Source organism: Pseudomonadota bacterium, assembly GCA_039196715.1.
In the GTDB taxonomy this organism is placed as follows: Bacteria; Pseudomonadota; Gammaproteobacteria; order CALCKW01; family CALCKW01; genus CALCKW01.
This window is the reverse complement of the sequence record JBCCUP010000005.1, coordinates 1-57671: the sequence shown is the minus strand read 5'-3', so window position 1 is coordinate 57671 and position 57671 is coordinate 1. Positions and strand designations below refer to the sequence as shown.

At 64.9% G+C, this 57671-nt stretch carries 51 protein-coding genes, 1 tRNA gene and 1 pseudogene (1 of these 53 running past the window's edge); 29 read left to right on the top strand and 24 right to left on the bottom strand.

Going from position 1 to position 57671, the window contains the following annotated elements; genetic code table 11:
- A protein-coding gene (ampD, locus tag AAGA11_03725) for a 1,6-anhydro-N-acetylmuramyl-L-alanine amidase AmpD (GenBank protein MEM9601945.1) crosses the window boundary here: on the top strand, positions 1-370 show its 3' portion. The gene continues 230 nt to the left of window position 1, outside the view; only the last 370 of its 600 coding nucleotides appear in the window; the start codon falls outside the window, past its left edge; the stop codon is at positions 368-370.
- Positions 354-1151 (top strand): inositol monophosphatase family protein, encoded by a 798-nt coding sequence (locus AAGA11_03720; GenBank protein ID MEM9601944.1) that lies wholly within the window; start codon positions 354-356, stop codon positions 1149-1151. The genes ampD and AAGA11_03720 overlap by 17 nt, the downstream gene beginning before the upstream one ends.
- On the opposite strand, the gene phaR is transcribed toward AAGA11_03720, so the two are convergent.
- The 9 genes from phaR to AAGA11_03675 all read right to left on the bottom strand — a co-directional run bounded on the left by phaR (position 1120) and on the right by AAGA11_03675 (position 11511).
- On the bottom strand, positions 1120-1590 hold the full coding sequence (gene phaR / locus AAGA11_03715; GenBank protein MEM9601943.1) for a polyhydroxyalkanoate synthesis repressor PhaR: 471 nt from the start codon (positions 1588-1590) through the stop codon (positions 1120-1122). The genes AAGA11_03720 and phaR overlap by 32 nt on opposite strands.
- A 258-nt stretch (positions 1591-1848) precedes the next feature.
- On the bottom strand, positions 1849-5301 hold the full coding sequence (locus AAGA11_03710) for a hypothetical protein (GenBank protein MEM9601942.1): 3453 nt from the start codon (positions 5299-5301) through the stop codon (positions 1849-1851).
- A 46-nt stretch (positions 5302-5347) separates the two neighbouring features.
- Complete coding sequence (locus tag AAGA11_03705; protein ID MEM9601941.1) at positions 5348-5737, bottom strand: type IV pilin protein; 390 nt, start codon at positions 5735-5737, stop codon at positions 5348-5350.
- A gap of 43 nt (positions 5738-5780) precedes the next feature.
- On the bottom strand, positions 5781-6308 hold the full coding sequence (locus tag AAGA11_03700; protein MEM9601940.1) for a PilX N-terminal domain-containing pilus assembly protein: 528 nt from the start codon (positions 6306-6308) through the stop codon (positions 5781-5783).
- On the bottom strand, positions 6305-7312 hold the full coding sequence (locus tag AAGA11_03695) for a PilW family protein (protein MEM9601939.1): 1008 nt from the start codon (positions 7310-7312) through the stop codon (positions 6305-6307). The genes AAGA11_03700 and AAGA11_03695 overlap by 4 nt, the downstream gene beginning before the upstream one ends.
- Positions 7312-7794, bottom strand: coding sequence for a type IV pilus modification protein PilV (pilV, locus tag AAGA11_03690; GenBank protein ID MEM9601938.1), 483 nt, complete (start codon positions 7792-7794; stop codon positions 7312-7314). The genes AAGA11_03695 and pilV overlap by 1 nt, the downstream gene beginning before the upstream one ends.
- The gene (locus AAGA11_03685; protein MEM9601937.1) at positions 7788-8378 is read right to left on the bottom strand and encodes a GspH/FimT family pseudopilin; all 591 of its coding nucleotides are present in this window, start codon (positions 8376-8378) and stop codon (positions 7788-7790) included. The genes pilV and AAGA11_03685 overlap by 7 nt, the downstream gene beginning before the upstream one ends.
- Before the next feature lie 234 nt (positions 8379-8612).
- On the bottom strand, positions 8613-10064 hold the full coding sequence (gabD, locus tag AAGA11_03680; protein ID MEM9601936.1) for an NADP-dependent succinate-semialdehyde dehydrogenase: 1452 nt from the start codon (positions 10062-10064) through the stop codon (positions 8613-8615).
- Positions 10065-10143: 79 nt separating this feature from the next.
- The gene (locus tag AAGA11_03675) at positions 10144-11511 is read right to left on the bottom strand and encodes an 8-oxoguanine deaminase (protein ID MEM9601935.1); all 1368 of its coding nucleotides are present in this window, start codon (positions 11509-11511) and stop codon (positions 10144-10146) included.
- A 177-nt stretch (positions 11512-11688) separates the two neighbouring features.
- On the opposite strand from AAGA11_03675, the gene AAGA11_03670 reads away from it, so the two are divergent.
- Positions 11689-12747: an MraY family glycosyltransferase gene (locus tag AAGA11_03670; protein ID MEM9601934.1), complete on the top strand. Its 1059-nt coding sequence runs from the start codon at positions 11689-11691 to the stop codon at positions 12745-12747.
- A 25-nt stretch (positions 12748-12772) separates the two neighbouring features.
- Here AAGA11_03670 and AAGA11_03665 read toward each other — a convergent pair whose 3' ends face one another.
- Positions 12773-13252, bottom strand: coding sequence for a MarR family winged helix-turn-helix transcriptional regulator (locus AAGA11_03665; GenBank protein MEM9601933.1), 480 nt, complete (start codon positions 13250-13252; stop codon positions 12773-12775).
- A 348-nt stretch (positions 13253-13600) separates the two neighbouring features.
- On the opposite strand from AAGA11_03665, the gene nhaD reads away from it, so the two are divergent.
- Positions 13601-15019, top strand: a complete 1419-nt coding sequence (nhaD, locus tag AAGA11_03660) for a sodium:proton antiporter NhaD (GenBank protein ID MEM9601932.1) — start codon at positions 13601-13603, stop codon at positions 15017-15019.
- A gap of 52 nt (positions 15020-15071) precedes the next feature.
- On the opposite strand, the gene AAGA11_03655 is transcribed toward nhaD, so the two are convergent.
- Both AAGA11_03655 and AAGA11_03650 read right to left on the bottom strand, forming a co-directional pair.
- The gene (locus AAGA11_03655; protein ID MEM9601931.1) at positions 15072-16265 is read right to left on the bottom strand and encodes an acyl-CoA dehydrogenase family protein; all 1194 of its coding nucleotides are present in this window, start codon (positions 16263-16265) and stop codon (positions 15072-15074) included.
- A gap of 226 nt (positions 16266-16491) precedes the next feature.
- Positions 16492-17181 carry a histidine phosphatase family protein gene (locus tag AAGA11_03650; GenBank protein MEM9601930.1) on the bottom strand — a complete coding sequence of 230 codons (690 nt, stop codon included), beginning with the start codon at positions 17179-17181 and terminating at the stop codon, positions 16492-16494.
- 275 nt (positions 17182-17456) lie between these two features.
- Between AAGA11_03650 and yajC the strand changes: the two genes are divergently transcribed.
- The 4 genes from yajC (at position 17457) to AAGA11_03630 (ending at position 22009) form a co-directional block, all read left to right on the top strand.
- Positions 17457-17783: a preprotein translocase subunit YajC gene (yajC, locus tag AAGA11_03645; GenBank protein MEM9601929.1), complete on the top strand. Its 327-nt coding sequence runs from the start codon at positions 17457-17459 to the stop codon at positions 17781-17783.
- A gap of 23 nt (positions 17784-17806) precedes the next feature.
- The gene (secD, locus tag AAGA11_03640; protein MEM9601928.1) at positions 17807-19657 is read left to right on the top strand and encodes a protein translocase subunit SecD; all 1851 of its coding nucleotides are present in this window, start codon (positions 17807-17809) and stop codon (positions 19655-19657) included.
- Between the two features lie 8 nt (positions 19658-19665).
- Positions 19666-20598, top strand: coding sequence for a protein translocase subunit SecF (secF, locus tag AAGA11_03635; protein MEM9601927.1), 933 nt, complete (start codon positions 19666-19668; stop codon positions 20596-20598).
- Positions 20599-20740: 142 nt separating this feature from the next.
- Positions 20741-22009, top strand: coding sequence for a glycosyltransferase family 4 protein (locus tag AAGA11_03630; GenBank protein MEM9601926.1), 1269 nt, complete (start codon positions 20741-20743; stop codon positions 22007-22009).
- A 6-nt stretch (positions 22010-22015) separates the two neighbouring features.
- On the opposite strand, the gene fur is transcribed toward AAGA11_03630, so the two are convergent.
- From fur to AAGA11_03615, 3 genes are all read right to left on the bottom strand, one after another.
- On the bottom strand, positions 22016-22438 hold the full coding sequence (gene fur, locus AAGA11_03625; GenBank protein ID MEM9601925.1) for a ferric iron uptake transcriptional regulator: 423 nt from the start codon (positions 22436-22438) through the stop codon (positions 22016-22018).
- A gap of 45 nt (positions 22439-22483) precedes the next feature.
- On the bottom strand, positions 22484-24052 hold the full coding sequence (locus tag AAGA11_03620; protein MEM9601924.1) for an iron ABC transporter permease: 1569 nt from the start codon (positions 24050-24052) through the stop codon (positions 22484-22486).
- 186 nt (positions 24053-24238) lie between these two features.
- The gene (locus AAGA11_03615; GenBank protein MEM9601923.1) at positions 24239-25252 is read right to left on the bottom strand and encodes a Fe(3+) ABC transporter substrate-binding protein; all 1014 of its coding nucleotides are present in this window, start codon (positions 25250-25252) and stop codon (positions 24239-24241) included.
- A 278-nt stretch (positions 25253-25530) separates the two neighbouring features.
- Between AAGA11_03615 and AAGA11_03610 the strand changes: the two genes are divergently transcribed.
- Complete coding sequence (locus AAGA11_03610; protein MEM9601922.1) at positions 25531-26952, top strand: dynamin family protein; 1422 nt, start codon at positions 25531-25533, stop codon at positions 26950-26952.
- A gap of 15 nt (positions 26953-26967) precedes the next feature.
- On the opposite strand, the gene AAGA11_03605 is transcribed toward AAGA11_03610, so the two are convergent.
- The 3 genes from AAGA11_03605 to AAGA11_03595 form a co-directional block, all read right to left on the bottom strand.
- Positions 26968-28032 carry a glycosyltransferase family 4 protein gene (locus AAGA11_03605; GenBank protein MEM9601921.1) on the bottom strand — a complete coding sequence of 355 codons (1065 nt, stop codon included), beginning with the start codon at positions 28030-28032 and terminating at the stop codon, positions 26968-26970.
- A 1-nt stretch (position 28033) separates the two neighbouring features.
- Positions 28034-28741: a phosphoribosyltransferase gene (locus AAGA11_03600; GenBank protein MEM9601920.1), complete on the bottom strand. Its 708-nt coding sequence runs from the start codon at positions 28739-28741 to the stop codon at positions 28034-28036.
- A gap of 174 nt (positions 28742-28915) precedes the next feature.
- Positions 28916-31669, bottom strand: a complete 2754-nt coding sequence (locus AAGA11_03595; protein MEM9601919.1) for an Rne/Rng family ribonuclease — start codon at positions 31667-31669, stop codon at positions 28916-28918.
- 534 nt (positions 31670-32203) lie between these two features.
- Here AAGA11_03595 and AAGA11_03590 point away from each other — a divergent pair.
- The 7 genes from AAGA11_03590 to cysM all read left to right on the top strand — a co-directional run bounded on the left by AAGA11_03590 (position 32204) and on the right by cysM (position 39880).
- Entirely contained in the window at positions 32204-33151 is a 948-nt protein-coding gene (locus AAGA11_03590; protein MEM9601918.1) for an RluA family pseudouridine synthase, read from the top strand.
- 61 nt (positions 33152-33212) lie between these two features.
- Entirely contained in the window at positions 33213-34175 is a 963-nt protein-coding gene (locus AAGA11_03585; GenBank protein MEM9601917.1) for a S49 family peptidase, read from the top strand.
- A gap of 19 nt (positions 34176-34194) precedes the next feature.
- Complete coding sequence (gene tsaE / locus AAGA11_03580) at positions 34195-34644, top strand: tRNA (adenosine(37)-N6)-threonylcarbamoyltransferase complex ATPase subunit type 1 TsaE (GenBank protein MEM9601916.1); 450 nt, start codon at positions 34195-34197, stop codon at positions 34642-34644.
- 270 nt (positions 34645-34914) lie between these two features.
- Positions 34915-36192 carry an N-acetylmuramoyl-L-alanine amidase gene (locus tag AAGA11_03575; protein ID MEM9601915.1) on the top strand — a complete coding sequence of 426 codons (1278 nt, stop codon included), beginning with the start codon at positions 34915-34917 and terminating at the stop codon, positions 36190-36192.
- Positions 36193-36238: 46 nt separating this feature from the next.
- Entirely contained in the window at positions 36239-38038 is a 1800-nt protein-coding gene (gene mutL / locus AAGA11_03570; protein ID MEM9601914.1) for a DNA mismatch repair endonuclease MutL, read from the top strand.
- A complete protein-coding gene (gene miaA / locus AAGA11_03565) occupies positions 38035-38991 on the top strand; it encodes a tRNA (adenosine(37)-N6)-dimethylallyltransferase MiaA (GenBank protein MEM9601913.1) in 957 nt (318 codons plus the stop codon). The genes mutL and miaA overlap by 4 nt, the downstream gene beginning before the upstream one ends.
- On the top strand, positions 38984-39880 hold the full coding sequence (gene cysM, locus AAGA11_03560) for a cysteine synthase CysM (protein MEM9601912.1): 897 nt from the start codon (positions 38984-38986) through the stop codon (positions 39878-39880). Before miaA ends, cysM begins: the two co-directional genes overlap by 8 nt.
- A 36-nt stretch (positions 39881-39916) precedes the next feature.
- Here the strand turns inward: cysM and AAGA11_03555 are convergent, their stop codons facing one another.
- Positions 39917-40597, bottom strand: coding sequence for an FHA domain-containing protein (locus AAGA11_03555; protein ID MEM9601911.1), 681 nt, complete (start codon positions 40595-40597; stop codon positions 39917-39919).
- 200 nt (positions 40598-40797) lie between these two features.
- Here AAGA11_03555 and AAGA11_03550 point away from each other — a divergent pair, with 200 nt between their 5' ends.
- From AAGA11_03550 to dnaQ, 3 genes are all read left to right on the top strand, one after another.
- Entirely contained in the window at positions 40798-41586 is a 789-nt protein-coding gene (locus tag AAGA11_03550) for a methyltransferase domain-containing protein (protein MEM9601910.1), read from the top strand.
- Between the two features lie 105 nt (positions 41587-41691).
- The gene (rnhA, locus tag AAGA11_03545) at positions 41692-42126 is read left to right on the top strand and encodes a ribonuclease HI (GenBank protein MEM9601909.1); all 435 of its coding nucleotides are present in this window, start codon (positions 41692-41694) and stop codon (positions 42124-42126) included.
- A gap of 9 nt (positions 42127-42135) precedes the next feature.
- Positions 42136-42834: a DNA polymerase III subunit epsilon gene (dnaQ, locus tag AAGA11_03540; GenBank protein MEM9601908.1), complete on the top strand. Its 699-nt coding sequence runs from the start codon at positions 42136-42138 to the stop codon at positions 42832-42834.
- A gap of 10 nt (positions 42835-42844) precedes the next feature.
- On the opposite strand, the gene smpB is transcribed toward dnaQ, so the two are convergent.
- Positions 42845-43324 carry an SsrA-binding protein SmpB gene (gene smpB / locus AAGA11_03535; protein ID MEM9601907.1) on the bottom strand — a complete coding sequence of 160 codons (480 nt, stop codon included), beginning with the start codon at positions 43322-43324 and terminating at the stop codon, positions 42845-42847.
- A gap of 119 nt (positions 43325-43443) precedes the next feature.
- Between smpB and AAGA11_03530 the strand changes: the two genes are divergently transcribed.
- The gene (locus AAGA11_03530) at positions 43444-43872 is read left to right on the top strand and encodes a type II toxin-antitoxin system RatA family toxin (protein MEM9601906.1); all 429 of its coding nucleotides are present in this window, start codon (positions 43444-43446) and stop codon (positions 43870-43872) included.
- A 34-nt stretch (positions 43873-43906) separates the two neighbouring features.
- Here the strand turns inward: AAGA11_03530 and AAGA11_03525 are convergent, their stop codons facing one another.
- The 4 genes from AAGA11_03525 to mutS form a co-directional block, all read right to left on the bottom strand.
- Positions 43907-44287, bottom strand: coding sequence for an outer membrane protein assembly factor BamE (locus AAGA11_03525; protein ID MEM9601905.1), 381 nt, complete (start codon positions 44285-44287; stop codon positions 43907-43909).
- Between the two features lie 90 nt (positions 44288-44377).
- Positions 44378-46039: a DNA repair protein RecN gene (gene recN / locus AAGA11_03520; GenBank protein ID MEM9601904.1), complete on the bottom strand. Its 1662-nt coding sequence runs from the start codon at positions 46037-46039 to the stop codon at positions 44378-44380.
- A gap of 18 nt (positions 46040-46057) precedes the next feature.
- The gene (locus AAGA11_03515; GenBank protein MEM9601903.1) at positions 46058-46918 is read right to left on the bottom strand and encodes an NAD(+) kinase; all 861 of its coding nucleotides are present in this window, start codon (positions 46916-46918) and stop codon (positions 46058-46060) included.
- A 22-nt stretch (positions 46919-46940) separates the two neighbouring features.
- Positions 46941-49511 carry a DNA mismatch repair protein MutS gene (mutS, locus tag AAGA11_03510; protein MEM9601902.1) on the bottom strand — a complete coding sequence of 857 codons (2571 nt, stop codon included), beginning with the start codon at positions 49509-49511 and terminating at the stop codon, positions 46941-46943.
- A 71-nt stretch (positions 49512-49582) separates the two neighbouring features.
- Between mutS and AAGA11_03505 the strand changes: the two genes are divergently transcribed.
- The 9 genes and pseudogenes from AAGA11_03505 to AAGA11_03465 form a co-directional block, all read left to right on the top strand.
- Positions 49583-50080: a CinA family protein gene (locus tag AAGA11_03505; GenBank protein ID MEM9601901.1), complete on the top strand. Its 498-nt coding sequence runs from the start codon at positions 49583-49585 to the stop codon at positions 50078-50080.
- A gap of 92 nt (positions 50081-50172) precedes the next feature.
- Complete coding sequence (gene recA, locus AAGA11_03500) at positions 50173-51216, top strand: recombinase RecA (GenBank protein ID MEM9601900.1); 1044 nt, start codon at positions 50173-50175, stop codon at positions 51214-51216.
- Between the two features lie 101 nt (positions 51217-51317).
- A complete protein-coding gene (locus AAGA11_03495) occupies positions 51318-51803 on the top strand; it encodes a regulatory protein RecX (protein MEM9601899.1) in 486 nt (161 codons plus the stop codon).
- A gap of 65 nt (positions 51804-51868) precedes the next feature.
- Positions 51869-54490, top strand: coding sequence for an alanine--tRNA ligase (gene alaS, locus AAGA11_03490; protein ID MEM9601898.1), 2622 nt, complete (start codon positions 51869-51871; stop codon positions 54488-54490).
- A 22-nt stretch (positions 54491-54512) separates the two neighbouring features.
- Complete coding sequence (locus AAGA11_03485; GenBank protein ID MEM9601897.1) at positions 54513-55742, top strand: aspartate kinase; 1230 nt, start codon at positions 54513-54515, stop codon at positions 55740-55742.
- A gap of 220 nt (positions 55743-55962) precedes the next feature.
- The gene (gene csrA / locus AAGA11_03480; GenBank protein MEM9601896.1) at positions 55963-56172 is read left to right on the top strand and encodes a carbon storage regulator CsrA; all 210 of its coding nucleotides are present in this window, start codon (positions 55963-55965) and stop codon (positions 56170-56172) included.
- 452 nt (positions 56173-56624) lie between these two features.
- Positions 56625-56722, top strand: a pseudogene (locus tag AAGA11_03475).
- A gap of 156 nt (positions 56723-56878) precedes the next feature.
- Positions 56879-56971: transfer RNA gene (locus AAGA11_03470), tRNA-Ser, on the top strand.
- Positions 56972-57298: 327 nt separating this feature from the next.
- Positions 57299-57671: DUF393 domain-containing protein (locus AAGA11_03465; GenBank protein ID MEM9601895.1), on the top strand; the 373-nt coding region annotated here is incomplete at its 3' end.

Here is a 57671-nt window from a genome sequence, read left to right as displayed (position 1 = left end):
CCGGGTGTCAGCGCATCTGTTGATTCGGCGGGACGGCGCGTGCACACAGTACGTGCCGTTGCACCGGCGTGCCTGGCACGCCGGTGTCAGCACCTTCGCCCACCGGACGGGGTGCAACGACTTCTCGGTTGGCATCGAGCTGGAGGGCACAGACGCGGCGCCCTACGAGCCTGTGCAATACCGCGTGCTCGCACGCGTGTGCCTGGCGTTGCAACGCCGCTGGCCGGCCATCTCGCGCGACCGCATTGTTGGCCACAGTGACATCGCCCCCGGCCGCAAGTCAGACCCCGGGGAGGCGTTCGAGTGGTCGCGATTGATGCGAGAATTGGACTCCCTCACCTCGGAAACCGGACATGCTCGTCCCCAGTGACACCCTGCGCGCGGCACTCGACGCGGCTGACGCCGCCCGCAACGTCATCCTTCGCCACTACGAGGCCGGTGTCGACGTCAACTTCAAGGGCGATGACTCGCCGGTCACGGCGGCGGATGTCGACGCCGAGCGCGCCATTCTCGCGGTGCTGAAGGCGCGTTTCCCCGACCACGCGTTCTACGGCGAAGAAACCGGTCGACAGGGCCAGTCCACCGATCACCTCTGGCTCATCGACCCGATCGACGGCACCAAGTCTTTTGTACGCGCGTGCCCGTTCTTCTCCACGCAGATTGCCCTGATGCACCGCGGCGAGTTGGTGCTTGGCGTGTCCTCGGCGCCGGTGTCGGGCGAGGTGTTCTGCGCCGAGCGCGGACAGGGTGCCTGGTTCGGTAATGAGCGCCTGCACACGCACCAGCCGGTTGCGCTGGACCGCGCCATTCTGTCCACCGGCAACGTCGGCAGTCTCAGCGGTGTCGCCGACAGTTGGACCGCACTCGGTCAGTTGATGCGGGATGTGCATCGGCACCGCGGTTACGGTGACTACCTGCACTACCACCTGCTGGCGCAGGGCAGCCTCGACGTGGTCATCGAATCGGACGTGAACGTACTCGACGTCGCAGCCCTGTCGGTGATCGTGGCGGAAGCGGGAGGGAAAATGACCGACCTGGCGGGCGAGCCGATCGGGCTCGACACCACGAGCGTGCTGGCCAGCGGCAGCGCGGCGCTGCACGCAGTCGCGCGGGAGCGGATCAGTTGGCCAGCCGGTCCTCGTGCGGGTTGACCGTCTGTGCGGCGTCCTGCCACGGCTTTGGCTGCTGCACATCGGACATGAGATCGACCGGGTCGATGTTCATCACGCTGTTCATCTGCTGGCGCAAGACATCCTGATTTCGGGCGTACGCGCCCAGGCTGCGGTCGAGGAACTCCCCGACCATGACGCTCATGGTGTCGTCCGAACACCGGATGAGTTGCTCGAGGAAGCCGGTGTTGAAGCACGGGCTTGACGAGGCGGTCTCGTGCTCGCAGACGATCTGCAGCAGGATCGTGCGGGTGATGTCATCACCGCTGCGCGAGTCGACCACGCGAAAGGGCTGTTGCTCACAGACCATTTTCCGCACGCCGTCGAGGGTGATGTACGCACTCTCGTGGGTGTCATACAGCCGTCGGTTGGGGTACTTCTTGAGCGTCCGGGGTGCGCTGGAAGGGCCTGATGTGGTCATGCAGCTCGCCAGTTGACTTTCGCGGCGCAGCATAACCGTCGAGACCGCCACCTTCAACATCGGTGGCACTATATTTCTGCTCTGTCGTGCACTGCACGCCGAAATGCGACGTTTTCCGCAAACTGGATCGCTTGGTTGCAACGATCTCGTTACGTTCCGCCCCGTGTGCGGCGTCAGGCTTGGTGCATGGTGCAACGCACAAGCGGTCCGTGTGACAGCCGGGTGCGGTGTGCACACCGGCCGTGGCGTGTCAGCGCGTCAGTTGAGTTGCTGGAACCAGTAGTTCTCCTGCACGTTCGGGATCGTGCCCGCGGTCGCGTTCGGGTCTGACTGGAAACACTGCATGTTCACGCACTCTGACAGGTTGCCGCTGGGGTCGCGGTGCCCGGCCATGTCACTCGGAATGCCCGGCGCTGCCAGCGGGATCTCGCGGTCTTCGGTGCCGAGGGTGGTGTTGCCGCTGTAGTCGAACACGGGCTGTGCGTCGTACAGCTTCATGCGGTACAGCGTGCCGGACCCGATGTCGCGCTCACACGGCGCACTGCTCGATGGGATCGTGTAGACCGGGTAGTTGACGATGCCGTTCGAGATCGACACACCCGAGATCGCCTTGCGGTCATTTGGCAGATTGACGTACCACCCTTGCGATGTGCGCAGCTGCTCGTACTCGTTGGCGAGTGCGGTAGGGTTGGTTGTGGTGCCGAGGGTATTGGCCGTGGCGTCGTACAGGTCGCCGTTGTCGATGACCGGGAATCCGCCACTGGGCATGCTGACATGGGTGTCACGAATCAGGTAGAGGCGGTTGTCGTTGGTCGACGTCAGCGGGTTCATGCGATCGCCGGTGCCAAAAGCAAGCGCAACCCAGGCCTGGCCATCGTCGCGCACCAACGCCGTACGGATCGGTTTGAATACTCGCCTGCGCTCGCCGTCCACATCGCGGCCAAGTTCGGCGATCATGCCGCCGTCGGCGGATGAGCTGCTGTTGCCGACGAAGTTGTCGGCGAGATCAAAGCGCCAGACTTGTGCACCGAGGTCGACGGCGTACACGCGATCGGCAAAGCCGTCGCCGTTGGTGTCAACCGGACTGGGCTCGGCAACAAAGGCGTAGTCCATGTCACTGAACTGCATCTCCGAGGTGGCGGTGCTCGCGTTGGACACGGCCGACCAGGACATCGAGCCGGTCTCAAGCTCGAGCAGGCCGATGCCGCGGCCCATCACGTGCCCGGTGTACGCAAACTCCGCGTTCGGGTCGTAGCCCATGGCGATTGCCATCAGCGATTTGCCGCCGGTGGTCTTGCGTGCCCGAAGCGGGACGGCTTGGCTCAACGCGTGGCCGTACTCACGCCAACGCCCGAGTGACGGGTCTTTCTTGTTCAAGGCCACCACAACCGGGTTGACACGGTCGTTGGCGCGGGTGGCGTCGAAAATATAGAGGGTGCGCCCACCGAGGCCGTAGGGCATGTACAGGTACACGCGGTCTCCGGCGCTCTGCGTGATGATGCCGTCGAGGTTCTTGTCGATCACGTACGCCGAGAGCTTGCCGTCGATGCCCCAGAAGCGCGTGCTGCCGGTTGCGGGGTTGTCAAACTGCGGTGCGTAGTGCGGCACACTTTCGATCGGCGACACGGCGAAGATCTCGTCGCCGGTCTCGCCGTCGAAGCCGTGCAGCATGCCGTCTGACGTGGCTGCAAACACGACAACATCGGGATTGGCTTCCGTGCCGCCGTACTGGATGGCAAGGGGTTCGTTGCGTGCGAAGCCGCCGATCTGCCCCGAGTGCTCACCGGTGTTGAGGTCATCGTCGGTGTCTGGCGTGTCGTAGCCGAGCGCGTAGTCGAGTATGTCCTGGCGTTCGCTGGCCGGGCGCGTTGCCGCGCCCAGTGCCGCGTTCACCGTGGGTTGAGCCAGGGACAACTGGTGCATGCTGTTGGTGAGGTTGCCTTCGATGCTCGGGTCGACGTTGATGCCGTAGATGTTGCGGGACGCGGGATTCTGACCGGCGAGTCGCTCGCGTGCACCACCGTCGAGCACGTTGTTGCCGTCGGCACCGGACGACCAGTAACTGCGGGCCGATGGGATGATGCCGCCGTTGGTGTTCAGGATCTCGGGGTTGTTGGTCTCGTCCGAGTCGGTCAGGTACGGCCGCAGACCGTCGTAAGCGATGCGGTACTTCTTGACGTTGCCGCGCCATTGGTAACTCGAATTCGGCTCATAGACACCGGTGTAGACCTCACTGCGGTGCGCAACGCGGCTGAACTGATCCGAGCTCGTGACGACGCGGCTCGCCACTGTCACCGTACCGGCGATGTTGCTCAGCACATCGACGAGATTGTTCTCGAGCTGGATCGCATCCTGGGCCGAGAAGTAGGACGTATCTGCGGCCGTTGCGGTGTCTTCGAGTAACTGAAAGCCGATCTGCACGCCCACCGGATGCACTTTCACTGTCTGCCCGTCCGGGGTGCCGTTGCCGTCGTCGTCGAACACGTTGGGGATGCCGGGGCGCGAGTCGGTTTGCGCCATGTACAGTGCAAGGTCGTCGAGGCAACTGGTGCCTGTGCTCTGGTTGTTGCCCGAGTGGCAGGAGCCGCCGCCGAGCAGCGTTTCGATGGGTTCTTGGTCGTTGTCCGCCCAGGGCACACCGTCGGTGAACATGATCACGTGGCTGCGCTGGCATTCGTGGTCGATCGGGCTGATGTAGTTGGACCCGGAAATCGCATCGGGGTGTGTGCCAGTGGAGCTGCCGAACAACCGGCTTTCGCCCCGGTAGTAGCGGTAGACCTCGTACAGGCCCTCGGCCAGCGGCGTAACGCCGCTGGCAGGCAGCGCGTTCACGGTGTTCTCGAATTCGGTGCGGTTGGCGACGAGTCGATTGTCGCGAACGGGCCTGACAATGGTGGCACCGCTGCTGCCGTTCATCCGCGCGACACCCGCGTTGATTTGCGGGAACAGGTGCGACACGTTGATCATCACCCGCTTCATCGCTTCGGACTTGTTGGTGCGGGTGCCGCTCTGGTTTTCGATCGGGGGGTTGAGTTTGTAGTTGATGTAGTTGCCGAGGAAGGCGGTAACATAGCCCGCGCCGTTCCAGTCGATTTCCTCTCCAGCATTGGCCGTCCAAGCGGTCGTGGTATTGGCGTTCACGTATGTACCGCCACCGACGCCGTTCTCGCCGTGCACACCGCGGTCTTCAAAGCAGTCAATCAGGTGGCCATCGAACTGCCCCCAGACGCCCTTGTTGACGGGCAACCACTTGTCTTCTGCAGTCGGGTTTCCCGGAATGGTCGTTGGCAGGCGGCCTACCATCCGACCGGTAAAAAATCCCCGTGCGTCGATTCCCAGATTTGCCTGATCGCAATGCATCGACATGCGTTGCCCCGAGGTCACGCTCGAGGGTGAGTTCGGCACCCGGCCCCCGGGCGCGTAGTAGACGCTGTTGGTTGTGAAAGCCCCTGAATAGGTTTGGGCTGGGTTGTAGGGAATCGGCACATTGTTCATCGAACCGTTCATGCTGCCGGAGGTGTCCATGTAGAACACGACGTTGGGTAGCTCTGACACGGTTCGGTCGAAGAAGATATCGGTGTCGAGTGCTTGTGCGCTCGTCACTGTCAACGCAAACAGCGATAGCGTGCACGCGGCCTGTTTCAGTCGCTGCCGTGTTGCACGGAGGTGGCGCGTTCGTGCGCTGATCTCGGGCTGACGTGATCGTTTCATGGCGTTCTCGTTGACATGTCTGCTGCGGGCGGAGTCGACCCGGAGGTCAATCGCAACTGGAATCGGCGTTCCAGGAGCCGTTGCCGAGGCTGTTGCCCGAGGTGATGTTCATCGCCGGACAATCCGCGTCTTCGGCGTTGGTGGCCGTGGCGGTGAATTGTTGGTTGCCGTTCTGGCGCGTGACCCCGTACGCCCACTTGCCCCCGGCGGGCAGGGCGTAGATTGGCGCGAGCTCCGCGGTCGATGCGTAGCGGTTGTTGTTCAGGTAGTACTTTTCCTGAGCGTCCGCGATCTTGACCAGCACCGCCTGCGCCTCGCTGCGCTCCGACTTGATCACGTAGCCGCGGTAGGACACCGTGGATATCGACGCCAATATGCCAAGAATGGCAATCACGATGATCAATTCGATCAGAGAGAATCCGGTTTCCTTTCGCATAGCGCTGTCTGTCTTTGTCTGTGGTGTTAAGAAGGGCATGACATCACTCCGTCGCGTACGTCGTACCCGAATGGCCGCCGCCCACCTGCACGTAGACGCTGCCGATCACGGTTTTCGAGGCGCCGCGTTGGGTGGCGTCGCCGTACTGGCCAACAGAGGTGATCTCGTAGAACACACAGGTGACGCCGCTTGTCGCAGTCGCGGAGCTGCTGATCGGGCAGGGCAGCGAAGCACCGAGTGGTTGGATTTCAACTTCCGAGGTCCAATCACCTGGCGCACTGTTGAAGTTCACGGTCTGCACGTCTGCCACCGGGTCCGTGCCGTTGGCGTAGGGGTTGAGCAGGGTCTGGCGCAGGGTGGGTGAGCGCATCACGCGGCGCAGGCCCGACTCGGCAGCCTCGAACGCGACTTGCGAGGCCTTTTCGTTTTGCGCGATGCGCATCTCCACGCTCGACATGCCGATGACACCCATGCCGGCAATGGTCAGGACTGCCAGCACCATCAGGGCGATGATCAACGTGACGCCGCGCTGGCGGCCCGGCATCGCGGGACTTGCGTTGGGCTGAGTCATAGGTTGTTGCGCACCTGGAATGTGCCTTGCCACACCCGCAGGTCGGTGGTGGCGGTGATGTTTTCACCCGCGAACTGGTAGGTGCGTGTCAGCGCGGACGGCCGGTCCACGTTGTCGCTGCCCGACACCGTCAGCACCTGTACCGCGCGGATGCGGTCGACCAGCGACGGGTCGTTCCAGTTCAGCGTGTCGGCGGTCACGTACTGCGTGACGATGCCCTGGCAGGGGTTCACCGCCGCATCGCAGATCTCGATCCCGAGTTGCAATTGGAAGTTCTCGACACCGGTTGCGATCACCTCCTCCTCGTAGAGCAGGCCCGCCGTGCCCGAGAGGCCGATCCGGCGCAACGACCGGGTGGGTACGTCGGCGGTCGGCTCGGACAGGTAGTAGATGTGCACGCGCAACGGCTGGATCAGTCGGTCGGCTTCAGGGGCAAAGGCGGCGCCGTAGCCGATCGTGGTCGGCGGGATCGTGCCTTCCCAGAACAGCCGCCCGCCGGACGGGTTACTGAACAGGTAGACACTGTCCTCGGGCAACGCCGTTGCCGCTGCAAACGGCAAATCCTCAATGTCGGTGTATTTCACCGCGAGGATGTCGGTGCCAGCCACCCAGGTTGCACCGACACAGGTTGCGTTCCACGGGTTGGCGTTGTTGGTTGCGAAGATGTACTGCTCGAGGTCGTTGTAGAAATTCGCGTCGCAGTCGCCCGCCACCGGCGGCAACTCGTTGGTCCCGCCCGTGCGGCCCTCGATCGAGAGCGCACCGCGCAGTCGGCCGAACATGCCCGCGTGGCGAATGTCGTCGCCGAGCACGCCCGCGATCAGGCGGGTTGAACCCAACAACTCGGTGCTGGCTTCGGTTTTCTCCCGGGTGGCGGTGCTGCTCACGACGATGCCGAAGGCACCGGCGATCAGGACAACACCGATGGTCATCGCGATCATCAGCTCCAGCAAAGTGAAGCCGCGTGCGGCGCGTTGGCTGGTGGTATGCGGTTGGCTGGCCATCAGATCTGACTCACCGTGTTGTAGGTGAACACGTCGGTGCCGTTGCCGGCGTCGTTTCGGGTTTCCCACTGCAGGGTGAGATCCACCTCGAAGGGCGGATCAGCGCCCACCACCGGGGCGATGGTGACGGTCCAGGACGGGTTGAAGTTGTTCAGGCTGGCCTGCAGCGAGTCGCGAATCGCGACGAGGTCGATCTGGGCGCGCTGGACGTCGGTGCAGGTTGTCGTGCAGCCCGGTGCGGTGCCCGGCAACGCGTTCGAGTTGATGTCGAAGCTCTCGGCGATGTCGGGGTTGGCCCGGATCGCTTCCATGATGCGCGAGCTGTGTTCGAGGATCACACTGCGTTCGAAACTCACCTTCGTCGAGCGCAGCGCCTGTACCTGCAGGCCGGCCACGCCCAGCAAACCGATGGCGAGGATGGCCACGGTCACCAGCACTTCGAGCATGGTCACACCGCGTTGGTCTTTTCGGATGATCAGCATGATGTGGCCTGTATGACGGTGTCGGTTTTCTCGATGCGCACGGCACCGGTGGACGACACCTCGATCACGCGGCCCTCGGCGTCGGTGTCAGTCGAGCACAGCTGGAATGACGCGCTGCCGCGACGACCCGCGCTGTCGCGGATCGTGCCGTCGGGTCGGAACCAGATCGCAGTGTCGAAGGTGGTTGCGGTCGGCGGGTTGATCTGGATGCCGAAGCCGAAATCCTCGCCACGCCTCATCGGGTTCGGCGCGCCGGTGTTCGGGTCGTTGTCGATCACCTGGTTGGTGGGAGCAGCGTCGATGCCAACGAGGTACCCGGTCGCCTGCCAGCCCCCGGCCTCGGCGGCTGTGCGACACTGGGTCCCGGCCGCGTCGGCGTGGCATAACACCGTGGTCTGGCCGGTCCGAACCGCCTCGGCCCTGGCCAGATTGAGGTCGCCAGCGAGTCGGTAAGCTGCTGAACTCAATCGACTTTCCTTGACCATGTGGCTCATGGCGGGCAATCCGACAGCCATGAGGACGCCCATGAGCATCACCGTGACCAGGAGCTCGATGAGGGTAAAACCGGAGTGATGTGTGCGCATAACCAGTCGCCAAGCACGTAGTGAGCCTGTTGGTTGCCTATCGGCAGTACGCGACTAAATTTGAGCGTGCGGGTGGTGCCCCGGGCGGCGGCCCGGGTCGGGATGCGCGTTCGGGGCCCGCGAAACGGGCCGTCAGGGCGGGGAGATCGGGCCCATCAGGGTGGGTCGGCAGGCGGTGGGGCCTGTCGAGGTGGCGGGGCCGCAACCGGTGGCAGCGACCCGGTGTGGACGGGTTCAGTCGATGCCAATGCAGCAATATTTCACTTCGACGTAGTCCTCGATGCCATAGTGCGAGCCCTCGCGGCCCAGGCCGGACTCCTTTACCCCGCCGAAGGGGGCGATTTCGGTCGAGATCAGGCCGGTATTGCAGCCGACGATGCCGTACTCGAGGGCCTCGCTGACCCGCCAGCTGCGCCCGAGGTCACGGGTATAGAAGTAGGCGGCGAGCCCGAACTCGGTGTCGTTGGCCAGCGCGATGGCCTCGTCTTCGCTGTCGAAGCGAAACAACGGTGCGAGTGGACCGAAGGTCTCTTCCCGCGACACGGCCATCTGCGGTGTCACGCCGGCGAGCACGGTAGGCTGGAAGTACGTGCCGCCGAGCGCGTGCCGCTCGCCACCGGTCACCACCGATGCGCCCTTAGACAGGGCATCGGCGATGTGTTCTTCCACCTTGGCGACCGCCGCGTCGTCGATCAGCGGGCCCTGGGTCACGCCGTCATCGGCCCCGTTGCCCACCGTGATCGCGTCGACCGCGGCCGCGAGCTTCTCACTGAAGGCGTCGTACACGCCGCTCTGCACGTAGATGCGGTTGGCACACACGCAGGTCTGTCCGCCGTTGCGGAATTTGCAGATCATTGCGCCTTCGACCGCCTTGTCGAGGTCGGCGTCGTCGAACACGATGAACGGCGCGTTGCCGCCGAGCTCCATCGAGGCCTTCTTGACAGTTTTGGCGCACTGTTCAAGCAGCACGCGCCCGACCTCGGTGGAACCGGTGAAACTGATCTTCTTCACGCGCGGGTCGCCCGTGAGCTGCCCGCCGATGGCCCGGGCACTGCCGGTGACACAACTGACAACGCCTGCGGGGATCCCCGCGCGCTCTGCCAGTTCGCAGAGTGCCAACGCGGAGTAGGGGGTTTGCGACGCCGGCTTGATCACCATCGTGCAACCGGCGGCGAGCGCGGGTCCGACCTTGCGGGTGATCATCGCGGCCGGGAAGTTCCAGGGCGTGATGGCCGCGCAGACGCCAATCGGCTGCTTGAGCACGACGATGCGCTTGTCGCTCTGGTGCGGAGGAATCACGTCGCCGTAGATGCGCCGGCCCTCCTCGGCGAACCAGCGAAAGAATGAGGCAGCGTAAGCGATTTCACCGCGCGACTCGCCGAGCGGCTTGCCTTGTTCGGCAGTCATGAGCTGCGCGAGGTCTTCCTGGTGCTCCATCATCAGTGCGTGCCAGGCAAGCAGGCGGTTGCTGCGCTCCAGGGCCGTCAGGCCCCGCCAGGCGGGCAGCGCCGCCTCGGCGGCCGCAATCGCCCGCGCGGTCTCGGCTTCACCCATCTTTGGCACGGTGCCGAGCGACGCCTGCGTGGCCGGGTTCAGCACCTCCAAGGCGTCGCCAGAGTCGGCGTCGCACCACGCGCCGTCGATGTAACACTGCTGGCGAAACAAGGCCTGATCGTTGAGTTGCATGGTCGCGCGTCCGGAGGGCAATGGGCTAAGCTCGCAATTTTAACATGGTCAGGAAGGCCGCCGTTGCGCCACCATCCGGCTAGACCCGCACGGGCGCGGCGTTGACCAGCGCCGCCGCGACGCGTCGGTGTTGCGCCAGTAGGTCCGGCAAATCCACGTCCACGAGCTCGCCGTCCCGCACGCGGGCACGACCTTGCACCAGGGCGTGGTTGACGTGACCCGGGTTGCCCAACGCGATCGCGGCAACCGGGTCTGCGTCGTAGCCGGCGAACGCGAGCGCGTCGGACCGCCAGGCCACGACATCGCAGGCCTTGCCCACCTCGAGTGAGCCGATGTCGTCCCGCCCCAGCACCTCGGCGCCACCCCGCGTGGCCAGTCGGAGCGCCTCGCGCGCCGTGAAGTGCTCGGCGCCGTGTCGGACACGCTGCAACAGCAGGGCCTGCCGTGCTTCGGCGCGCAGGTCGGCGCTGTCGTTCGATGCCGAGCCATCGACGCCGAGGCCGACACGCACCCCCTGATCCAGCCACTGCCGAACCGGGGCGATGCCTGAGCCGAGTCGCATGTTTGAGCACGGACAGTGCGCGACCCCGGTGCCGGTGTTGGCGAAGGTGGCGGACTCGTTTTCATCGAGATGCACACAGTGCGCATGCCAGACGTCTTCACCCAGCCAGCCACAGTCGGCGGCGTAGTCACCTGGTCGCATGCCGAACGCGTTTTCACAGTAGCGGATGTCTTCGGCGTTTTCGGCGAGGTGGGTGTGCAGCCGCACGCCGTACTGGCGTGCGAGCTCTGCCGAGGCCCGCATGAGGTCACGCGATACGGAGAAGGGCGAGCAGGGCGCGAGCCCGATCCGCAACAACGCGTGGGGCGCGGGGTTGTGCCACCGCTCAATCAGTCGTTGGCTGTCAACCAGGATGTGGGACTCGTCTTCAACCACCTGATCGGGCGGCAACCCACCGGCGCTTTCACCGATGCTCATGCTGCCGCGCATCGCGTGGAACCGCACACCCAGCGCCAACGCGGCCTCGATCTGATCGTCCAGTTGGCAGCCCCGCGGGAACAGGTAGTGGTGGTCGCTGCTCGTCGTACAGCCGGACAGCAGCAGTTCCACCAGGCCCACGGTGGTCGACACGCGCATCGCCTCCGGCGTCAGGCCCGCCCACAGGGGGTAGAGGGCCCGCAGCCAGCCGAACAGGCTGGCGTCCTGGGCGGCCGGGATCACGCGGGTCAGGTTCTGGTAGAGGTGATGGTGGCAATTGACAAGCCCCGGCAGCACCACATGGTCTCGCATGTCAATCACCAGGTCTGCGTGTTGCGGCAGCTGATCGCCGGGACCGATCGCGACGATCACGCCGTCCTCGGCGTACAGCGTGGCGTTTTGCAACTCCTCGCCGGCGTCGTTCATGGTCACGAGCGTGTCACAGTGGTTCAGTAGCGTCGAGAACACGTCGGTCACTCCGATTGGGCAGGGGTATTGCCGGACGCGGGTGTTTGACCGGTTTGTAATCCCCCTTTTTCACAGGAGCATATAGGCTTCTGTCACACCGCGTTACTGCGGTACGTCGGGCGCGACGGTGTGGCGCCCGTAACTGAAAAACCCGGATCCGACATCTATAGTCCTCTTGTGACTGATTTCATGATTGCGCTCGTTGCGCTAGCGGCCACCGTGGCCGCCATTATTCCGCTTCGGCACTTCGCTGATCGCCTCGGGCTTGTCGACGTTCCCACCCAGCGGAAGCGGCACCGCGGCGCCGTGCCCGTGATCGGCGGTATCGCGATGGTGCTCGGTATCACTGCCGCCGTGGGCGTGTCCGGCCACTTCCACGACGTCTTCTGGCTCGGCGCGAGCGCCTACCTGCTGCTGTTGTGCGGCATGATCGACGACAAGTTCTCGATCCGCGTCGCGCTGCGCTTGCTGGTGCAGTGCATGGTGGCGCTGATCCTGCTGTTGGGCACGGGTATCGAGTTGAGCTCGGTCGGGGCCCTGCTGCCCGGGGTGGACGTGGAGCTTGGCCGGCTGGCATTGCCCTTCACCGTGTTCTGCATCATAGGCGTGGTCAACGCCGTCAACATGATCGACGGTGTGGACGGCTTGAGCGGAACGCTCATGCTCGTGACCTTCGCCGGCTTGGCGGCCATCAGCTTCGGGCACGGCGGCGGTCTGTTTGTGGTGAGCCTTGCGGTGAGCTTCGCGCTCGTTGGGTTCCTGCTGTTCAACGCACGCGCGTTCCGGTCGCGTGCCGCGATTTTCATGGGTGACGCCGGCTCGACCACACTCGGGCTGATCGTGGCCTTCCTGCTGATCTCGCTGTCGCAGGCGCCGCAGGCCAGTGTCAGCCCCGTGGGCGCGGCGTGGATCCTCGGCGTGCCGTTGCTCGACGCCATGACGGTCATCGTCAAGCGCGCGGTGAGCGGCAGGCCGGTGTTTGGCGCCGATCGCGCGCACGTGCACCACGTGTTTCTCGACCTCGGCTACTCCGTGAACGCCACGGTCATCCGACTGGCGGCGCTGCAGGCGATTCTGGTGGGCGTGGGCTTTCTGATTTCCAGCAACCGGCAATTCGAAACTCTCGGCTTCTGGGGTTTCATCGCCTTGATCGCAGCGTCGGTGGGCGTCTCAACGCTCGTGGTCAGGCGGCGCAAACGCGCTGAGCACAGAGTCAACCGCGCCAGTCAGCACTGAAACCGCGGCCACCGGTCGGCGCTGATCAGTCGCCGAAGCCCTGATCGGGCAGTTCGTCGGTCCGGCGCAGGAGTTTCGTCAACAGGCTGTTGAGCTGCGTGCGTTCTTCGTCGCTGAGGCCGTCGAGCAGCCACTCCCCCGTGCGGTCGGCATCGGGCACCATGGTGTCGACGATGCCCCAGCCCTTCTCGGTGAGATCCAGAATCGTGCGGCGACGGTCGGCGTCGTCGATGGTCACCGTGATCAACTCGAGGTCAGCCATGCGGCGCTGTGCTCGGCTGACGCGCGCGCGGTCCATCGACGATTTGTCCGCGACCTCGTGTGCTGACAGGGCACCGTTCTCGGCCAGCGTCATCAGAATGCGCCACTCGGGGATCTGAAACTGGTACTTCCGTTCGAACAGGCCATTGATCGCCTGGGTCATGCGGCCGGCGGTCACGGACAGCTGGTAAGGCACGAACTCGTGCAGGCGAATGGTTGGGCGCTGCCGCTTCGGAGTCGACATGGTGGTACAGGTGTTCTCGTTCAGATCAACCCGAACGGTAAAAGATTTTGCCGTGGTTCGCCAGCCGACTGTCGGGAGTAGGACCAGCCAAGGTCGGTGTGTGCGGTTGTCGGTAACGGGTGCGCGAGCTGCCCTGATCGCGGCGCCGTGGCATCGGGTCGCGCGTTGCGACTCGGCGCGAGACGGCCCAGACACAACGGCAACCCCATCTGTGATTTCAGCGTTGAGCGGCGGTGAACGGGTATAATGGAGAGCTGGTTTGCGGCTTCAGGAGTCGACGTGTTCACAGCCCAGAATCGCCTGAACTGGACATCCGCTTTTCGCGGGGCAGGAGCAGTATTGTGCGTCCTGGCAGTCGCTTTGCCCGGCGCGGCACTGGCTGCGGGTGATGCCGCTGCCGGCCAGCGGCTCGAACTCACCGACAACTGGGTCGGTACGCTGTGCCTGGTGATCTTCGCAGTCGCCTATGCGCTCGTGATCGGTGAGGAGCGAATCCACCTCAGAAAGTCCAAACCCGTGATCCTCGCGGCCGGCGCGATCTGGGCGGCAATCGGCTGGGTCTACACGCAGCACGAAATCGATCACGTGGTCGAAGCTGCATTTCGACACAACCTGCTCGAGTACGCCGAGCTGATGCTGTTTCTGCTCGTTGCAATGACCTACATCAACGCGATGGAAGAGCGCCGTCTGTTCGATGGTTTGCGGGTATGGCTTGTCAAACTCGGCTTGTCCTACCGGGCGCTGTTCTGGTTGACCGGGGTGTTGTCGTTTTTCATTTCGCCGATCGCCGACAACCTCACCACGGCACTGTTGATGTGTGCGGTCGTGTTGGCGCTCGGGGCCAGCAACACGCGCTTCGTAAACCTGGCCTGTATCAACATCGTCGTCGCGGCGAACGCCGGCGGGGCGTTTTCGCCGTTCGGCGACATCACCACGCTCATGGTCTGGCAGAAGGGGCTGGTCAGCGTGCAGCAGTTCCTGGTGCTGTTTCTGCCCTCGGTCGTGAATTTCCTGATCCCGGCGGCGATCATGACCGCGTTTATTCCGAACGAGCGGCCGGAACCCGTGCACGAGTTCGTCGAACTCAAGCGCGGTGCGCGTCGCATCGTGCTGCTGTTTCTGGTGACCATTGCGCTGGCTGTCAGCATGCACAGCTTCCTCGGCCTGCCTCCGGTGCTCGGCATGATGACCGGGCTTGCGCTGTTGAAGATCTTCGGCTACTTCCTGCGCATGACCTTGCCGAAATCACTGGCGAAGAAGCGCCTGCGCTACGCCGACGACCCCCAGCGTTTGCAGTCTCTCGAGCACATCGGTCCCTTCGACATCTTCAACCGCGTCTCACGCGCCGAATGGGACACCCTGCTGTTTTTCTACGGCGTCATCATGTGCGTGGGCGGCCTGGGCTTCATCGGCTACCTCGCGATGATGTCAGAAGCGCTCTACGTCAATTGGGACCCGACCTACGCCAACGTTGCGGTCGGCGTGATCTCGGCGTTGGTCGACAACATTCCCGTGATGTTCGCCGTGCTGACCATGCAGCCGGACATGTCGCTCGGGCAGTGGCTGCTGGTGACGCTCACGGCCGGTGTCGGCGGCAGCCTGTTGTCGATCGGCTCTGCGGCCGGTGTCGCGCTCATGGGACAGGCGCGTGGTCGCTACACCTTCTTCAGCCACCTGAAGTGGAGCTGGGCCATCGCGCTCGGCTACGTGGCGAGCATCTGGGTGCACCTGAGGCTCAATGCGCACCTGTTCGACGTGCCGATCTGAGCCGGGTCGGGCGTGACGGCACCGTGAGCGCGCCACGTCTCCCGCGGGCGCCTCAGCCCGTGTAGGCGCCCAACACCTGCTTGGCCAGCGCCGCGCGGTGGACTTCGTCAGGGCCGTCGGCGAGTCGGATGGTGCGCGCGTAGGCGAAGGCGTCGGCGAGGAACGTGTCCTGACTGACGCCGAGCGCGCCGTGTGCCTGGATCGCCCGATCGATCACCCGCTGCGCCATGTTCGGTGCGACGATCTTGATGGCGGCGATCAGGTCGCGAGCGCCCTTGGTGCCGGCGTCGTCGATGCGCTCTGCCGCCTGCAGCGTCAGCAGGCGGGCTTGAGCAATGTCGCACCAGCTCTCGGCGATGTCGGCGCGGATCGTCCCCTGCTCGGACAAGGGTTTGCCGAAGGCGACGCGGCTGCTGGTACGCTGGCACATCATTTCGAGCGCGCGTTGCGCACAGCCGATCAAGCGCATGCAGTGGTGAATGCGACCTGGCCCCAGGCGGCCCTGGGCGATTTCGAATCCCCGGCCCTCGCCGAGCAGCAGGTTCTCGGCCGGCACCCGAACGTCATTGAACGCGATTTCGGCGTGGCCGTGTGGGGCATCGTCGCTGCCGAACACCTGCAGCGGGCGGATCAGCTGCACGCCCGGTGTGTCGGCGGGCACCAGGATCATGGACTGCTGCGTGTGGCGGGGTGCGTCCGGGTCGGTCTTGCCCATGACGATCAGGATCTTGCACCGCGGGTCGGGTGCACCCGTGCTCCACCATTTTCGGCCGGTGATCACGTAGTGATCGCCATCCCGCACGATACTGCAGCGGACGTTTGTCGCGTCGGACGACGCGACGTCGGGTTCGGTCATGCAGAACGCCGAGCGAATCTCGCCGTCGAACAGCGGTTCGAGCCACTGCTCGCGCTGAGCGTCGGTGCCGTACTTGAGCAACACTTCCATGTTACCGGTGTCCGGTGCACTGCAGTTGAAGGCTTCCGGTCCGATCAACGAGCGACCCATGATCTCGGCAAGCGGCGCGTACTCGCGGTTGCTCAGCCGGCCACCGAGGTCACGTGGCCGCCAGAGGTTCCACAGGCCGGCATCGCGGGCCTTGCGCTTGAGCTCCTCCATGACGGGCGGAATTGTCCAGCGGTCGGCGGCGCTCTCGGTGTGGGCCCGGTAGAGGCGCTCGGCGGGGTAGACGTGTTCGTTCATGAAGTCTGTGAGGCTGGCCTGCAGCGCAGTCGCGGGTTGGCTCATGTCGGTCGGTGGGGTGTTCGGTGGGCGTCAGAGCATACAACATGGCGCTTCGCAGGCGTCTGCTGGCCCCGGATGCTGTCGTCAGGCGTTGAGGAATCGAGCGAACACGGTGAACTGCGAGAACCGCAGCGCGGTGTACGTGCTGGCACGTGAACAGCGCAAGCGCAGCAAGCCGTTCGACGGCGGCACGGCTTGCAGCCAATGGTCCGGCTCGTGACCTCAGCATCTAGAGCGAGGTGATCAGCGCCGGCTGTGCGTGGACGTCGAGGTGCGCGACGCTGTTGAACAGCGCGAGCCGCACCGGACCGGTCGGGTTCAGCTCCAGCGCCGTGACCGCGGTGTTGCGCAGTTGGGCGTTGAACAGGTGCATCTGCGAATCGTCGAGTTGCAAGGCGGCGCTCAGCAACAGGGATATGGTGCCGGCCGAGCTGATGGCCAGCACGTGCTTGCCGGGCGTGGCCGCGAGCGTGCGTCCCTCCAGCCACCGGGTGACCGGGGTCTTGTAATCCACCCACGTGGGTTCGAGCCCGTCCAGCAGGTCGCCCCGCCAGAGGTCGATGGCGTGCCGCAGCGTGTTGGCGAAAGCCGCGTGTGATTGGTCCGCCCCCGCGTCGTGTCGGGCCGCGTGCTCCGGAAACTGCGCCTGGTACTGCGCCAACAGCGCTTCGAAGGGGATTTCGTCCAACGCCGGGTCGTGCCAGGCCTTGTGGGGCAGTGGGTAGGTCTGGTGAAAGGCGTCGAGCGTCAACCGGTGCCGTTGCAGGGTGCCGCACCAGATTTCATCGAAACGGCGGTCGCAGGCGCGCATGTGCTCGCCCAACAGCTCACTCTGTCGCCAACCGCGGTCGGAGAGGGTGTCGTAGTGACCGGTGAGTTCGCCGGCTTGGCCGTGTCTGACGAGATACAACACTGTCATGGGCTGATGGGGCTGAAAAACCCTGTGAGGGCGCGGCAAAGGGACTTGGCGGACCGCCGCGGACGGGTGTGGCGTCTCGCAGGGTTGGCAGGCGTCTCGCGCACGCCGGCGGCACGCGGCCTGGCGGTGACGAAACCTCTGTTCTGTCACCCGGTCAGTATAGGACCGTCAGCGGCCCGCGTGACGCGAACCTGAGAACGACCGCCTGCTCGGGAACGGCAGCGCGCGGGGCCGTATGCCATAATGCGTGATTGACCTGAACAGGATGCAACCCCATGGATTTCTTCATTTCGAACGCGTGGGCCGAGGGCCCGGCCCCTGCGGGTGGCGGGCTGATCAGCCTGGCTTTCCCGGTGCTGATCCTCGTGGTGTTCTACTTCCTGCTGATCCGACCCCAGCAGAAACGGGTGAAGGAACACAAGGAAATGGTGGAAGGCATCAAGAAGGGCGATGAAATCGTCACCGCGGGCGGGCTGGGTGGCACCGTGACGCAGGTTGGCGATGCGTTTGTCACCGTCAAGGTTGCGGAAAACACCGAAGTGCACGTACAGAAGCAGTCGGTCGCCAGCTTGTTGCCCAAGGGCACATTGAAGAACGCCTGATCCCCTCTCACGTCCGGCACACCATGAACCAATACCCGCTCTGGAAGAACGCCCTCGTGCTGCTGGTCGTGTTGACCGCGGCGGTGCTTGCGTTGCCCAACCTCTTTGGCAAGTCGCCGGCCGTGATGGTCAGCCCCGAATCCGGCAACGCGAGCCCGGCTTTGCTGGCCGAGTCGATTCGCGTCGTGCAATCCGCGGGTGTCGACTCGGTCCGCGGCAAGCTCGTCTCCGGCCGTGCGCAATTGCGTTTCGACAACCTCGACGACCAGCGCCTCGCGCGCAGCGCGCTCGATGACGCGTTGGGCAACGCGGTGGTCATCGCGCCCAACCTGGTGTCGAGTGCGCCTGACTGGCTCAAGCTGGCCGAGCCGATGTACCTCGGCCTCGACCTGCGCGGCGGCGTCCACTTCCTGATGCAGGTCGACATGGACGCGGCGATCGACAAGGCCTACGCCACGCTCGAGCAGGACATGCGGGTGCTGTTGCGGGACGAAGGGGTTCGGTACCGTTCGGTTGGGCGCGGTGCCGCGTCGGTTTCCGTGGTGCTGCGCGACGCCGCCAACCGCGATTCCGTGCTGACAGACCTGCGGCGGCAGTACCCCGAGACCACCGTCACGGTCGATGAGGCCGACCCGGCCGCGTTCGGCATCACGTTCACCGAATTCGCCCTGGAAGAGGCGCGCACCGCCGCGCTCGAGAAAAACATCTCGACGTTGCGCAACCGGGTGAACCAGCTCGGCGTCGCTGAGCCGGTGATTCAACGCCAGGGCGCGGACCGCATCGTCGTGCAGTTGCCCGGGGTGCAGGACACCACGCAAGCCAAGGAAGTCCTCGGCGCGACGGCGACCCTCGAATACCGGTTGGTATACGGTGACGCAGCCGACTGGTTCGCGGCCGAGGAGACTGGCCGGATCCCGGCGTCGGCAAAGCTGTTCCGTCAGCGCGACACTGGCGAACCGATCCTGCTGAACCGCCGCGTGATCGTGTCCGGTGATGAGATCAAGGACGCCTCGTCTGGCATCGATTCGCAAACCGGCTCGCCGGCGGTCTTCGTTAACCTCAACGGCACCGGCGCGAACCGCATGCAGCGGGTCACGGCCGACAACGTCGGCGAGCCGATGGCCGTGGTGTACAAGGAGTCCCGCTACGAGCGTCTGGTGGCCGACGACGGCTCGGTGACGCACGAGCCGCGGGTCGACGAGGAGGTCATCAACGTCGCGACCATCCGCGACGTGCTCTCGCATCGGTTCCAGACCACCGGACTCGGCAGCGAAGAAGCACGGCACTTGTCACTGCTGATCCGCGCCGGTTCACTCAGCGCACCGGTCTACATCGTCGAAGAGCGCACCGTGGGACCGAGCCTCGGCGAGGACAACATCCGTCGCGGCTTCACTGCCTGCGTTGTCGGTCTGCTGTTGGTCATGGGCTTCATGCTCTGGTACTACCGCTTCTTCGGTCTGCTTGCGAACCTTGCGCTGATCGTCAACATCGTGATGGTTGTCGCGGTGCTGTCGGTCATTCAGGCCACGTTGACGCTGCCGGGCATTGCCGGTGTGGTCTTGACCGTGGGCATGGCGGTTGACGCCAACGTGCTCATCTTCGAACGCATCCGCGAAGAGCTGCGCAACGGCAGTCCGGTGCAGCAGGCGATCCACGCCGGCTACGACAGGGCCGTGGGCACCATCGCAGATGCCAACATCACGACCCTGATCGCGGCGCTCGTGCTGTTCGCCTTTGGCACCGGTGCGATCCAGGGCTTTGCCGTGACGCTGTCGATTGGCATTGCCACTTCCATGTTCACTGCCATCGTCGGCACGCGGGCGCTGGTCAACCTCCGCTACGGCGGTCGCCGCGTCAAGGCGTTAGCCATCTAGGACCCACCGTGAAACGCTCTTTTTCCTTCAACTTCGATTTCCTGCGCTGGGTTCGGCAAGCGGCGATCGTGTCGGGCATTGCAATCCTCCTGTCGATCGGCCTGATCGCAACGCGTGGGCTCAACTTCGGGCTCGATTTCACCGGCGGCTTCCTCATCGAGGTGGGCTACGAGCAGCCGGCGGACCTCGACGTGCTGCGCGGCGCGCTTGCGGGTGGCGGATTCGAGGACGCCCAGGTCCAGCACTTCGGCAGTGCCACCGAGGTGCTGGTCAGGCTCGCGCCGCCAGAGGAGGAAGGAGCGGCGGACATCTCCAGTGATGTGTTGACCGCGCTGGAGCGTGCCGGTGGCGACCCGACCATGAAACGGGTCGAGTTCGTCGGCCCTCAGATCGGTGACGAACTGCGTGACCAGGGTGGGCTGGCCGTGATTTACGCGCTTGCGGGCATCCTGGTGTACGTTTGGCTGCGGTTTGAGTGGAAATTCGCGGCCGGATCGATTTTTGCGCTTGTCCACGATGTCTGCATCGTCGTGGGTGCCTGTGCGCTCTTCCAGATCGATTTCGACCTGTCAGTGCTGGCGGCGGTGTTGGCGGTGGTCGGGTATTCGCTGAACGACACGATCGTGGTGTTTGACCGCATACGAGAGAATTTCCGTCGACGCGGTGCCGGCGGCACCACCGAGGTCATGAATCTCTCGATCAACCAGACGCTGACACGGACGATCATCACCTCGGGCACGACCTTGCTCGCGCTCATCTCGCTCTTTCTGTTCGGCGGCGAAGTGCTGCGTGGGTTCAGCTTCGCGTTGATCGTCGGGGTGCTGGTCGGCACCTACTCATCCATTTACGTGGCCTCCGGGTCGGCGCTGTTGCTCGGTCTGCAGCGCGAGGACCTCCTGCCGGTGGAGAAAGAAGGTGTCGATGTCGACACCACGCCCTGATATCTGCTTGTACGCCATCAATCTCGCGCAACAGCCGCCGAGAAGGGGAGTGTCGAGGCGCCGACGCAGTGCACCCATGGAGGTGCATCGGCGACCAGTTTGATGCGATTCGTCGCAAACCCGGGTACGAGAAGGCTCTGTGATGCGAATTCTGTTTGTTTCCGACAACTATCCTCCGGAGGGCAACGCGCCGGCCAGCCGTTTGTCGGAGCACGCGCAACACTGGTTGCGCGCCGGTGCGGAGGTAAACGTGTTGACCTCGGCACCGAACTTTCCTGAAGGCGTGGTGTTCGAGGGGTACCGAAACGCCTGGTGGGACCGATCCGACATGGACGGTGTCGACGTCGTTCGCCTCAAGACCTACATCACAGCCAACGAGGGGTTCCTGAAACGAACCCTGTCATACATGAGCTTCATGGTCACCGCGTTCTTTGGTGGCCTGTTTGTGCGCAAGCCCGACATTGTGGTGGCGACCTCCCCGCATTTCTTTGCTGCGGTCGGCGGCTTCGCGTTGGCCAAGCTGCGGCGCGTCCCGTTCGTTTTCGAGCTCCGGGACCTGTGGCCGGCATCCATCGCCGCGCTGGGCGCGGTCAAGTACCCGCGCGTGTTGGCGGCGCTCGAGAAAGTCGAGCTGTTTCTCTACCGCCATGCGGACGCGATTGTCTCGGTGACCGAGGCGTTCAAGGCCGACCTGATGGAACGCGGTATCGACGGCGACAAGATCCACGTTGTACGTAACGGCGTCGAGCTCAGTCGCTACAAGCCGCTCGATGGGAAAGACGCCGAGCTGGCGCGCGCGCACGGCCTGGAAGGGGCCTTTGTCGTCGGGTATGTCGGCACACACGGCATGGCACACGGCCTCGACAAGGTGGTTGAGGCGGCGGAACGGCTGCGAGACCTGCCACATGTGCGCATCCTGCTTGTCGGCTCTGGGTCGGAGAAGACCAAGCTTGATGCCGACATTCAGGCGCGTGGTCTCGACAACGTGGTGTCGCTGGGCCGGTTCCCGAAATCCGAGATGAACCGGGTCTGGAGCCTGTGCGACGTGGCCCTGATCCACCTGCGTGACCTCGACGTGTTCCGCACGGTGATCCCCTCCAAGCTCTTCGAGAGTATGGGGGTGGGCCAGCCCGTGCTCATGGGTCTGCCCAGCGGCGAGGCGACCGGGATTGTCGAGGACACGGGCTGTGGCGTCGTGTGCGAACCCGAGTCACCCGAGTCCATGGCAGCAGCCATCCGCACGCTGGCGTCGGACAGCGCCCTCTATGAGACGCTCAAGCGGCAGAGTCTGGCAGCGGCGCCGTCGTACTCCCGCGAGACGCAGGCAAAAAAGATGCTGGACGTGCTCCGGCAGTACGCCCTGCCGACACCCTGCACGGACACGCCGGTGTCGTCGCCCGAGCAGCGCTAGTCGCGCCTACTTGGCACTCTTGTGGATGCCGTGCACCACGATGGTGTGCTCAGTCATGGTGTAGCCGAGTTCTTCGCTGATTTCGCGCAACCGCGCTTCAATCACCGGGTCGCTGAATTCCTCGACGTGGCCGGTTTTGAGGCAGACCACGTGGGAGTGGTTATCCTCGTCGTTGAGCTCGAACAGCGCTTGCCCACCGTCAAAATGGCGTCGGTAGACGAGGCCCGCCGTCTCGAATTGGGTGAGGACCCGGTAGACGGTTGCGAGGCCGACTTCGGCGTCGGATTCAATCAGCTTGCGGTACACGTCTTCCGCGCTCATGTGCCGCCGGTCGGATTGTTCCATGACCTCAAGCACCCGCAGGCGCGGCAGCGTGACCTTCAGCCCGACGGCGCGCAAGTGTGCTGACCCTGATTCTCGTTGGCTCATGAGCTCAGATACTGGCATGGCATGTCATACCCAATGTGGTGTGCATTATATCACCCCGCGCTCGGTGCGCTGTATTCCTTTGCTGATAAGCATGACCGGAATCAAACCTGCAGCAACGATGGCGAGCGCTGGCAAGGCAGCTTCGTGAAGTCGCTCGTCCGACGCGAGTTCGTAGGTCTTGACGGCGAGCGTGTTGAAATTGAAGGGTCGCAAGACCAGCGTGGCCGGCAGCTCTTTCAAGGTGTCAACGAACACGATGAGGATAGCGGTGAGCACGCTTCCCCGCATGATCGGGATGTAAACGGCTGTGAGCAGCCGGCGCTTCGAGGCGCCGAGCGTGTACGCGCTTTCCTCGATACTCGGTTTGATTTGCGCCAGCCCGGATTCGAGCGTGTTGAACGCAGCGGTCAGAAACCGGACACTGTAGGCGAAGATCAGGGTGAACAGGGTGCCGCTGAGCAGCAAGCCGGTGTTCACGCCGAACAGTCGAGTTGCCGCTGTGTCGACGGCGTTGTCGAAGGCGCCGAAGGGAATCAACACGGCCAAGGCAACGACAGTACCGGGGATGGCGTAACCACTGGTGCTGAACCTGATTGCGGACTGAACGAGGCGGTTGGGCTGGCTTCGCTGCGCCATCACAAGCAGTGCAGCCGGCACCAGGATCACAAGGGCAGCGGTAGCCGCCAGGCTGACGCTGTTGAGCACCAGACCGATGAACTCCGGCTCGAACAGCGCAGCCCACCGGGATGATGCGTGCCACACCAGTTGCAGCGCCGGAATCAGAAAACCGAGCACGACCGGCAGAGCGCACAACAGGCAAACCAGCCAGCGTGTCCCCTTGGTCAGTGGGATGAGGTTGGCGTTCTGCACACGCTCGGACGTCTCGTGGAACCGTGACTGGCTTCGCGAGTATCGCTCGAGTGCCAGCAGCACCACGACGAACACCAGAAGCACCGCGGACAGCTGCAAGGCGGCGGTGGCGTCGAAGAGTCCGAACCACGTGCGAAAGATACCGGTGGTGAACGTGGCGACACCGAAGTATTCCACCGCGCCGAAGTCGGCCAACGTTTCCATCAGCACCAGTGCCAGGCCCGCGAGTATCGCCGGTCTTGCCAGAGGCAGGGCGACGCGCCAGAACACGGCCACGGTGCTGCAGCCCAGCGTGCGGCCCGCCTCAAGGGCGGAGATCGAACGGTTGTTGAAGGCCGCCCGAGTCAACAGGTAGGTGTAGGGGTAGAGCACGAGGGACAGCACGACGATTGCGCCGCCGAGCGACCGTATCTCCGGGAACCCGAAGTGTCTCGGGTCGAGGTCGAACAGGGTCCGGATTGTGGTCTGCACCGGCCCGGCAAACTCGAGCAGATCCGTGTAGCAGTAGGCGAGGATGTATGACGGCACAGCCAGCGGCAGCAGCTGAGCCCACGCCAAGGTCTTTCGTGCGGGAAACGCCAGGGTGCTCACACACCAGGCGGTGCCCACACCCAACACGGTGCTCAGCGTCCCGACACCGACCATCAGAATGAGCGAGTTCGAAACGTACCCCGGCAACACGGTGTTGGCGAGGTGTGTCCAATTGCCGTTGCCCTCGGCGAAAACGTGTCCAACCACCGTCACCAACGGTATCGACACGCAGGCCCCGATCAACACACTGATGAGAGTCCAGCCAAGGCGCGACGCCCTTCGACTGTTTCGCCCGGTGACGGCTGGGCGCCGGCCCAGGTCAAGCGCGCGCGCGGACATCGTCTGCGGTGCAGTGTGAAACCGTCAGACGAGCGTTGTCCGCACCCGCACGGCGTCGCGCTACTCCCATCCGGCGTTGTCGAAAGCCTGGACTGCTTCGGCATTGCGTGCGCCCAGACGCGACACGTTGAGCGCGTCACGTTTGAAGTCGCCGAAGGACGCGACGAGGTCGCTCGGTGGAACACCCTCCACCACGGGGTATTCGTGGTTGGTTTGTGCATACCAGGCTTGCGCATCGTCGCTGACCAGAAACTCCAGGAGCTGGCGCGCTTCGGCGACGTTCTTTGCGTACTTGGTCACGCCTGCGCCGCTGATGTTGACATGGGCGCCGCGATTGGACTGGTTGGGGAAGTGGACGCGAACCGCGGCCGCGGTGTCTCTGAGTTCCGGGTTGCTCAGCATGCCGCCAAGGTAGTACGTGTTCACGAGAGCCACGTCGCACTCCCCGGCTGCCACCGCCTTGATCTGCGCGCTGTCGTTGCCTTGCGGATCGCGCGCCATGTTCTCGCGGACCGCTTTCGCCCACGCCGTGGCGTCGTCGGTCCCGGCGTACTCGATGATGGATGCCAGCAGCGACTGGTTGTAGATGTTGACGGACGATCGGGCGCAAATACGCCCGGCCCACGCGGCATCAGCGAGGTCCTCGTAGTCGGCAAGCTCGTCCAAACTCACCCGATCGGGGTGATAGACAATGATCCGAGCACGCTGGGACAGGCCGAACCAGAGGTTGTCCGGAGACCGCAGGGACGCGGGAATGCGGGAGGCCAGGGTGTCGCTCTCGAGCGGTTGGAACAGCCCCAGTGAACTCGCAAACGCGAGTCGACCCGCGTCGACTGTGATCATCAGATCGGCAGGGGTGTTGCGGCCTTCGGCCTTCATGCGCTGGATCAGCGCGTTCGACTTGCCGGTCAGCAGGTTGACCGTGATCCCCGTGCGCTCGCTGAAGGTGTCGAGCAGCGGGCGGATCAACGCCTCTTTGCGGGCTGAGTAGACGTTGACCTCGGCGGCGTTGACGGTCGTGAGTACGACGGAGAGCCCGAGCAGCCAAGACAGGCGTTTGATGTTCGATAGCATGGTGCTTCCGTTGGCCAAAAAGGGCGGAGTGTATGCAAATGAGAATCACTGTCAAGTGAGCCTCAGCGATCAGACCGTCGCACTGGCAGTCGGTTCAACACGCTCAGTGCCACCGTATTGCTGTCAGCGTGTGCCCCATCCCTGTGCGCACGCCCGGCGAATACGTGACCCTCACGCCACCGGAATGGGACGTTGCGGCTTCGAAATCGGGGCCCGGTGACGCGGTTTCGACAGGGTATACTTTGCGATCTACCGATTCATGTGGAAGCTGCACCCCCATGCCAGAAGCCGTACAGGACGCGGTGTTGACCGAACGACTGGCGTCGCTCGAAGCCCACCTATCAAGAGAGAATCCAGTGCTGGTGGACGCGGTCAAGTCCTTTCGAGAGCTCGACCGCGTCGGCCACGGCATGTGTCTGCTGTCGCCGTCGGAGTCCTACGCAGCGCAGGTGCCGTGGTGGCCTTTGGTCTCGATCCTCGGCACCTTCTCGTCGGGCAAATCAAGCTTCATCAACTGGTTCACCGGGGCGAGCCTCCAGTCCACCGGCAACCAGGCCGTCGACGACAAGTTCACCGTCATCTGTTACAGCCGGGATGAAACCCCGCGGACCTTGCCAGGGTTGGCGCTTGACGCGGATCTGCGGTTTCCGTTCTTCCAGATCAGCAACGAGATCGAACGCGTGGCGTCGGGCGAGGGACGGCGGATCGACTCCTACCTGCAACTCAAGACGAGCAACTCCGAGGCGGTGCGTGGCAAGATCCTGATCGACTCACCCGGGTTTGACGCTGACCAGCAGCGCACCTCGACGCTCAAGCTCACAGACCAGATCATTGATCTGTCCGATCTGGTGCTGGTGTTCTTCGACGCCCGACACCCGGAGCCGGGTGCGATGCAGGACACGCTCAAGCACCTGGTCACTGACACCATCTCTCGTTCGGACTCGAACAAATTCCTCTATGTCCTGAACCAGCTCGACACCACGGCGCGCGAAGACAACCCCGAAGACGTGGTCGCAGCCTGGCAACGCGCCCTCGCCAGTGCCGGTTTGACCGCGGGCAAGTTCTTCACGATTTACAACCTTGATGCGGCCCTGCCGATCGAGGACCAGGCGCTGCGGTCACGGTTCGAGCGCAAGCGCGCGACCGACATGGCAGCAATTGAAGAGCGGATCAAGCAGGTCGAAGTGGAGCGCAGCTACCGCATCGTCGGTGCGCTCGAGAAGCAGGCGCACTACATTGGCGAGCAGGACGTGCCGGCCATCCGTTCGCTGTTGGCGCAATGGCGGCGCTGGGTGTTGATCGGCGACGCGGTCTTTCTGACCGTGTCGCTGGCGCTGTCGGTTGGGCTTGCGGCGTGGGCCGGCTTCGACTTCGGTGGGTGGAGCCTCGGCCTGCTGGGTGGCTCAGCGGCGGCGTGGGCGCCGGTCGTGGCGTTGCTGATTGCACTCGGTGTCTACCACTTCTGGTTGCGTGGCTTCGTCCACGGCCAGATGCAACGGCGCATGCAGCGCGCCGACGACCTGCGCTACAGCTATGCGCTGACACGCAATACGCGCTGGTGGCGCAGTGTGTTCTGGAAACGGCCTGCCGGTTGGAACGCGGGTGCAAGAAAGCAGATCAAGGCCGTGCTCGAACAGTCGACGCGTTTCGTACAGAACCTCAACGATTCGTTCACCAACCCGAGCGGCACCGACGCCTGACGGCCGTGAGCGGGCTCAGCCGAGTACGTCGGTGTAGACGGCTTCGAGCCGACGTTTGGACGCAAGGTGGTCGAAACTCACCTTGCCGACGTTGTCGTCCTCGAGCACCTGTTGCAGCGCCGCTGACAGGGCGTCACTGTCTCGAGCCGGGCAGAGCACGGCGCCGTCCGGTCGTGTGGTGACGTCGGTGGCGACGATGCGATTGCCGAAGTAGCAGGCCTCTCTGAGCGACACGGCGTCGCCGTCCCACCAGGTGGGGCGAACGAAGACGTCGCCGAGCGCCAACCAGGCGGCCATGTCCGGCGGTTCGAGGTTGTCGAAAGCGACGTAGTCCAGGTCACCGACCGCGTCCTGGCACGCCGCACGGTACGGGTCATCGGCGTCCAGGTAACTGACGTGAGCCAGGCACACGCTCGACCGCACGGACGACGGCAGTCGGTGCAGCGCCTCGAGCAGATCGAGCAACCCGTAGTGCGGCAGAAACTGCGCGGCCACCAGCAGAACGCGTTTGCCGTCACGGCGGCGTTGTTCCAGCGGGGCGAACAGGCTCGGGTTGCTGTGTGGCAGTGGCGGCAGGTAGGCGTTGATCACGCTCATGCGCTTCGCGTCGACGCCGCGCTCGAGCAACAGCGCGCGCTGCGCCTCGCTGACGCAGACGATGTGGTTGAAGCGCGCGAGGGTCCAGTCGAACAGACGCAACTGCCAGGGTGAGAAGGCCTCGAGATTTTGTCCGAGCTTGCCCCCGTGGATTGTCAGGATTCGGGCGCGTTGGGCGCCTCCGGTGAGCAACACCGGTGCGGTCAGCAAGAACTTTGAGAAGGCTGACACGTGAACGTGCAAGATGCCTGCGTCGAGCTGGTCCAACAGCCACCTTGCTCGGAACAGCGAAATAAGCGGATTGCCAGCGAGCCTGTGTACAGCGTCAACGGCCGGAGCCTCTTTGCCATTGAACATGTCCAAAACGGCAACGGACTGAGTTGTCGCAAGCGATCTATGGAGACGCCAAATGTGCACGCTGATCCCACCGTAGTTTGGCGGGTAGGAGCCGAGCAAGACAATGCGTTGCGAACGCTCTCGCACGCTACTGCCACTCGTATAAATCGTGCGCACTCAGCCAAGCCCGGTACGCTTGGATTTCCTTGTTGTTTTCAGACCAGGGATAGTGCTGCACGCGTCGGTTTAAATAGTACTCTGGTTTAATGCCAAAATTTGTCATCGAATCGTGCGCATCTGACCAGGTGATCACCGCGGTTCGGATCTCTTGGGCGCCGCGTGCGCGCAACTGCTCGCAGGCGATGGCGATCGATTGTCCGCTGTCGATCGCGTCGTCGACCAGCAACACACGGCCGTCCCCCGGGAAACCGGACGTGCTGTCATTGTCCTTGGCGCTGTCACTGTCCAAGCGGTTAAAGCTGTCCATAATCGGCGCGAGCCGGTTGGCCACCGCCTTGAAGCTGTACAGCCAGACGACCAGTTCGCGCAGGCCCGGCACCTTGCCGAGCCGACGCTTGATCGTGCTGCCCTGGCGGCGGTAGCGCACGTATTCGCAGGGCATGCCGAGACGGTCGGCGATCACGCGCGTGGGCAGCAGCGCGCCGTTGGCGATGCCAACGACCGCGTCAGCGGCAAAGCCGCTGCTGCGCACCTCGTCCGCAAGTGCTTCACACAGTATCACCGCTTCGTCCAGTGACATGAACAGCTTGTCGTCGGTCTCGCGGTACTTCTGCACCGTCTGCACCGCGTCATCGTCACGGGCCTGGTTGACGTGGGGCTGTGTGTTTGTGCTCATGGCGGTGACTCCGGCTGGCATAAACGTGCAATCGCGTGTCGGTCGCCGGCCCGATCGACCGGCGGTCGACCGTGTGTCGCCGCTCGGGGGCACACGGTGTAACCGCTCATGGCACTCACGTACCGTGCCGGGTTTGGTCGCCGGCCGGGCGTCTGCCGGCCGGTGACCGCGACGTCACGCAGAGCCGCTGTCGGAGCCGGGCTCGGCCTGGCGTTCGGCGACCACGGTCTCGGGGCGCGCCACCGAGGCCGGCGGGGCCGACAGCGGCGGTTTGGTGTCCGGCGTCACGGCCTGCACCGCGGGTGCCGGCATTGGCGCCGGCGGCACAACCGGCGGGGCGGCGACGGTAGCCTGACCCGAGGACGGGGCGGTGGCACGCGGTGTGTCGGAGGCATCCGCGCCAGACGGCGTGGACGCTGCCGGTGCCGCGTCAGCCGCACCCTGGGGTGCGTGAGATGACGAGGTCGACGGCGACGTGTCGGCCGCCTGGTCGGCGGTGGGCTCAGCCGTGCCCTCGGCAGCACGCTCACCCCGATTGCGTCCGCGTCTTCCGCGTCCACCGCGGCGTCGACGGCGACCGTTGCCGCTTTGCGGTGCGGCATCCTGATTCGCTTCAGCGTCGCCGTTGACGGTGTCGGCCACGGCCACGTCACCGACGTTGTCGGGCATCGCGCTGTCCGCGTCAGCCGGGCCCGTGCGGGGGCTCTCGACCGAGGTGGCGGCAGTGGCCGCGGCAGCGGTCACGGCTGCGGTTGCCGCACCGGCTGCCGACGGCCCTGGGGCCGGGGCTGAATTGTCCGGGGCGGCTGTGTCCGTGCTCGTGGCCTGTTGCGGCTCTGTCGACTTCGCTGGTCCGGACCCGCGACCGCCGCGCCGTCCGCGACCGCGCGAGGCACCGTTGCGACTGTCGTTCGACGACTTGGCCGAATCGGCCGTGTCGCGGGCTGCCGAATCACGTTTGCGTTCGCCGTTGTCCTTGGCAGACTGGCGTTTGTCGTCCTGGCGGCCGCTGTTGCGGCGACCGTCCGCGCGGCTGCCGCGGTTGTTCTGGCGCTTGTCGTCGCGCTGGCCGTTGCTGTTGTGCCGGGCGTCGCCACGCCGTCCGTCACCGCGCCGCCCGTCACCCCGCTTGGCGTCGCTGCGGTTGCGTTGGGCCGGGCGCTTGGCCGGCGTGCTGCTGTCGGGTGCGTCCTGCGCGTTGGCCGCGGCCGACCCGCCGCCCATCATGCGACCGACCAACGCCACTGCTCGGCGAATGAGGCCCGGTTGCGCGTCGTCGACGGCCTCGACCGACGCGACAACGTCGTCGCTTGCGGGCGAGGGCGCGGGTTGCTGCGGCACGACAGTGCGTACGGCGGCGGTTTCGCCCTTGCGCTGCTCGCTCGCCGTCTCGGGTGACGGGTCTGCGGGTCGTTCGGCGAACGCGTAACTCGGCTGGTTCTGGGTGTCCTCGGTCATCTCGGAGCGGCGAATCCGCTCGAGCCGGTACTGCGGCGTTTCGAGGTAGGGGTTTGGTACCACGAGCACGCGCGCATCAGAGCGGCTTTCGATCACGTCGAGCTGATCGCGTTTTTCGTTCAGCAGAAGGCTCGCCACTTCCATCGGGACCTGGGCGACGACCTGGCCGGTGTTGTCCTTCATTGCCTCGTCTTCGATCAAACGAAGAATCGACAGGGAGAGGGATCCCACCGTGCGAATTGCCCCCTGGCCAGAGCAGCGCGGGCAGACTTCCTGAAAGCTGTCGCCCAGCGACGGACGCAGCCGTTGGCGAGACATCTCGAGCAGCCCGAAACGCGAAATCCGGCCGACCTGCACACGCGCTCGGTCAACCTTCAGCGCCTCGCGGAGTCGGTTCTCGACCGCTTTCTGGTTGCGGTTGGCCGACATGTCGATGAAATCGATCACCAGCAGCCCGCCCAGATCCCGCAGACGCAACTGCCGTGCGAGTTCGGACGCAGCTTCGAGGTTGGTGTTGGTCGCGGTTTCCTCGATGTCGGCGCCTTTGGTCGCACGGGCCGAGTTGACATCGACGGAGACCAGCGCCTCGGTGTGGTCGATGACGATTGCACCACCGGAGGGCAGGGTCACTTCGCGTTGAAACGCCGACTCGATCTGCTGCTCGATCTGGTAACGCGTGAAGAGCGGTGTGCTGTCTTCGTAGAGCTTCAGTTTGCGTGCGTTGTGCGGCATGCAGACTTCGACAAAGCCCTTGGCTTCCTGATAGAGCTCGGGCTGGTCGATCAGGATCTCGCCGATGTCACTGTGAAAGTAGTCGCGCAGCGCGCGCACGATCACGTTGCTCTCCTGGTAGACCAGGAACGGCGCCGCTCGGGATTCGGCGGCCGCCTGAATCGAGTGCCAGACCTCGGCCTGGTAGTCGAGGTCCCACTGCATTTCCTCGAGCGAGCGGCCGACACCGGCGGTGCGTGCAATCACACCCATGCCATCGGGCACCTCGACTTCGGCCATGACCTGGCGCAGTTCGTTTCGATCTTCGCCCTCGATGCGGCGGGAAACGCCGCCCGCCCGCGCGTTGTTGGGCATGAGCACGAGGAAGCGGCCCGCGAGGCTGATGTAGGTGGTCAGGGCGGCTCCCTTGGTGCCGCGCTCTTCCTTTTCGATCTGGACCAGGATCTCCTGGCCTTCCTTCAGGCCGTCCTTGACCGAGGGTTTGCCGCCGTCGCCCGCGTCGCTGAGGTAGCTGCGGGCGACTTCCTTGAACGGCAGGAAGCCGTGTCGTTCGGCGCCGTAGTCGACAAACACCGCCTCGAGGCTCTGCTCGATGCGGGTGACTTTGCCTTTGTAGATGTTGGACTTCTGTTGCTCTCGGTCTCCGTGTTCAATGTCCAGGTCTTCGAGGCGCTGGCCATCGACCACTGCGACGCGCAACTCTTCGCCGTGCGTCGCGTTGATCAGCATTCGTTTCATTTGAAAGATCCAGGGTTGCCCGCACGGGGCAGCGCTGCACGCCGGGTTCTCGGTTGCGCCCTCGCGCAACGGACGCGCGGCCGTCGTCAACAGCAGGGGCTGTGACGGGCGTCTGACGCGACCATTCGGCGTACGGTGTCATGCAGTATCCGGTGCGGGTAGTGTGATGTCTGTCCACCGACGCCCCGTGGCGCCGGTGTGATCCGCTTTTCGTGTGCGCAGCGACTCGAGCGGAGGCGCTGCGGCAAGTGCTTCCATGGTGGCAGGCGAACCGCCTGCGCATGCTGCCGCGAACCCGTTGGCCGACACCGTGTCGGCCCGCTGGAAGCGGCCAGACCCACCGGGTCTGTATTGAAAGTAGGCTATGGGCGTTCGAGTTGCCGGTTCGGCGTGCGACGCGCCCGAGTGCGTGCCGGGGCACAGCGTCAGCATCTGGCGGCCTGTCCAGCCGGGGTGCTGACGTGATAATCACTGCGGTTAGCCAGTAGAATGGTACACCACTCCTCTTTAATAGCCAATCAGTGGCGCACCCGAATGGGTAACACACGATCCGTACCAGACTCGCAGCGCACCCCGGTGCGGCGGGTCACCGTTGACGCCGGCCGCGCGGGACAGCGGCTGGACAACTTTCTGCTGCACGCCTTTGCCGGCGTCCCGCGCAGCGTCATCTACCGCTTGTGTCGCACCGGTGAAGTGCGTGTCAACGGTGGACGTGCCAAGCCGGCGACGCGGTTGAGCGAGGGTGACGAGGTGCGGTTGCCGCCGGTGCGGATCAGCCCGAGCGGCGAACGGCGGGTGCCGGACGCCCTCGTGCACCGGCTCGAGCAGGCTATCGTGTTCGAGGACGATGACCTGATCGTGCTCAACAAGCCCGCCGGTGTCGCCGTTCACAGCGGCACTGGTGTCGCCTTCGGTGTGATTGACGCACTGCGGCAGGCCCGGGACGACGCGGCGCGGCAACTCGACCTGGTCCACCGGCTCGACCGCGACACGAGCGGGTGCCTGTTGCTCGCCAAACACCCGATGGCCAACCGCGAGCTCAAGCAGTTGCTCGCCTCACGCGCGGTGGAGAAACGGTACACCGCGCTGGTGCTCGGCCGCTGGCCGCGAGACGTGCGCCGCATCGAAAAGGCGTTGTTGAAAAACCGGCAGCGGGGCGGCGAGCGCGTCAGCGCGGTGGACGAGGCCGGTCGCGATGCCGTGACCCACGTGACGCGGGTGGACGCAGGTACGCGATGCACGCGGCTCGAATTGCGCATTGAAACCGGGCGCACCCACCAGATCCGCGTCCACACGGCGGGCGTGGGGCACCCGATCGTCGGCGACACGAAGTACGGCGACCATCGGGCCAACCGCCAATTTGCTGGCGCGGGGTGCCGCGGGATGCATCTGCACAGCACGCTGTTGGCCTTTTGCTGGCGCGGAGAGCGTCGATTCGAGGTGGCCGCGCCAGCCGACTGGGCGGACGCGCTGAAACTCTGAGGCCGTGGCACGGTCCGTGTTGTGATTCCTGTCTCCTCGCCGACGAACACTGCCTGTCACCATGGACCAAAGCACCAGCACTCGCACCTCCAGTTGGGAACGACGCACGATCGAACGGCTGGCCACGGCCGGCCTGGTTGAACAACGGCGCGCGCGACGGTGGAGCATCTTTTTCCGGTTCCTGTTGGTCGCCTACATAGCGTTCGTCACGGCGATGTCCTTCCGCGGCCAGTTCGAGGCCTGGCGCGCGGGTGGTGCCGAGCAGCACACAGCCCTGATTGACCTGTCCGGCACCATTCAGTCGGATGGCCTGTCGCTTGCGTCAGTGCGCGGGGCGCTGGTTGCGGCGTTTGAAGACGAAGCCACGGCAGGCGTCGTGTTGCGCCTGAACAGCCCGGGCGGCAGCCCGGTGCAGTCTTCGCTGATCTACGACGAGATTCGGCGGCTTCGTGCTGAACACCCGGACACCCCTGTGATCGCTGTCGTTCACGACGTGGCGGCGTCGGGCGGGTATTTCATTGCGTCGGCAGCCGATGACATCTTCGTCAATCCGTCCAGCCTGGTCGGCTCGATCGGGGTGGTGAGCAACGGTTTTGGCTTCACAGGCACGATGGAGAAACTCGGCGTCGAGCGTCGGCTGATCACGTCCGGCGAGAGCAAGGCCATGCTCGATCCCTTCTCGCCGGTCAACGAGGACGACGTGGCGCACATGCGGGTGCTGATGGCGCAAATACACGAGCAGTTCAAGACGGCTGTCCGCGACGGCCGGGGCGACCGGCTGGCCGACGAACCCAGTCTGTTCAGTGGCACCTTCTGGACCGGTGAGCAAGCCGTGGCACTCGGCCTGGCCGACGGCTTCGGCGACGAGTACCACGTCGCGCGCGACGTGGTCGGCGTGGATTCGGTCGTGAACTTCACCGCGCAACCCGACCTCATCGAACGGGTTACCGGGGCACTTGGCGCGGCGATCGGAGAAGGTTTCTTCACCGCGCTGTCGACACGCGACGCCGTGTCACTGCGGTGAGTTGCATGGCGAACCCGGTGTGTTGACGGTACACAGCCGCAGTCACCTGGCAGACGAGGCGGCCACCTTGCACTTCGGCGAAAGGCTCGGTCGAGAACTCACCAGCGCCGCAACGGTCTACCTCGAGGGCGACCTCGGCGCGGGCAAGACCACCCTCACGCGTGGCGTACTACAGGCGCTTGGCTACACCGGGTCGGTGCGCAGCCCGACCTACACCCTGATCGAGTCATACACCTTGCCGGGCGGCACGGTGCACCACCTTGATCTCTACCGGCTGGGCAGCGCGGACGAGCTCTATGACCTCGGCATCGATGACCTTGCTGGCGAACCGTGTGTCTGGTTGATCGAGTGGCCTGCGCTCGCTGCCGGGGTGTTGCCCCCGTGGACCCACCGGCTGGTATTGAGTGTCTCAGGCACCGGACGCGACGTGGATTTGGCGCGGCGCACATCCGATTCGACCGCTGACTGACGTCGAACGCGCGATGCGCGCGCGGTGGCTGGTACAAAACGCGATCGAATTCATCGGCTTAGCGAGCTGACCAACGCCAGTGGTCGTTCGCGTGTGCCTGTGCCCGGGTGCCGAAGGCGGTGTTGGCTGCTTGCGAAATCCCGTTTTCGGTCTTTACTTGATCTCACGCAATGGGGCCGGGTTGGCCGGGCACGGCGGTGCGCCTCGGGCGTCCGACGGGTGTGCTCGCCAAGAGCGGTTCCCGCGTTCAGGTCAACGTGAGCGGGCAGTGTGGGTGTGAACGTCAAGGTGACAGCGGGACAGGGACAGGCGGTTGCCTGGGTGCTTGTGGCCGGCGTGGTGCTCGCCTGTGGCGCCCTGTTGTGGCCCCGGGTGTCAGAAGCCGACGCCGCGGCGCGTCTGGTCGGGTTGCGCTTCAAGGCCTACGACACGCACACGCGCGTTGTCCTCGACCTCGACCGCGCAGTGCGCCAGAAAAACTTCAGCCTGAGTTCGCCGCACCGGGTCGTGGTCGACCTGCCCGACACCGATATCGCGCGGGCACTGTCGAGCTCGTTCGGCAACGATCCGCTGTTGAAGTCGCTGCGCAGCGGTGTGCGCGACACCGGCGAACTTCGACTGGTGATCGAAACCCACGCCGCAGCCGAGGCGAAAACCACGTACCTCAAACCGGGCAACGGCAAGCACCACCGCATCGTGCTCGACATCGCACCGGTTGGCGGCGCTGACGCGCTGGCGCTCGCGACCGGCCGCATGGTGACCCGACCGGCCCGGGCAACGACACGCGTGGACGAGCCAGACGAGGTCATCACGCCGCGTCTGGAAGACATCGTCGTGGCGATCGACGCCGGCCACGGCGGCAACGACCCCGGTGCGGTGGGCAGCGGTAACACGTTCGAGAAGGACGTCGTGCTGTCGATTGCGAAACGGCTGCACCGGATGCTCAGCCGCGTCAGCGGCATCAAACCCGTGCTGATCCGTGACCAGGACGAGTACGTGTCGCTCAAGGAGCGCGTCCGGCGAACACGCGACAGCCAGGCGGACTTGTTGATCTCACTGCACGCGGACGCGTTCGAACAGCAGAGTGCATCGGGATCGTCCGTGTACGTGCTTTCAGATCGAGGTGCTGACGTCGCGGCCCGGCGGTTCCTTGCCAGCAAGGGCGATAACCTTGGCGGCTTGCACCTGTCCGAGCAGAGCGCGGCGTTGGCGCGCATTCTCGTCGACCTGTCGCAGAGTGCGAGTCGCGAGACCAGCGTAGGCGTGGGCGAGCAGATGCTCTCGCGCATTGCCAAGGTCAACAAGCTGCACAAGAAAACGGTTGAGCGGGCCGGCTTCGTCGTGCTCAAGGCACCTGACGTCCCCAGCGTACTGGTCGAGCTGGGCTTCATTTCGAACCCGAAGGAAGAGCGGCGCTTGCGCACCACGAGCTACCAGGAGCGCTTGGCCGCGGCGATCGGCAACGGTGTGGTCGACCACTTCAAGGCCAACCCCCCCTTTGGCACGGCCTTCTACCGCCGGTACCGTCTGGACGTCGCCTCCAACTGAGTGAGCTCGCCCCGGTGCGGGGCCGTGGCGTGGCACAATGCTGGCCATGACCATAGAGCAGCTCCCCGACGCGCTGGTCAACCAGATTGCCGCGGGCGAGGTGGTTGAACGGCCGGCGTCGATCGTCAAGGAACTCGTTGAAAACGCGCTCGATGCCGGCGCGAGCCGTGTGCTCGTCGAGATCGAGCAGGGTGGTGTGCGGCGCGTCCGTGTGCGCGACAACGGCATCGGCATCGTGCGGGACGAACTGGCACTCGCGCTCACGCGCCACGCGACGAGCAAGATCCGCAGCAGTGACGACCTGATGCGCGTGGCCTCGATGGGGTTTCGCGGCGAGGCCTTGCCGAGCATCGCTTCGGTGTCGCGGTTGCGGCTGACGTCGAGGGCGCGTGGCGTCGACACCGCTTGGACCGTTGAGTGTGATCTCGATGGGACGCCGAGTGAACCGAAACCCGCTGCGCACGACGAGGGCACGACCGTCGAGGTTGCTGACCTCTTTTTCAACCTGCCGGCCCGGCGGAAGTTCCTGCGCGCAGAGCGCACGGAGTTCGATCACGTGCAGCAGGTGGTACGGCGCCTCGCACTGGTGCGACCCGATGTTGCATTCGATCTGGTGCACAACCGCAAGTCGGTCCAGCGTTGGTCTGACGTACCCGACGGGCTCGCCGCCGTGCGCATGCGGGAGGTGCTGGGGCCGGCGTTCGCCGACAATGCGTTTCACGTGTCGCACGATCTCGATGGCATCCGGTTGTCAGGGTGGATTGCACAGCCCACATTTTCGCGAAGCCAGGCAGACTTGCAGTATTTCTACGTGAACGGTCGACTGGTGCGCGACCGCCTGGTCAGCGCAGCGGTCAAGCGTGCGTACAGCGACGTGCTCTACCACGGCCGTCACCCGGCCTACGCGTTGTTTCTCGAACTGGACGCCGAGCGTGTCGACGTCAACGTGCACCCGGCGAAATCCGAGGTGCGGTTCCGCGATACGCGGCGGGTATTCGACGCCATTCACCGCGCGCTGACCCGGGCACTGTCGGCGCTTCGGCCGGGTGATGGCGACGTCGTGGAGGCCCCGGGCTCGCCAGCGGCCATGCTAAGCGCGGTTGCCCCGGACAGAGCCGACGCCGAGACGACGGCGCCGCTGCAATCGAGCTTCGGGCTCGCGACGGTGGCAGCACGCCGACCCGCTGTGGCGGACCAGCGGGCGGCCTACGCGTCGCTGTTGCGCGCGACTGACACCGGTGCTGACCACCACGCGGACGCGTTGCCACCCCTCGGGTTGGCGCTCGCCCAGATTCACGGCATTTACATCCTCGCCGAAACCGCTGACGGCGTGATTCTCGTCGACATGCACGCTGCGCACGAGCGCGTGACCTACGAACGGCTCAAGCAGCAGTACGCGGCCCAGGGGGTGCGCAGTCAACCGCTGCTGGTGCCGGTGGTGGTGGCGGTGAGCGAGGCCGAAGCGGACGTTGCCGAGTCGGTCGCACCGACCTTGTCGGCCGTCGGACTCGGTGTCGACCGCACCGGACCGCAGCAGCTGACCGTGCGCGAGGTGCCGGTGCTGCTGCGGCGTTCGCCGACGGAGCAGATGGTGCGCGACGTGCTCAGCGACATCGTCGAGACCGGCGACAGTGACCGCGTGGCGCGAGACAGCGATCGCGTCCTCAGCACCATGGCCTGCCACGGGTCCGTGCGCGCCAACCGACACCTCACGCGCGATGAAATGAACGCGCTCTTGCGCGACATGGAAACCACGCCCAACAGTGGCCAGTGCAACCACGGTCGACCCACCTGGGTGCGACTCGGTGTGTCCGACCTCGACCATCTGTTCCTGCGCGGTCAATGACTGCGGCAACCCGCTGGCCCGTGATCTGTCTCTACGGGCCCACGGCGTCCGGCAAGACCGAGTTGGCCTTGCAATGCGCGGAGGCCTTCGGGTGCGCGATCGTGAGCGTGGACTCGGCCCTTGTCTACCGCGGGTTGGACATCGGCACCGCCAAGCCGGACGCCGCGACGCTCGGGCGCTACCCGCACGCGTTGGTCAATGTGGTCGAGCCCTGGGAGCGCTATTCGGCGGCGGACTTCTGTCGCGACGCCGGACAGGCCATCCGCGAGGCGCACGCTGCGGGCCGCGTGCCGCTGCTGGTCGGTGGCACAATGCTGTATTTCAAAGCGCTGCTCGAGGGCCTGAATGTGTTGCCGGCATCGGATCCGGCGGTGCGGACGGCCTTGCAGCGTACGCTCGCCGAGGCGGGCCTGGCGCCACTGCGGGCCGAGCTTGCCCGCGTCGACCCCGAGCTGCACGCGCGACTGAGCGAGAACGACACGCAGCGCACTCTGCGCGGCCTCGAGGTGTGGCGCATGACCGGGCGGCCGCTGAGTGCGTGGCAGGCCGAGCCCAGCGCGCCATCGCTGCCTTTGCGCGCCTTGCAACTGGCGCTCTGGCCCGAGCCGCGGACGACCTTGCACCGGCACATCGAAAGCCGCTTCGATGCCATGCTCGAGCAGGGTTTTCTCGACGAGGTCGAGCAGCTCAGACGCAACCCCCGCATGCACGCCGACTTGCCGTCCATGCGCAGTGTTGGGTACCGTCAGGCGTGGCAGTACCTCGACGGTGCGTACGATTTCGATCGGTTCCGTGCGCACGCTGTCGCGGCCACACGCCAGCTGGCCAAGCGGCAATTCACCTGGCTTCGCAGCCTGCCAACCGCACCCCGACACAACCCGTACCACGCTGCCGATGGCACTCACCCCTTTCTGCAGCGGATCGCAACCTGGCTGGAGGCCCTACGTGACTGACTTTCCGACTCTCGACCAACGCATCGGCGACACGCGATTGGTGGCTTTGCAACGGCTCAATCGGGGTGAGAACGGCAACCGGGTACTGGCCAAGCTCGAAGGCGACAACCCGGCGGGTTCGGTCAAAGACAGGCCGGCACTGAACATGATCCGTCGGGCTGCCGAGCGCGGTGAAATCCGCCCCGGTGATCGGCTGATCGAGGCGACCAGCGGCAACACCGGCATCGCTCTGGCGATGGCGGCCACCATCCTCGGGTACCGCATGGTCTTGATCATGCCCGACAACCTGTCGCTCGAGCGGCGGCAGCTGATGAAAGCCTATGGCGCCGAGCTGATTCTGGTCACGCAGGCGGAGGGCATGGAGGGAGCGCGCGACATGGCCTTGGCTATGGAGTCGCGCGGAGAGGGCAAGGTCCTCAATCAATTTGCCAACCCCGACAACCCGGATGCGCACTACCGCACGACGGGACCGGAGATCTGGGGAGCCACCGGCGGTGAGATCACCCACATGGTCTGCACCATGGGCACCACGGGCACCATCATGGGCCTGTCGCGCTACCTCAAGGAACAGAATCCCGCGGTGCAGCTGATCGGTGTGCAGCCGGCCGACGGCGCGCAGATTCCGGGCATCCGTGCCTGGCCCGAAGCGTACCTGCCGGCCTTTTTCGAACGTGAACGCGTCGACCGGATCATCGACGTGACACAGGACGCAGCCGAGACAATGTCGCGGCGCCTGGCGACAGAAGAGGGTATCTTTGCCGGCATATCATCCGGCGGTGCAATGCACGTGGCGATCAGTCTGTGTGACGAGCTGCGCGACGCCACCGTGGTGTCGATCGTGTGCGACCGGGGCGACCGCTACCTGTCGACGGGTGTGTTCCCCGGCTGAGGACACGCGACGGGTCGACGCGCCGCGCTGTCGAACTCAGCTTGCAGCCTTGAACTCGAATCGGATTTCCGTGCCGGCCACGCGCAGCGCGTCACCGTGGCTCAACTTCACCGGCATGTCGTCCAGCACGCGCTCGTTGACCGTGGCCTTGTCGTTGCACTGCAGCGTCTCGACGTGCAACGCGTAGTACCCATCGGCCTGACGGTTGATGGCGACGACCTGGACACCGGGTCGACCGACCGTCGTGACCGCCTTGACGATATCAATCGTGCTGCCGGCCTTGATGCCCGAGTTGATCGTGATCTGAGCGCGTCCGCTGGTCGCAACCGACCCGACCGAGTTGTCACCCGCACTGTCGTGCATGGGCGGTTGGTCTTCGAGCTCGTCCTCGCCGCCGCTCAGTGCCGGCAGCGCAACGGGCTGCGTGCGCGCCTCGCGCAAGGACAGGCTGAATTTGCCGATCTTGAAGGCGCTGTTGGGCGTCAGTTCGGTCGGTTTGCTGATGCGTTCGCCGTCGATCCAGGTACCGTTGGTGCTGTCGCGGTCCACCAGCGTGAAACGGGCCCCATCGCTTTCGATCAACGCGTGCAATCCGCTGATTTCACGACCCGTCAGCTGAATGTCGTTTCCGCTGCGGCGGCCGATCTCCGTAATCGGCTTGTCGAGCGGAAACTCCTTCGCTTCACCTTCTTCGTTTGTCAGTATCAGTTTCATCATGGCTGTGATCTGTCCAACGGTGTTCAACTCAAGCGCCCGGTGTCGCTAAGCAGGCTTGCGCGGTCGTCGTGGTGGCGTCACAGGAGCCCAGCAGGTCTGTGCGACCAGCTCCCTTGCCGGCGGTTTGCCACGCACCTGATTGAAGGCTAGCATACGGGGCATTTCCTGCAGCTTTTCCAGCAAGTTGGCGAGTTATTTTCATGGAAAACCTGACTGCCAACCGCCTCGACTGGTCGCGCGACCAGCCGCTGCTGGCCCGCTGGTACGCGGCGCCGGTGGGCCGAGCGGTGCTGCGGCACACCCGTCAGCGGCTCGAGGAACAACTCCCCAAGGTCTTTGGCCACCGGGCGCTGCAGGTCGGCGCGCTCGGGCCCGACGGGCAGCTGCTCGACGACACGGCGACGTTGCGGCGCCTGGTGCTGGACCCGCGCGGCGCGGCCGTCGGCGCAGACGTGGTCGGCGACGCACAGCAGTTGCCCTTTGCCGACAATTCGCTCCACGTCGTCTACCTGCCGCACACCCTGGACTACTGCGATGTGCCGCATCAGGTGCTGCGTGAGGCAAACCGCGTGTTGACCGACGACGGTTTCCTGGTGCTCATGGGCTTCAACCTGTGGAGTGCCTGGGGTGCGCGGCGGGCGCTTTTCCAGTGGCGCAAGGGCATGCCGTGGCGCGGCCACTTCTTCAGTGCGAGCCGGGTTGTCGACTGGCTGTCGGTGCTGGATTTCAACGTGCTCGAACGCGTCGGCGTCGGGCCGGCCTCGGTTTACGGGACGCTGCCGGCGGGCAGCCGGGTGCGCCGCGGCGTGCGTGCGCTGCGCGAGCTCGGTGCGCCGGTCTACGTCCTGCTGGCCCGCAAGCAATCCATCCCGCTCAACCCGGCGCACCTGGAGCGTGCTCGCCAGCGTGGGCGCAAGGCCGTCGTCGCCGGCGCCTTTGCACATCACTCGAGCGATCGCAGCGCACGCAGTCAGGACCCGACAGCCTGAGCGACTGCGTGCCCGGGAAGGCGGGCGCGCGAGCCGCCGGTCGCCGTGTCAGCCGTCTGCGGTATCATTGACACACATTGAGTTCATGTGAGTGCCTGACTTGCCATGTCAGATTCGGTAGAAATCTTCACGGACGGCGCCTGCCGCGGCAACCCGGGGCCCGGCGGGTGGGGCGCCGTGCTGCGGTCCGCAGGCCAGGAGCGGGAGTTGTACGGTGGCGAAGCGCAGACCACCAACAACCGAATGGAGCTGACTGCGGCCATCAACGCGCTCACGACGCTGACTCGGCCCTGCGACGTGGTGCTGACCACGGATTCCCAGTATGTGCGCAAAGGCATCACCGAGTGGCTCGGCGGCTGGAAACGCAACGGCTGGCGCACAGCCGCACGAAAACCGGTCAAGAACGCCGAGTTGTGGCAAGCGCTCGACGAGGCGGCGTCACGCCACACGGTCGACTGGCGCTGGGTCAAGGGCCACGCCGGGCACCCGGAGAACGAGCGCGCCGACGCGTTGGCGAACCGCGGCATCGACGAACTCTAGAGGGCGGGCATGCGACAGATCGTACTGGACACCGAGACGACCGGCATCGACCCCGGCCTCGGACACCGGGTCATCGAGATCGGCGGCGTTGAAGTCGTCAACAGGCGGTTGACCGGGCGACACTTTCACGCGTACCTCAAGCCCGATCGCGAGGTGGATGCCGGTGCGCTCGCCGTGCACGGCATCACCGACGCCTTTCTGGCCGACAAGCCGCGCTTCGACGCGGTGGTCGATGCCTTTCTGGCGTTTGTCGACGGCGCCGAGCTCGTGATTCACAACGCACCGTTCGATGTTGGCTTCCTCAATGCCGAGCTCGCGCGACTGGATCGACCGGACATCTCGGCACACTGTACCGTGCTCGACACCCTGGCATTGGCGCGACGCATGTACCCGGGCCAGCGCAACAGCCTCGATGCCTTGTGCAAGCGGCTCGATGTCGACAATTCCGGCCGCGAGTTGCACGGCGCCTTGCTCGACTCGGAAATCCTGGCAGACGTCTACCTGCTGATGACCGGCGGCCAGACCGCACTCGACCTCGCCAGCGAGGTCGCCGGCACCCATGGCGCCGTGCAGGTTCGTGTGGAGACGGCGGGCCTCAATGCCATCCCGCGCGCGAGCGACGTCGAACGCACTGCGCACGCGGCATACCTCGAGATGATTGAAAGGGAGTCCGGCGGACCCGCGCGTTGGCACGCCCTGATGCCCTGAACGGGTGGGTTCAACCGCGGCGCAACGCGCGCTGGCGGTCGCGCTGCCAGTCGCGCTCCTTCTCTGTTGCACGCTTGTCGTGCGTTTTCTTGCCCTTGCCCAATCCGATCTCGAGCTTGACCCGGCCGCGTTTCCAATAGAGCGCCATCGGGACGAGGGTGTAGCCCTTGCGCTCAACCGAACCGATAAGCGCATCCAGTTCACGGCGATGCAACAGCAACTTCCGTGACCGCATCGGTGAGGTGTCGACGTGCGTCGACGCCGAGGCCATCGGTGAGATGTGGCAGCCGATCAGATAGGCTTCGCCTGCGCGGACGAACACATAGCTCTCGTTCAACTGGACCTTGCCCGCGCGCAGGCTTTTCACTTCCCAGCCGAGCAGCGACAAGCCCGCTTCGTAGCGCGTTTCGATGTGGAAGTCGAACTTCGCCTTGCGGTTCAGCGCGATGGTCGCGCCACCGTGTCCGGCTGGCTTCTTTTTCTTGGCCATAGCCAGACAAGTATACCGTAGGCCCGGATGCCGAGCTCGAAGGGCTCCGACAGCAACGCCCAGCTGCATGCGCCATACTAGGCAGATGCCTCCCGCCAACCCGTGCCAGCTGCGTCCCCATGCAACGATTCACTGAACGCACTCGCGTGCCCTTCACTGCCGAGCAGATGTACCGCCTGGTGGCCGAGGTCGAACACTACAGCACGTTCCTGCCGTGGTGCCGTGCATCCCGACTGATCGAGCGCAGTGACACCGCACAAGTCGCCGAAATCACGGTCAGCAAGGGCCCGCTCAGACAGCGCTTCACCACGCGCAACCAACTCCAGCCCGTCGAGCGTCTGGGCATCGAGCTGGTTGAGGGGCCGTTCAAGTCACTGCAGGGTGAGTGGCGCTTCGCGTCCCGTGATGCGGGCTGCGAGGTCACTCTGGCGCTTGCGTTCGAATTCAGCAGCCGCTTGCTCGACATGACGGCGGGGCCCGTCTTCAAGGAGGTCAATCGCGCGATGGTGGACGCCTTCGTGCGCCGTGCGAAGCAACTCTACGCCTGATGCCCCGGCAGCCGACCTGGGCAGTCGAGTGCGTTCAGTCGAAGTCGCGCCGTGTGTCGCGTCGGAAGGCGCTCTGCGCGCGCTCCGGGGCATAGCGGTTGTCGATCGAGAGCAGCGTGCCCTCGCTGTCGAAGGCGAGCGCAAGCAGGTGGTTGATGCCAGGCTCGAGCAACTCACCGCTGTTGTATATGTACAACCAGGTGTTGGGCTGAACCAGGTTGGACAACGCGGGATCGCCAACCAGGAAGCGCACCTGGTCCTGCGTCATGCCCACCTGCAGCTGCGCGCGCTGCTCGAGGTCGATGAGGTTGCCCTGCTGCATAGGGTGGCGGTGGGCACTGGGCAACAAGGCGGTCGTGCACGCCTGCAGCGTGAACACACACCACGCGGCCATCGCCATTGCTCTCACGGCCATCGGATCTCCAAGGGTTGCGGGCAGTCTCGACTGACGCGGAGTGTAGTCCAGGCGCACCTGTCCGACACGGGCGTTGCAGCGGCTGGCACGTCAGGCCTCACCGAGCATCTCGCGGGCGTGGGACCGCACCTTTGACGTCAACTTGACCCCGCCGAGCATGCGCGCGATTTCGTCCACGCGGGCCTTGCCCTTGAGCGCCGTCGGGGCGGTGTGGGTTTCGCCATCAACCACGGTTTTTCGAACGGCGATGTGGTGATGTGCCTGACTTGCAACCTGGGGCAGGTGCGTCACGCACATCACCTGACAGCGCTCGCCCAGCTCGCGAAGCTGCTTGCCGACGATCTCCGCGGTGCCACCGCCGATGCCGGCGTCGACCTCGTCGAACACCAACGAGGGCACGGCGGCGTAGCGTGACGCGATCAACTGGATCGCGAGGCTGATGCGTGAGAGTTCGCCGCCCGAGGCGACTTTTGCCAAGGGCTTGGGCCGTTGGCCCGGATTTGCACTCACCCGCAGTTCGATGCGGTCGATGCCGTGCGCGGTGGCGTGCTCCGGGTCCTCGCTGACCTCGACCCTGAACTGCCCACCGCCCATGCCGAGGGTCTGTAATTCGGCTGTCACGTCGCTGGAGAGCGCCTTCGCAGCTGTGCGACGCGCACGGCTCACGCGTCGGGCGCACGCGAGAAAACGGCTGTGTGCGTCCGCTGCCGCGGCCTCGAGGGTTGCCGGGTCGGACACGGCTGCCTCAAGCGCTGCGCGCTCGGTCTCGAACTGGGCTCGCACTGCGGGCAAATCGCGCGCCTCGACCCGGTGTTTGCGCGCGAGGCCGTGCACGATGGCGATCTCGGCGTCTACCTCGGCGAGGCGCGATGGGTCGAGGTCGAGCCCGGACACGTAGCCGCGCGCCAGGCTTGCAGCTTCGTCGAGATTGATCAACGCATCACCGACGAGTTGGGTCAGTGGCGCCAGTGCAGCGTCGGTGTCGGCGAGGCTCTCGGCAACTCGGAGGGCGCGACTGAGGCGCTCGTGCGCCGAGCCGTCGTCGTCGAAGGTGTCGCTGATCAGCGCGTTGATCGAGGCGATCAGCTGTTCCGCGTTGCTCAAGCGACGGTGTTCCGTGAACAGGGCGTCGATGCCGTCGGCATCGAGTTGCACGGCCTGCAGTTCGCGCAACTGGAACTGCAAGAGGTCGAGTCGGTCGGTGCGCTCGTTGCGCTGGCCCTCGGCGTCGCGCACCGCCGACAGGGCAAGACGCCAGTCGGCGTGCAAGCTCGCCAGGGCATCCAGCTCGGCGTCAACGCCAGCGCGTGCATCGACAATCTGGCGTTGTCGATCGGTGTCGGACAGGTGCTGGTGCTCGTGCTGACCGTGGATGTGAACCAGCATCTCGCCGAGCTCGCGCAGGGCCTGTGAGGACACACTTCGGCCGTTGACGTATGCCCGCGAGCGGCCGTCGCGCCGCACGACCCGTCGCAAGGTGCACACCCCGTCGTCGTCGAGGTCGTGCGCGGTGAGCCAGCGTGCAGCTTCGCTGTCGGCGGCGACACTGAAGCTCGCTTCGATCTCGGCGCGTGCCGCGCCGTCACGCACACTGTGGCGCTCTGCACGGTCACCGAGCACCAGCCCGATGGCGTCGAGCAGAATGGACTTGCCCGCGCCGGTCTCGCCCGTCAGGGCCGTCATGCCGTCGGCGAACGGCGTGCTGACGCTGTCGATGATGGCGAAGTCCTGGACGCGGAGGTAGTCGAGCATGGCAGGTGATCTGGCGAGTCAGCGCCAGTTGAGCTTCGCTCGCAGGATCTGGAAGTAGTCGTAGTCGCTCGGGTGCAGCAGCGTGAGGTGGCGCCGCTTGCGGCGCACGCGGACGATGTCATCGCGTTGCACGTGGTGGTAGAGCTGGCCGTCGCAGACCGCTTGTGCGTTGGGTGCGCCGTCATCACAGACGACGATTTCGATCGTGCAGTCTTCGGGCACCACGAGCGGGCGGCTGCTCAAGGTGTGGGGGCAGATCGGTTGCAGGATGATGCCTTGCAACTGCGGGTTCACGATGGGGCCGCCGTTAGAGAGCGCATACGCCGTCGAGCCCGAGGGCGTGCTGACGATGATCCCGTCGGCGCGCTGGTGGTTGACGAAAGACCCGTCGATGTACACCTCGAAATCGACGATCCGCAACATCTGGGTGTTGCGGATCACAACGTCGTTGAAGGCCGAATCGGTGTAGAGCACTTCGCCGTCGCGTTCGACGTCCATGCGCAACATCAGCCGCTCGTCGGGGACGTAGTCGCCGTCGAGGATGGCCGCGAGTTGCAACAGCTTTTCATCGGGGTGGACATCGGTCAAAAAGCCGAGCCGCCCGCGGTTCACACCGACCAGTGGCACCCCCGAATCGACGAGTTCACGGGCCGTGGACAAAAGCGTGCCGTCGCCGCCGACCACGATCGCGAGGTCGGCACGCGCGCCGATGTCGTCGAAGCCCAGGGTCTCGACGCCTGACACCATGCCGCTCGTGCTGTGTTCGAACAGCGCGGTGCAGCCTTTGCGTGTGAGCAACCCGTGAATGTCGTGGAGGGTGTCGGCGACCGAGTGATCCTGCTGCCGCACCACCAGCCCCACGTGAGAGAAAGCGGTCATTTTTCTACCGTACCACGCCGTGTCAATCGCGTGCCATCTCGACCAATTGGTAGACCAGATCGAGTGCTTGCCGGGGCGTCAGGGCGTCTGGATCGACCTCGCCGAGCCGACTCTGCAGTGGCCCTTCGCCCAACGCACTGAACAATCCGAGTTGGTGTTGCGCGTCCTCGGCCGCCGCAGGTGACGTGTTGGCGGTGCTGCTCTGGCCCGGTGATTCGAGTTCGCGCAGCTTGGCTGCAGCCACGTTGACGACCGGGGCCGGCAGACCGGCAAGCTTGGCGACCTGAAGGCCGTAGCTGCGGTTGGCCGGGCCGGATTTGACGCGGTGCATGAAGACGATTTCGCCGCGGTGCTCACTCGCGTCCAGGTGCACGTTCTCGACGCCGGGCTCGGCATCAGCCAGCGCGGTCAGCTCGAAGTAGTGGGTGGCAAAGAGGGTCAGTGCCCGGTTGTGCCTGGCCAGACGTTCGGCGCAGGCCCAGGCGAGTGCGAGACCGTCGTACGTGCTGGTGCCGCGACCGATCTCGTCCATCAGCACCAGGCTGTTCTCGTTGGCGTTGTGCAGGATGTTGGCCGCTTCGGTCATCTCGACCATGAACGTGGACCGGCCCGATGCCAGGTCGTCGGACGCGCCGATGCGGGTGAAGATGCGGTCGAGGGGGCCAATGACGGCGCGGTCCGCGGGCACGTAGCTGCCGACATGCGCGAGCAGCGTGATCAGGGCCGTCTGGCGCATGTAGGTGGACTTGCCGCCCATGTTCGGCCCCGTGATCAGCACCATGCGCCGTTCCGCCGTGAAGACCAGGTCGTTGGCGACAAAGGGGGTGTCGAGCAGGGGTTCGACCACCGGGTGGCGGCCGGCATCAATCGCGAGGCCCGGGTTGTCGACAAAGTGGGGTCGGCTCCACTGCAGTGCCGTGGCGCGCTCGGCGAGCGTGCCGAGCACGTCCAGTTCGGCGAGCGCCGCGGCGAAGGCTTGTAGCGGCGCGAGGCGGGCCACCAGCGTGTCGATCAGCGCGTCGTAGAGGCGTCGCTCGCGCGCCAGCGCGCGGTCCTTGGCGGACAGAACCTTGTCCTCCCAGGCCTTGAGCTCCTCGGTGATGTACCGCTCGGCGTTCTTCAGGGTCTGGCGGCGCGTGTAGTGAGTCGGCACAGCCGCGGCCTGACTGCGGGGGAGTTCGATGAAGTACCCGTGCACCCGGTTGTAACCGACCTTGAGGTTGGCCAGGCCGGTTTCGGCCTTTTCACGCGCCTCGAGCGCGTCGAGGTAGCCGCTCGAATCGGTCTGCAGCTGACGCAGCGTGTCCAGTTCGTCGTCGTAGCCCTCCGCGATGACACCGCCGTCGCGGGCCAACACCGGTGGGTCGGCTATGACAGCGCGCTGCAGCAGATCGAGCGTGTCGGCATGGTCGCCGAGCTGCGACACGGTGGCTGCGAGCGCGTTGAGCAGTCCGGCTGTCGACAACGCCTGGTGCAAGTCCGGACCACGTGCGAGGCTGTCGCGCAACCCGGTGAGGTCGCGCGGTCGCGCACTGCGCAGGGCGATACGGGCGCAGATGCGCTCGACGTCCGCGCTGCCACGCAAGTGCTCGCGGACCGTGTGGCAGCCGTCGCTCGCTATCACGGCATCCAGCGCGGTCAGCCGCGCCTCGAGCGCGTTGCCCTGGCGAAGTGGTCGGTTGAGCCGGCGCGCAAGCAGCCTTGCGCCGCCCGCCGTCACGGTGGTGTCCAGGGTCGCAAGCAGGGTGTTGTCGCGGGCGCCCGAGAGCGTTTGGTCGATCTCCAGGTTGCGTCGGCTTACGGCGTCGAGGATCAAGGTGTCGGCGCGCGACTCGACGGTCAGCCCCGTGAGGTGCGGCAGGGCTGCGCGCTGGGTGTCCTTGACGTATTGCAAGGCAGCCCCTGCCGCCCCGATGGCGAGCGACAGGGTGCTCGCACCGAAGCCGACCAGGTCGCGCGTGCCGAACAGCTGGCAGAGTTGCTCCTCGGCCGAAGCACGGTCGAAATGCCACACCGGGCGGGGCGTTGAAATCCCCGTTTGTGGCGCGGCCGGCCAGTCCTCGGGGTAGAGAATCTCGGCGGGTTGCAACCGGTCCAATTCGCTGGCGAGGGCGCCCTCACCGTCAACCTCGAGCAGAGCGAAGCGCCCGGCCGCGAGCTCGAGCGAGGCCAACCCGACGCGCTGGCCGTCGCGGACCAGTGCGACCAGCAGGGCCGAGCCCTGTTCGGGCAGCAGGGCTTCGTCTGTCACCGTGCCGGGTGTGAGGACGCGCACCACCTTGCGTTCGACCGGGCCCTTGGTGGTGGCCGGGTCGCCGATCTGTTCGCAGACAGCCACCGACTCGCCACGGCGGAGCAGCTTGGCGAGGTAGCTTTCGACAGCGTGCACCGGCACGCCGGCCATCGGAATGGGTTGCCCACCGGCGTGGCCGCGCTTGGTCAGGGTGATGCCGAGCAGCTCCGCAGCGCGCTTCGCGTCGTCGAAGAACAGCTCGTAGAAATCGCCCATACGGTAGAACAGCAGCGTGTCCGGGTGCTCGGCCTTGATGCGCAGGTACTGGCGCATCATCGGCGTTTGGTTGGCGTGGCTCATCGCTGCGATGATACCAGCCAATATCGGGCTGACTTGGGGCGGTGCCCCCGGGAGAACGTGACGTGAAGTGCGTGGACGAGGATGTTGCGCGGCTGGGACAGCAGCTCGTGCGACGCGGGCAGATGATGGCCACGGCAGAGTCGTGCACCGGCGGACTGATCGCCGCCCGATGCACCGACATCGCCGGCAGCTCGCGTTGGTTGGAACGCGGTTTCGTGACCTACAGCAACGCCGCGAAAACCGGTCTGCTCGGTGTCCCGCCGTCCGTGATCGAGGCGCACGGTGCCGTCAGCGAGGCGGTGGTGCGTGCGATGGTGGCCGGTGCCATCGCCCGCAGTCATGCGGCGGTGGCGGTGTCGGTCAGCGGTGTCGCCGGGCCAGACGGAGGCAGCGCAAGCAAGCCGGTCGGCACGGTCTGGGTCGGGTACCTGGTCACCGTGCCGGGTGGCTCGGCGGTGACCGTCGACACCGAATGCGTGCAGCTGCCGGGCGATCGGGCCGCGGTGCGTGCAGCCGCTGCGTCGGTCGCGATACACGGCCTGTTGGACCGAACCAGAAATACTGGATAAAAAATCAGTAAATTACTGGCGGATGCGTTAATATGTGTGGGAGAATTTGACGCATTCCAGCGCACCCCCAACCCCTGACCCCGGAGACCACCGTGGACGACAACCGCAAGAAAGCGCTCGCAGCCGCACTCGGCCAGATCGAAAAACAGTTTGGCAAGGGCGCGGTCATGCGCATGGGTGACGCGAACGTCGACAACCAGATCGAGGTGATTTCGACCGGCTCGCTCGCCATCGACGTCGCCCTCGGCATCGGCGGCTTGCCGAAGGGTCGCATCGTGGAAATCTACGGCCCGGAATCGTCGGGCAAAACCACCCTGACCTTGCAGGCCATCGCCGAATGCCAGAAGGCCGGTGGCACTGCCGCGTTCGTCGACGCCGAGCACGCGCTCGACCCGACCTACGCGCGCAAGCTTGGCGTGGACGTCGACGACCTGCTGATCTCGCAGCCCGACACCGGCGACCAGGCACTGGAGATCACCGACATGCTGGTGCGCTCGGGTGCAGTGGACCTCGTCGTGGTCGACTCGGTTGCTGCGCTGACACCGAAGGCCGAAATCGAAGGCGACATGGGCGACTCGCACGTCGGCTTGCACGCGCGCCTCATGTCGCAGGCACTGCGCAAGCTCACGGCCAACATCAAGCGTTCCAACACGCTCGTGATCTTCATCAACCAGATCCGCATGAAAATCGGTGTGATGTTCGGCAGCCCGGAAACCACGACGGGCGGCAACGCGCTCAAGTTCTACTCGTCCGTCCGGCTCGACATCCGCCGCATCGGCGCAATCAAGAAAGGCGACGAGGTCGTCGGCAACGAGACCCGTGTCAAAGTCGTCAAGAACAAGATGGCGCCGCCGTTTCGGCAGGCTGAATTCGAAATTCTCTACGGTGAAGGCAGCTCCCGTGAGGGCGAGCTCATCGACCTGGGGGTCAAGCAGGGCCTGCTCGACAAGGCCGGTGCGTGGTACAGCTACAACGGCGACCGCGTGGGTCAGGGCAAGGAAAACGTGCGGCAGTTCCTCAAGGACCACCCCGAGGTTGCGGACGAGCTCGACCGGGCCCTCAGGGCCAAGCTGTTGGTCACGGCCGAGCCGGAAGACCTCTCCGACGATGTTGACGATCTCGAGCCCGCTGAGTAACACGGGCTGCAAGGGAGCCAAGGCGGGTGGCGTCTCTGCCAGTGGCGACTGTGCGGTAACACGAGGCCTGTGGTCAGCGGCTGCGCGCGGGCACAGCAGCCGTGTTTGACGATGATGCCGACGGTGAAGGTGGGTTGACGCCGGCGGAGCGACGACAGGCGGTGTATGCGAACGCCTTGCGCCTGTTGGTGCGGCGAGAGCATTCGCGCTCGGAATTGGGACACAAGCTCGACAAACGCGGGTATCATGGCGGGGATATCGAAGCTGCGCTCGATCGCCTCGCCGACGAAGGGTATCTGAGTGACGCACGCTTTGCCGAGCTGTATGCCGAACAACGTGTTGCGAAGGGTTTTGGCCCCCTGAGGGTCAAGGCCGACCTCGTGTCCCGCGGCGTAGACAGCGGGCAAGCCCAGCACGCGGTTGACGCACTGGACGCGGACTGGTCCGGAGCGGCGCTCAACGTGCTCCTCGCGAAATGCGCGCCGTCAGACGGGTATGCCAAGCTGCGCCGTACCCTGGAACAACGGGGGTTCGCGGCCTCCGCGGCACGTGCGGCCATCGCCGAATTTCAGGGCGGGCAGCGCTAGACTTCTCGATGTCGTTATTTCGCGCCAACGTACGTTGGCGCGGCGCCCAGTCGAGTACACGAAACATGCTGACCACGTCGGACATCCGCGAGCGCTATCTGCGCTTTTTTGAAACCCAGGGACACACGATCGTCTCCTCCAGCCCGCTGGTGCCCGGGAACGACCCCACCTTGTTGTTTACCAACGCCGGCATGGTGCAGTTCAAGGACCTGTTTCTGGGCACGGAGACACGCGACTACCTGCGGGCGACCACGTCGCAACGCTGCGTGCGCGCCGGCGGCAAACACAACGACCTCGAGAACGTGGGGTACACCGCACGGCACCACACCTTTTTCGAAATGCTGGGCAATTTCAGCTTCGGCGATTACTTCAAAACCGAGGCGATTCGCTTTGCCTGGCAGTTCCTGACCGGCGACCAGGCCGACGGGTGCCTCGGGTTGCCGGAGGACAAGCTCTGGATCACGGTGTTCGAGGAAGACGATGAGGCGTTCGACATCTGGGAGAACCGGATCGGCGTGCCGCGCGAGCGAATTGCGCGCATCGGTGCCAAGGATAACTTCTGGCAGATGGGTGACACCGGGCCCTGCGGGCCGTGCTCGGAGATCTTTTTCGATCACGGGCCCGATGTGTGGGGAGGGCCGCCGGGCACGCCGGAGGAGGACGGCGACCGGTACATCGAGATCTGGAATCTCGTTTTCATGCAGTTTGACCGGTCGGCGGACGGCACCCTGACGCCCTTGCCGAAACCGTCGGTCGACACCGGCATGGGGCTGGAGCGGATTGCTGCTGTGTTGCAACACGTGCACTCGAATTACGAGATCGACCTGTTCGAGCGTCTGCTGGCCGCGAGTGCCAAGGCGGTGGGCACGACGGCGCACGGTGATGCCTCGCTGAAAGTGGTCGCTGACCACATCCGCTCGTGCGCGTTTCTCATTGTTGACGGGGTGGTGCCGGGTAACGAGGGGCGCGGGTATGTGCTGCGGCGGATCATTCGGCGAGCTGTGCGCCACGGCTACAAGCTCGGCTGCACCACGCCGTTCTTCCACACCCTGGTTTCGGCCCTGGTCGACGAGATGGGCGCAGCGTACCCGGAGTTGGTGGCACAACAGGAACGTGTCGAGCGGCTGCTGCTGCAGGAGGAGAAGCGCTTTGCCGAGACGCTCGACAACGGCATGAAGTTGCTCGATTCGGCACTGGAAACGCTCGACGGGTGCGAAATCCCGGGGGAACTCGCATTCCGGCTGTACGACACGTACGGCTTTCCACTTGACCTGACCGCGGACATCGCCCGCGAGCGGGAGCTGTCCGTGGACGAGGCGGGCTTCGACGCGGCGATGGAAAACCAACGGGCTCGGGCCCGTGCGGCGAGTCAGTTTTCAGTCGAGCAGAGTGAAGGGGTGCTCTCGAGCGCATCGACCGCGTTTGACGGTTACACCACGTTGAGTGTCGATGCGACGGTGCTTGAGCTGTATTGTGACGGTGAGGCTGTGGACAGCCTGAACGACGGCGCCACAGGTGTCGCCGTGCTCGACCGTACCGCGTTCTACGCCGAATCGGGCGGGCAGGTGGGCGATCAGGGGCGTCTGGACGCCGACGGCGTGTCCGTCACCGTGCACGACACACGCAAGAGTGGCTCGGCCTTCCTGCACGCGATCGAAGTGGTCGAGGGCAGCCTGCGCGTGGGGCAGAGTGTGTTGGCCGCAGTCGACACCGCCCGTAGAGAAGCCACCCAGGCGAACCACTCGGCGACCCATCTGCTGCACGAAGCCCTGCGCCAGGCGGTCGGCGACCACGTGCAGCAGCGCGGCTCGTTGGTGTCGCCGGAGCACCTGCGCTTCGATTTCTCCAACGACCAGCCTGTTGACGCCGACACGCTCGCGACCATCGAGCGCCACGTCAACGCCGAGGTGCGTGCCAACCACGTCACCGACATCCGCGAAATGCCGATCGACGCCGCGAAGGCACTCGGGGCCACCATGCTGTTCGGTGAGAAGTATGGCGAGGTCGTGCGCGTGGTGACGCTCGGCCCGGATTCCACCGAGCTCTGCGGTGGCACGCACGTCGCGCGCAGCGGTGAGATCGGCGCGTTCAGGATCGTGTCAGAAGGCGCTGTTGCGTCTGGCATTCGCCGCATCGAGGCGCTGACGGGTGCAGCAGCGATTGAACACGTGCTGGAGGGCGAATCGACGCTCGCCGGGTTGGCGCAGGATTTCAACGTGCCGCGCGCCGCGGTGGCGGAACGAGTCAGGGCCATGCAAAGCCGGATACGGTCGCTCGAGAAAGACCTCGACCAAACACGGTCCAAACTCGCCCTGCTGTCGGGGCAGGGCCTGGTTGACGACGCCGTTGAGGTGGCGGGCGTCAAGGTGCTGGCCACCGTGGTGGACGGCGTCGACCCAAAGGCGCTGCGTGACAACGTCGACGACCTCAAGAACCGGCTCGGCGAGGCCGTTGTCGTGCTCGCCGTGGTCGACGGCAGTGCCGTTCGGGTGGCTGCGGGTGTCTCCAAGTCGCTGAGCAAGCGGCTGTCCGCCGGTGACATCGTCAAACGCGTCGCCGCCGACGTCGGCGGCAAGGGGGGCGGGCGCCCGGACTTCGCCCAGGGGGGCGGAGACAACCCCGCTGCACTGCCTGCCGCATTGGCCGCCGTCGCGGCCAGTGTCGAACAGACGTTGGCGTCGAGCTGAGCGGGCGGGCGCGAGAAGACTCATGGCTTTATATGTACATAAGTACGGCGGCACCTCCGTCGGCTCGGTCGAACGCATCGAACACGTGGCGAAGCTCGTCGCCGCCGATGTGTCAGCGGGGCACCAGGTCGTTGTCGTGGTGTCGGCGATGTCGGGCGAAACCAACCGGCTCGTTGCACTCGCTGAGGACGTCAGCGACAGCGTATCGTCGCGCGAAATGGATGTGCTGCTCTCGACAGGGGAGCAGGTCACCATCGCACTGCTGTCGATGGTTCTGAACCGCAACGGGGTGCCCGCGAGGTCGTACACCGGTTGGCAAATCCGGATGCTGACGGACGAGTCGCACACCAAAGCACGCATCCAGCACATCGAGCAGGCTGCCATTCGTCGGGATCTGGATGCCGGCCGGGTTGTGGTGGTTGCCGGTTTCCAGGGTGTCACCGAAGGCGGCGACATCAGCACCTTGGGTCGTGGCGGTTCGGACACCTCGGCTGTGGCCATTGCGGCTGCGCTCGAGGCGGACGAGTGCCGCATTTACACCGACGTGGACGGCGTGTACACGACCGATCCGCGGGTCGAACCGCGCGCGAGACGCCTGGAGAAGATCACGTTCGAGGAAATGCTCGAACTGGCGTCACTCGGCTCCAAGGTCTTGCAGATTCGGGCCGTCGAGTTCGCTGGAAAATACAATGTGCCGCTTCGCGTACTCTCGTCGTTCGAACCCGACGACGGCACGTTGATCACTTACGACGAGGAAGATTCGATGGAAGATGTGCTGGTGTCGGGCATTGCGTTCAACCGAGACGAGGCGCAGTTGACGCTGGCGGGCGTACCGGATCAACCGGGCGTTGCCGCACGCATTCTGGGGCCGGTGTCCGACGCCAACATCGAAGTGGACATGATTGTGCAGAACGCCGGCATCGCCGACACCACGGACTTTACCTTCACGGTCCACCGCAGCGCGTTCAAGCAAACCCAGTCCATATTGCAACAATGCGCAGTGGATCTGAACGCTGGAGCAGTGAACGTCAACGAGGAGATCGTCAAGGTGTCCATCGTCGGCGTCGGCATGCGCTCGCACGCCGGTGTGGCCAGCACCATGTTCTCCGCGCTGGCGGCAGAGGGGATCAACATCCTCATGATTTCGACCTCCGAAATCAAGATTTCGGTGGTCATCGATGAGCGCTACCTGGAGTTGGCGGTGCGCACCCTACACACGGCCTTTGATCTGGATGAGAAAGGCGGCAACTGACGTAACGTGGTATACACTTAGGCGTGCTTGTCGCCCTGCATTCGGTTCTGGGCTCACGGTGGTCCGGTTGTTCAGCTAAAGGTCAGCGGATCTTGTCCGACAAGGTCTTTAGACTGCGAACGAATAATTTCTGTAAACCGCATTTCCGTGAGCGGCGGTCCAGCGATCCGTAGAGGACTTCTGCGCTGCTGAAAAAAGAACGATAAAGGAGAATACGGATATGTTGATTCTGACCAGGCGGGTCGGTGAAACGCTGGTCATCGGTGACGAAGTCACCGTGACCGTGCTCGGCGTCAAAGGCAACCAGGTGCGTATCGGCGTGAACGCGCCGAAGGAAGTCTCAGTGCACCGGCAGGAAATCTACGATCGGATCAAACAGGAGCAAGCGGACTCGGACGACGCGTCCAACGACGTCTCACAAGCCAGCTGACTCAATCCCTCGGGCTGCCGCACAGGCAGCTTTCCCCGCCGGACGCACAGCACACCAGCGGTGCTGCATCGCGTGACCTACGCGACGCAGCGCGCTCATCCCCCCCAAACGCCACCCGAATCCCGGACAGGCCCGGTGTCTCGCCGGCGCCGTGTCGTGCCTGCAGAGCGGGCGTCGTCGTGTGGGAATTCACGTCACCCACACCGGTAGGTGTGAGGACGCGACGAAGTCGCGCCCGAAGGGTGAGGGATCGCCCGAGGCGATTGCGAATCACCCACACCGGTAGGTGTGAGGACGCGACGAAGTCGCGCCCGAAGGGTGAGGGATCGCCTGAAGCGATCCCGAATCACTCCCGCCATGAATGGCCAGCGCGTGTCATTCCGAGGCTGAAAACCCACCGCCGTAACCAGCGTCAGCCGTGTGACACAGTGCATGGATCTGCGCACGGAGAGGCGGCCGAGTGGCTGAAGGCGCTCCCGACTCGGCGTCCCCCAGCTAAGAGAGATGGGGTTTATAGCTCCATCGAGGGTTCGATCCCGCGCAGCGCGCGGGAGACGCTGCGCAGCAGCGCCCGCAGGGTGAGGAATCGCTTCAAGCGATTGCGAATCCATCCCGCCGTGGATAGCCAGCACACGTCATTGTGACGTCGAAAATCCAGTGTCGTAGCCAGCGTCAGCCGTGTTCCATAGTGTATAATTTCGGGCACGGAGAGGTGGCCGAGTGGCTGAAGGCGCTCCCCTGCTAAGGGAGTATGGGGTTTATAGCTCCATCGAGGGTTCGAATCCCTCTCTCTCCGCCATATCCCAGAATATCGCGTCGGTGTGAGCCGCCGCCGAGCCAGAGAAGCACGACGTACTTTCCCGAGAGAGGGTTCGAACCCGAGCAGAGGGTTCGATCACACGCCAGCGGCGTGGGAGACGGCGCAGAGCGCCGCCCGCAGGGCGAGAAACCGCCTGAGCGGTTTCGAGTTGATCACACGCCAGCGGCGTGTGGAAAAGGCCCTGGCGGTTCGCTGCGGAGCCGTCTGAAAACAGATCGCACCCTGTGCGGAACTCTCCACACCGCTGGCAGACGAATCCCTCGGTACGGCGTGCATCGGGCGCGCGGCAGGCCCTCGGAGGCGTTCATGATCACGGTGTTTTACGACGGCAAATGCGGCCTGTGTTCAAAGGAAATCGAACACTATCGGAAGATAGCGCCGGACGGTGTGTTCGATTGGCAGGACATCACGTCATCCAGTGAGGCCCTGGAGCGCGAAGGCGTCTCCCTGGCCGACGGGCTCGAGCGGTTACACGTGAAGGACGCTGACGGTGTGCTGCACGTGGGCGTCGCAGCGTTTATCGCGATCTGGAAACCACTGCACCGGTGGCGTGTGCTGGCCAGGATCGTGGCCCTGCCGGTGATCCAGCCGGTGGCCGATCGACTGTACAACCGGTTTGCCGCGTGGCGCTTCAAGCGCCTGGCTCACTGTCAGATTGCGTCGGCTTCGCGCGCTCAAG

Bases quoted from the DNA above. Each gene is read 5' to 3' on its own strand.
- AAGA11_03720 (MEM9601944.1), top strand. From the start codon at position 354: ATGCTCGTCCCCAGTGACACCCTGCGCGCGGCACTCGACGCGGCTGAC.
- phaR (MEM9601943.1), bottom strand. From the start codon at position 1,590: ATGACCACATCAGGCCCTTCCAGCGCACCCCGGACGCTCAAGAAGTAC.
- AAGA11_03710 (MEM9601942.1), bottom strand. From the start codon at position 5,301: ATGAAACGATCACGTCAGCCCGAGATCAGCGCACGAACGCGCCACCTC.
- AAGA11_03705 (MEM9601941.1), bottom strand. From the start codon at position 5,737: ATGCGAAAGGAAACCGGATTCTCTCTGATCGAATTGATCATCGTGATT.
- AAGA11_03700 (MEM9601940.1), bottom strand. From the start codon at position 6,308: ATGACTCAGCCCAACGCAAGTCCCGCGATGCCGGGCCGCCAGCGCGGC.
- AAGA11_03695 (MEM9601939.1), bottom strand. From the start codon at position 7,312: ATGGCCAGCCAACCGCATACCACCAGCCAACGCGCCGCACGCGGCTTC.
- pilV (MEM9601938.1), bottom strand. From the start codon at position 7,794: ATGCTGATCATCCGAAAAGACCAACGCGGTGTGACCATGCTCGAAGTG.
- AAGA11_03685 (MEM9601937.1), bottom strand. From the start codon at position 8,378: ATGCGCACACATCACTCCGGTTTTACCCTCATCGAGCTCCTGGTCACG.
- gabD (MEM9601936.1), bottom strand. From the start codon at position 10,064: ATGCAACTCAACGATCAGGCCTTGTTTCGCCAGCAGTGTTACATCGAC.
- AAGA11_03665 (MEM9601933.1), bottom strand. From the start codon at position 13,252: ATGTCGACTCCGAAGCGGCAGCGCCCAACCATTCGCCTGCACGAGTTC.
- AAGA11_03655 (MEM9601931.1), bottom strand. From the start codon at position 16,265: ATGAGCCAACCCGCGACTGCGCTGCAGGCCAGCCTCACAGACTTCATG.
- AAGA11_03650 (MEM9601930.1), bottom strand. From the start codon at position 17,181: ATGACAGTGTTGTATCTCGTCAGACACGGCCAAGCCGGCGAACTCACC.
- yajC (MEM9601929.1), top strand. From the start codon at position 17,457: ATGGATTTCTTCATTTCGAACGCGTGGGCCGAGGGCCCGGCCCCTGCG.
- secD (MEM9601928.1), top strand. From the start codon at position 17,807: ATGAACCAATACCCGCTCTGGAAGAACGCCCTCGTGCTGCTGGTCGTG.
- AAGA11_03630 (MEM9601926.1), top strand. From the start codon at position 20,741: ATGCGAATTCTGTTTGTTTCCGACAACTATCCTCCGGAGGGCAACGCG.
- fur (MEM9601925.1), bottom strand. From the start codon at position 22,438: ATGAGCCAACGAGAATCAGGGTCAGCACACTTGCGCGCCGTCGGGCTG.
- AAGA11_03615 (MEM9601923.1), bottom strand. From the start codon at position 25,252: ATGCTATCGAACATCAAACGCCTGTCTTGGCTGCTCGGGCTCTCCGTC.
- AAGA11_03610 (MEM9601922.1), top strand. From the start codon at position 25,531: ATGCCAGAAGCCGTACAGGACGCGGTGTTGACCGAACGACTGGCGTCG.
- AAGA11_03600 (MEM9601920.1), bottom strand. From the start codon at position 28,741: ATGAGCACAAACACACAGCCCCACGTCAACCAGGCCCGTGACGATGAC.
- AAGA11_03595 (MEM9601919.1), bottom strand. From the start codon at position 31,669: ATGAAACGAATGCTGATCAACGCGACGCACGGCGAAGAGTTGCGCGTC.
- AAGA11_03590 (MEM9601918.1), top strand. From the start codon at position 32,204: ATGGGTAACACACGATCCGTACCAGACTCGCAGCGCACCCCGGTGCGG.
- AAGA11_03585 (MEM9601917.1), top strand. From the start codon at position 33,213: ATGGACCAAAGCACCAGCACTCGCACCTCCAGTTGGGAACGACGCACG.
- mutL (MEM9601914.1), top strand. From the start codon at position 36,239: ATGACCATAGAGCAGCTCCCCGACGCGCTGGTCAACCAGATTGCCGCG.
- miaA (MEM9601913.1), top strand. From the start codon at position 38,035: ATGACTGCGGCAACCCGCTGGCCCGTGATCTGTCTCTACGGGCCCACG.
- AAGA11_03555 (MEM9601911.1), bottom strand. From the start codon at position 40,597: ATGATGAAACTGATACTGACAAACGAAGAAGGTGAAGCGAAGGAGTTT.
- AAGA11_03550 (MEM9601910.1), top strand. From the start codon at position 40,798: ATGGAAAACCTGACTGCCAACCGCCTCGACTGGTCGCGCGACCAGCCG.
- rnhA (MEM9601909.1), top strand. From the start codon at position 41,692: ATGTCAGATTCGGTAGAAATCTTCACGGACGGCGCCTGCCGCGGCAAC.
- dnaQ (MEM9601908.1), top strand. From the start codon at position 42,136: ATGCGACAGATCGTACTGGACACCGAGACGACCGGCATCGACCCCGGC.
- smpB (MEM9601907.1), bottom strand. From the start codon at position 43,324: ATGGCCAAGAAAAAGAAGCCAGCCGGACACGGTGGCGCGACCATCGCG.
- AAGA11_03530 (MEM9601906.1), top strand. From the start codon at position 43,444: ATGCAACGATTCACTGAACGCACTCGCGTGCCCTTCACTGCCGAGCAG.
- AAGA11_03525 (MEM9601905.1), bottom strand. From the start codon at position 44,287: ATGGCCGTGAGAGCAATGGCGATGGCCGCGTGGTGTGTGTTCACGCTG.
- recN (MEM9601904.1), bottom strand. From the start codon at position 46,039: ATGCTCGACTACCTCCGCGTCCAGGACTTCGCCATCATCGACAGCGTC.
- AAGA11_03515 (MEM9601903.1), bottom strand. From the start codon at position 46,918: ATGACCGCTTTCTCTCACGTGGGGCTGGTGGTGCGGCAGCAGGATCAC.
- mutS (MEM9601902.1), bottom strand. From the start codon at position 49,511: ATGAGCCACGCCAACCAAACGCCGATGATGCGCCAGTACCTGCGCATC.
- alaS (MEM9601898.1), top strand. From the start codon at position 51,869: ATGCTGACCACGTCGGACATCCGCGAGCGCTATCTGCGCTTTTTTGAA.
- AAGA11_03485 (MEM9601897.1), top strand. From the start codon at position 54,513: ATGGCTTTATATGTACATAAGTACGGCGGCACCTCCGTCGGCTCGGTC.
- csrA (MEM9601896.1), top strand. From the start codon at position 55,963: ATGTTGATTCTGACCAGGCGGGTCGGTGAAACGCTGGTCATCGGTGAC.